52 protein-coding genes are annotated in these 54,331 nt (G+C 67.5%); 27 read left to right on the top strand and 25 right to left on the bottom strand.

Going from position 1 to position 54,331, the window contains the following annotated elements; all coding sequences use genetic code 11:
* Positions 1-215: 215 nt before the first annotated feature.
* Complete coding sequence (locus ATO3_RS25520; RefSeq protein ID WP_088652699.1) at positions 216-716, bottom strand: Lrp/AsnC family transcriptional regulator; 501 nt, start codon at positions 714-716, stop codon at positions 216-218.
* A gap of 459 nt (positions 717-1,175) precedes the next feature.
* Between ATO3_RS25520 and trxB the strand changes: the two genes are divergently transcribed.
* The 4 genes from trxB to ATO3_RS25500 all read left to right on the top strand — a co-directional run bounded on the left by trxB (position 1,176) and on the right by ATO3_RS25500 (position 7,583).
* Positions 1,176-2,141, top strand: a complete 966-nt coding sequence (trxB, locus tag ATO3_RS25515) for a thioredoxin-disulfide reductase (RefSeq protein WP_088652698.1) — start codon at positions 1,176-1,178, stop codon at positions 2,139-2,141.
* Positions 2,142-2,421: 280 nt separating this feature from the next.
* Positions 2,422-3,735 (top strand): hypothetical protein, encoded by a 1,314-nt coding sequence (locus ATO3_RS25510; protein ID WP_088652697.1) that lies wholly within the window; start codon positions 2,422-2,424, stop codon positions 3,733-3,735.
* Positions 3,736-3,971: 236 nt separating this feature from the next.
* Positions 3,972-5,669 (top strand): adenylate/guanylate cyclase domain-containing protein, encoded by a 1,698-nt coding sequence (locus ATO3_RS25505; protein ID WP_088652696.1) that lies wholly within the window; start codon positions 3,972-3,974, stop codon positions 5,667-5,669.
* A 195-nt stretch (positions 5,670-5,864) separates the two neighbouring features.
* Positions 5,865-7,583, top strand: coding sequence for a bifunctional sulfate adenylyltransferase/adenylylsulfate kinase (locus ATO3_RS25500; protein WP_088652695.1), 1,719 nt, complete (start codon positions 5,865-5,867; stop codon positions 7,581-7,583).
* A gap of 119 nt (positions 7,584-7,702) precedes the next feature.
* On the opposite strand, the gene ATO3_RS25495 is transcribed toward ATO3_RS25500, so the two are convergent.
* From ATO3_RS25495 to ATO3_RS25485, 3 genes are all read right to left on the bottom strand, one after another.
* Positions 7,703-8,593: a PhzF family phenazine biosynthesis protein gene (locus tag ATO3_RS25495; RefSeq protein WP_088652694.1), complete on the bottom strand. Its 891-nt coding sequence runs from the start codon at positions 8,591-8,593 to the stop codon at positions 7,703-7,705.
* 185 nt (positions 8,594-8,778) lie between these two features.
* Positions 8,779-9,003 carry a DUF1150 family protein gene (locus ATO3_RS25490; RefSeq protein WP_088652693.1) on the bottom strand — a complete coding sequence of 75 codons (225 nt, stop codon included), beginning with the start codon at positions 9,001-9,003 and terminating at the stop codon, positions 8,779-8,781.
* Positions 9,004-9,006: 3 nt separating this feature from the next.
* The gene (locus ATO3_RS25485) at positions 9,007-9,423 is read right to left on the bottom strand and encodes an Hsp20 family protein (protein ID WP_088652692.1); all 417 of its coding nucleotides are present in this window, start codon (positions 9,421-9,423) and stop codon (positions 9,007-9,009) included.
* Positions 9,424-9,585: 162 nt separating this feature from the next.
* On the opposite strand from ATO3_RS25485, the gene ATO3_RS25480 reads away from it, so the two are divergent.
* The 3 genes from ATO3_RS25480 to ATO3_RS25470 all read left to right on the top strand — a co-directional run bounded on the left by ATO3_RS25480 (position 9,586) and on the right by ATO3_RS25470 (position 11,640).
* Positions 9,586-9,810 (top strand): YdcH family protein, encoded by a 225-nt coding sequence (locus tag ATO3_RS25480; protein WP_088652691.1) that lies wholly within the window; start codon positions 9,586-9,588, stop codon positions 9,808-9,810.
* Positions 9,811-10,073: 263 nt separating this feature from the next.
* Positions 10,074-10,562, top strand: a complete 489-nt coding sequence (gene purE, locus ATO3_RS25475) for a 5-(carboxyamino)imidazole ribonucleotide mutase (protein WP_088652690.1) — start codon at positions 10,074-10,076, stop codon at positions 10,560-10,562.
* A 4-nt stretch (positions 10,563-10,566) separates the two neighbouring features.
* Positions 10,567-11,640, top strand: coding sequence for a 5-(carboxyamino)imidazole ribonucleotide synthase (locus ATO3_RS25470; protein WP_198963353.1), 1,074 nt, complete (start codon positions 10,567-10,569; stop codon positions 11,638-11,640).
* Positions 11,641-11,776: 136 nt separating this feature from the next.
* Here the strand turns inward: ATO3_RS25470 and ATO3_RS25465 are convergent, their stop codons facing one another.
* From ATO3_RS25465 to lgt, 4 genes are all read right to left on the bottom strand, one after another.
* Entirely contained in the window at positions 11,777-12,541 is a 765-nt protein-coding gene (locus tag ATO3_RS25465) for a Hint domain-containing protein (RefSeq protein ID WP_088652688.1), read from the bottom strand.
* Between the two features lie 420 nt (positions 12,542-12,961).
* On the bottom strand, positions 12,962-13,714 hold the full coding sequence (gene pgeF / locus ATO3_RS25460; RefSeq protein ID WP_088652687.1) for a peptidoglycan editing factor PgeF: 753 nt from the start codon (positions 13,712-13,714) through the stop codon (positions 12,962-12,964).
* A complete protein-coding gene (locus ATO3_RS25455; protein ID WP_088652686.1) occupies positions 13,714-14,772 on the bottom strand; it encodes a class I SAM-dependent methyltransferase in 1,059 nt (352 codons plus the stop codon). Before ATO3_RS25455 ends, pgeF begins: the two co-directional genes overlap by 1 nt.
* Entirely contained in the window at positions 14,769-15,662 is an 894-nt protein-coding gene (lgt, locus tag ATO3_RS25450) for a prolipoprotein diacylglyceryl transferase (RefSeq protein WP_088652702.1), read from the bottom strand. The genes ATO3_RS25455 and lgt overlap by 4 nt, the downstream gene beginning before the upstream one ends.
* A 96-nt stretch (positions 15,663-15,758) precedes the next feature.
* Here lgt and ATO3_RS25445 point away from each other — a divergent pair, with 96 nt between their 5' ends.
* From ATO3_RS25445 to ATO3_RS25430, 4 genes are all read left to right on the top strand, one after another.
* Positions 15,759-16,007: an accessory factor UbiK family protein gene (locus ATO3_RS25445; protein WP_088652685.1), complete on the top strand. Its 249-nt coding sequence runs from the start codon at positions 15,759-15,761 to the stop codon at positions 16,005-16,007.
* A gap of 324 nt (positions 16,008-16,331) precedes the next feature.
* Positions 16,332-16,832 carry a type III secretion system chaperone family protein gene (locus ATO3_RS25440; protein WP_088652684.1) on the top strand — a complete coding sequence of 167 codons (501 nt, stop codon included), beginning with the start codon at positions 16,332-16,334 and terminating at the stop codon, positions 16,830-16,832.
* Between the two features lie 102 nt (positions 16,833-16,934).
* Positions 16,935-17,747, top strand: coding sequence for a pyrroline-5-carboxylate reductase (proC, locus tag ATO3_RS25435; RefSeq protein ID WP_088652683.1), 813 nt, complete (start codon positions 16,935-16,937; stop codon positions 17,745-17,747).
* Positions 17,740-18,078, top strand: a complete 339-nt coding sequence (locus tag ATO3_RS25430) for a tRNA-binding protein (RefSeq protein WP_088652682.1) — start codon at positions 17,740-17,742, stop codon at positions 18,076-18,078. Before proC ends, ATO3_RS25430 begins: the two co-directional genes overlap by 8 nt.
* Before the next feature lie 298 nt (positions 18,079-18,376).
* On the opposite strand, the gene ATO3_RS25425 is transcribed toward ATO3_RS25430, so the two are convergent.
* The 3 genes from ATO3_RS25425 to ATO3_RS25415 form a co-directional block, all read right to left on the bottom strand.
* Entirely contained in the window at positions 18,377-18,976 is a 600-nt protein-coding gene (locus ATO3_RS25425) for a thymidine kinase (protein ID WP_088652681.1), read from the bottom strand.
* A 271-nt stretch (positions 18,977-19,247) separates the two neighbouring features.
* Positions 19,248-22,586 carry a carbamoyl-phosphate synthase large subunit gene (gene carB / locus ATO3_RS25420; protein WP_088652680.1) on the bottom strand — a complete coding sequence of 1,113 codons (3,339 nt, stop codon included), beginning with the start codon at positions 22,584-22,586 and terminating at the stop codon, positions 19,248-19,250.
* 203 nt (positions 22,587-22,789) lie between these two features.
* Positions 22,790-24,016 (bottom strand): SAM-dependent methyltransferase, encoded by a 1,227-nt coding sequence (locus ATO3_RS25415; RefSeq protein ID WP_088652679.1) that lies wholly within the window; start codon positions 24,014-24,016, stop codon positions 22,790-22,792.
* A 166-nt stretch (positions 24,017-24,182) separates the two neighbouring features.
* Between ATO3_RS25415 and aspS the strand changes: the two genes are divergently transcribed.
* The 3 genes from aspS to ATO3_RS25400 all read left to right on the top strand — a co-directional run bounded on the left by aspS (position 24,183) and on the right by ATO3_RS25400 (position 28,750).
* Positions 24,183-25,967, top strand: coding sequence for an aspartate--tRNA ligase (gene aspS, locus ATO3_RS25410; protein ID WP_088652678.1), 1,785 nt, complete (start codon positions 24,183-24,185; stop codon positions 25,965-25,967).
* A 142-nt stretch (positions 25,968-26,109) separates the two neighbouring features.
* Positions 26,110-27,531, top strand: a complete 1,422-nt coding sequence (locus ATO3_RS25405) for a DUF1800 domain-containing protein (RefSeq protein ID WP_233152316.1) — start codon at positions 26,110-26,112, stop codon at positions 27,529-27,531.
* Positions 27,532-27,541: 10 nt separating this feature from the next.
* Positions 27,542-28,750: a DUF1501 domain-containing protein gene (locus tag ATO3_RS25400; RefSeq protein WP_088652677.1), complete on the top strand. Its 1,209-nt coding sequence runs from the start codon at positions 27,542-27,544 to the stop codon at positions 28,748-28,750.
* Between the two features lie 46 nt (positions 28,751-28,796).
* Here the strand turns inward: ATO3_RS25400 and ATO3_RS28920 are convergent, their stop codons facing one another.
* Complete coding sequence (locus ATO3_RS28920) at positions 28,797-28,949, bottom strand: hypothetical protein (protein WP_158218076.1); 153 nt, start codon at positions 28,947-28,949, stop codon at positions 28,797-28,799.
* A 2-nt stretch (positions 28,950-28,951) separates the two neighbouring features.
* A complete protein-coding gene (locus ATO3_RS25395) occupies positions 28,952-29,671 on the bottom strand; it encodes a response regulator (RefSeq protein ID WP_088652676.1) in 720 nt (239 codons plus the stop codon).
* Positions 29,672-29,797: 126 nt separating this feature from the next.
* On the opposite strand from ATO3_RS25395, the gene mce reads away from it, so the two are divergent.
* Positions 29,798-30,202, top strand: a complete 405-nt coding sequence (gene mce, locus ATO3_RS25390; RefSeq protein WP_088652675.1) for a methylmalonyl-CoA epimerase — start codon at positions 29,798-29,800, stop codon at positions 30,200-30,202.
* Between the two features lie 4 nt (positions 30,203-30,206).
* Positions 30,207-30,485: a DUF1467 family protein gene (locus ATO3_RS25385; protein WP_088652674.1), complete on the top strand. Its 279-nt coding sequence runs from the start codon at positions 30,207-30,209 to the stop codon at positions 30,483-30,485.
* 127 nt (positions 30,486-30,612) lie between these two features.
* Here ATO3_RS25385 and ATO3_RS25380 read toward each other — a convergent pair whose 3' ends face one another.
* The 3 genes from ATO3_RS25380 to ATO3_RS25370 form a co-directional block, all read right to left on the bottom strand.
* The gene (locus tag ATO3_RS25380; RefSeq protein ID WP_088652673.1) at positions 30,613-31,323 is read right to left on the bottom strand and encodes an EI24 domain-containing protein; all 711 of its coding nucleotides are present in this window, start codon (positions 31,321-31,323) and stop codon (positions 30,613-30,615) included.
* A complete protein-coding gene (locus ATO3_RS25375; protein WP_088652672.1) occupies positions 31,320-31,898 on the bottom strand; it encodes a nitroreductase family protein in 579 nt (192 codons plus the stop codon). The genes ATO3_RS25380 and ATO3_RS25375 overlap by 4 nt, the downstream gene beginning before the upstream one ends.
* A gap of 230 nt (positions 31,899-32,128) precedes the next feature.
* A complete protein-coding gene (locus ATO3_RS25370) occupies positions 32,129-33,238 on the bottom strand; it encodes a class II histone deacetylase (protein WP_088652671.1) in 1,110 nt (369 codons plus the stop codon).
* A gap of 50 nt (positions 33,239-33,288) precedes the next feature.
* Between ATO3_RS25370 and ATO3_RS25365 the strand changes: the two genes are divergently transcribed.
* Positions 33,289-33,582 carry a DUF167 domain-containing protein gene (locus tag ATO3_RS25365; RefSeq protein ID WP_088652670.1) on the top strand — a complete coding sequence of 98 codons (294 nt, stop codon included), beginning with the start codon at positions 33,289-33,291 and terminating at the stop codon, positions 33,580-33,582.
* On the opposite strand, the gene ATO3_RS25360 is transcribed toward ATO3_RS25365, so the two are convergent.
* Positions 33,552-33,797, bottom strand: a complete 246-nt coding sequence (locus tag ATO3_RS25360; RefSeq protein WP_088652669.1) for a hypothetical protein — start codon at positions 33,795-33,797, stop codon at positions 33,552-33,554. The two genes, ATO3_RS25365 and ATO3_RS25360, sit on opposite strands and share 31 nt — an antisense overlap.
* 167 nt (positions 33,798-33,964) lie before the next feature.
* Here ATO3_RS25360 and ATO3_RS25355 point away from each other — a divergent pair, with 167 nt between their 5' ends.
* Entirely contained in the window at positions 33,965-34,678 is a 714-nt protein-coding gene (locus ATO3_RS25355) for a M48 family metallopeptidase (RefSeq protein ID WP_088652668.1), read from the top strand.
* A 170-nt stretch (positions 34,679-34,848) separates the two neighbouring features.
* The gene (locus tag ATO3_RS25350) at positions 34,849-35,118 is read left to right on the top strand and encodes a DUF6455 family protein (RefSeq protein ID WP_088652667.1); all 270 of its coding nucleotides are present in this window, start codon (positions 34,849-34,851) and stop codon (positions 35,116-35,118) included.
* A gap of 93 nt (positions 35,119-35,211) precedes the next feature.
* On the opposite strand, the gene rimO is transcribed toward ATO3_RS25350, so the two are convergent.
* The 5 genes from rimO to ATO3_RS25325 form a co-directional block, all read right to left on the bottom strand.
* The gene (gene rimO, locus ATO3_RS25345) at positions 35,212-36,600 is read right to left on the bottom strand and encodes a 30S ribosomal protein S12 methylthiotransferase RimO (RefSeq protein WP_088652666.1); all 1,389 of its coding nucleotides are present in this window, start codon (positions 36,598-36,600) and stop codon (positions 35,212-35,214) included.
* 278 nt (positions 36,601-36,878) lie between these two features.
* Positions 36,879-38,375, bottom strand: coding sequence for a phosphomannomutase/phosphoglucomutase (locus ATO3_RS25340; RefSeq protein WP_088652665.1), 1,497 nt, complete (start codon positions 38,373-38,375; stop codon positions 36,879-36,881).
* Between the two features lie 39 nt (positions 38,376-38,414).
* Complete coding sequence (gene kdsA, locus ATO3_RS25335; RefSeq protein ID WP_088652664.1) at positions 38,415-39,248, bottom strand: 3-deoxy-8-phosphooctulonate synthase; 834 nt, start codon at positions 39,246-39,248, stop codon at positions 38,415-38,417.
* Between the two features lie 214 nt (positions 39,249-39,462).
* Positions 39,463-41,223: a capsule biosynthesis protein gene (locus tag ATO3_RS25330; protein ID WP_088652663.1), complete on the bottom strand. Its 1,761-nt coding sequence runs from the start codon at positions 41,221-41,223 to the stop codon at positions 39,463-39,465.
* The gene (locus ATO3_RS25325; protein WP_088652662.1) at positions 41,201-41,860 is read right to left on the bottom strand and encodes an ABC transporter ATP-binding protein; all 660 of its coding nucleotides are present in this window, start codon (positions 41,858-41,860) and stop codon (positions 41,201-41,203) included. The genes ATO3_RS25330 and ATO3_RS25325 overlap by 23 nt, the downstream gene beginning before the upstream one ends.
* A 454-nt stretch (positions 41,861-42,314) precedes the next feature.
* On the opposite strand from ATO3_RS25325, the gene ATO3_RS25320 reads away from it, so the two are divergent.
* The 3 genes from ATO3_RS25320 (at position 42,315) to ATO3_RS25310 (ending at position 44,542) form a co-directional block, all read left to right on the top strand.
* Positions 42,315-42,953 carry a uracil-DNA glycosylase family protein gene (locus ATO3_RS25320; RefSeq protein WP_088652661.1) on the top strand — a complete coding sequence of 213 codons (639 nt, stop codon included), beginning with the start codon at positions 42,315-42,317 and terminating at the stop codon, positions 42,951-42,953.
* Positions 42,950-43,741, top strand: a complete 792-nt coding sequence (locus ATO3_RS25315; protein ID WP_088652660.1) for an SseB family protein — start codon at positions 42,950-42,952, stop codon at positions 43,739-43,741. Before ATO3_RS25320 ends, ATO3_RS25315 begins: the two co-directional genes overlap by 4 nt.
* A 288-nt stretch (positions 43,742-44,029) precedes the next feature.
* Entirely contained in the window at positions 44,030-44,542 is a 513-nt protein-coding gene (locus ATO3_RS25310) for a YHS domain-containing (seleno)protein (RefSeq protein WP_088652659.1), read from the top strand.
* A gap of 272 nt (positions 44,543-44,814) precedes the next feature.
* On the opposite strand, the gene ATO3_RS25305 is transcribed toward ATO3_RS25310, so the two are convergent.
* A complete protein-coding gene (locus ATO3_RS25305) occupies positions 44,815-45,414 on the bottom strand; it encodes a GcrA family cell cycle regulator (RefSeq protein ID WP_088652658.1) in 600 nt (199 codons plus the stop codon).
* Between the two features lie 147 nt (positions 45,415-45,561).
* Between ATO3_RS25305 and ATO3_RS25300 the strand changes: the two genes are divergently transcribed.
* The 3 genes from ATO3_RS25300 (at position 45,562) to argF (ending at position 48,900) form a co-directional block, all read left to right on the top strand.
* The gene (locus ATO3_RS25300; protein ID WP_088652657.1) at positions 45,562-46,362 is read left to right on the top strand and encodes an ABC transporter permease; all 801 of its coding nucleotides are present in this window, start codon (positions 45,562-45,564) and stop codon (positions 46,360-46,362) included.
* A gap of 338 nt (positions 46,363-46,700) precedes the next feature.
* Positions 46,701-47,882 carry an aspartate aminotransferase family protein gene (locus ATO3_RS25295; protein WP_088652656.1) on the top strand — a complete coding sequence of 394 codons (1,182 nt, stop codon included), beginning with the start codon at positions 46,701-46,703 and terminating at the stop codon, positions 47,880-47,882.
* 91 nt (positions 47,883-47,973) lie between these two features.
* Positions 47,974-48,900 (top strand): ornithine carbamoyltransferase, encoded by a 927-nt coding sequence (gene argF, locus ATO3_RS25290; protein ID WP_088652655.1) that lies wholly within the window; start codon positions 47,974-47,976, stop codon positions 48,898-48,900.
* Positions 48,901-48,948: 48 nt separating this feature from the next.
* Here the strand turns inward: argF and hrpB are convergent, their stop codons facing one another.
* Both hrpB and ATO3_RS25280 read right to left on the bottom strand, forming a co-directional pair.
* On the bottom strand, positions 48,949-51,408 hold the full coding sequence (gene hrpB, locus ATO3_RS25285; RefSeq protein ID WP_088652654.1) for an ATP-dependent helicase HrpB: 2,460 nt from the start codon (positions 51,406-51,408) through the stop codon (positions 48,949-48,951).
* 185 nt (positions 51,409-51,593) lie between these two features.
* A complete protein-coding gene (locus ATO3_RS25280) occupies positions 51,594-52,343 on the bottom strand; it encodes a DUF3108 domain-containing protein (protein WP_088652653.1) in 750 nt (249 codons plus the stop codon).
* A 130-nt stretch (positions 52,344-52,473) separates the two neighbouring features.
* Here ATO3_RS25280 and meaB point away from each other — a divergent pair, with 130 nt between their 5' ends.
* Complete coding sequence (gene meaB, locus ATO3_RS25275; protein WP_088652652.1) at positions 52,474-53,463, top strand: methylmalonyl Co-A mutase-associated GTPase MeaB; 990 nt, start codon at positions 52,474-52,476, stop codon at positions 53,461-53,463.
* Positions 53,464-53,715: 252 nt separating this feature from the next.
* Complete coding sequence (gene rpmB / locus ATO3_RS25270; protein WP_088652700.1) at positions 53,716-54,012, top strand: 50S ribosomal protein L28; 297 nt, start codon at positions 53,716-53,718, stop codon at positions 54,010-54,012.
* The last annotated feature ends 319 nt before the right edge of the window (positions 54,013-54,331 follow it).

The raw sequence follows: 54,331 nt of genomic DNA, 5'->3' as shown, positions 1-54,331 counted from the left end.
ATCATAGCTTATGTCAGTGTCCGAAATTTGGGGGGTAGCTCAACCCTAACCCCACCGCCAATACTAGCGCGCTAATCATCGCTCAGCCCTCCCGTCGGGCTGGTGCGTTTGATACATAAGGCCGGGTATTTGGGCCAAGAAGAAGACAGGGGTATGGCGCCGCGCGGATGCGGTGCTGCGGATGTCGGGCGGCGCGATTGGTCGTGCCCGGGTGGTCAGGCGCTGCGGCTGAGGCGTTCCTCGAGGATGTCGAAGGGGACGCCGGGGTCGTCCTTGGCGCCGCGGATCACCAGCGAGGTCTTCACGCTGGCCACGGTCGGATGCTTGAGCAGGGCGTCGGTCAGGAAGGACTGGAAGGTCGACAGGTCCGGCGCCACGCATTTCAGCATGAAATCGACCTCGCCGTTCAGCATGTGGCATTCGCGGACCAGCGGCCAGGCGCGGCAGCGTTCCTCGAAGGCCGAGAGATCGGCTTCGGCCTGGCTGGACAGGCCGACCATGGCGAAGACCTGGACCTCGAACCCCAGTTCGCGGGCGTCGACCTCGGCGTGGTATCCACGGATGTAGCCGGCTTCCTCGAGCGTGCGCACGCGGCGCAGGCAGGGCGGTGCCGAGATACCGACACGGCGGGCAAGTTCGACATTTGTCATGCGACCGTCGGCTTGCAGCTCCGCCAGGATTTTGCGATCGATCGGGTCGAGGCGGGTCGTGGCCATCGTGCTCACCTCCGTTTTGCATTTCTTATAGCAGTGCGCAGTCTCTGCGCAATAATCTTTCGCTGCGGCGCAGTACAGCCTGAAAATGACAATCCTGCAAAGAGATGCTTAACATCGCGCAGGAGTGACCAACCGGACGCCGTCGTGCCCCTTGTTCTGCCCCTTGCCACAGCCGCGTGCCCTGCGCCAGAGCCTGCCGCGCGGTGGCGCGACAAAGCGGGCATGCAGGGGCGGCGGGCCCGCCGAATGGGGGGGGGCGCCGGGGGCACGGGGGGGCTGCCCAAGGGCTGGCCGGCGCTGTTGGCACCGGGCCGGGCGCTGAAAAACCGGCGGCCCGGCGGCGGCGTCCGGGTCAATCGCGGCCCTGTGCCCGGGTGGGGGTTTCGTTGCGCGGCGACAGCGCCTATATCCGGTCTCCGTTATAAGTCCCGCCGCCGCCAGATCCACGGGAGACATCTCATGAGCGACACGCGTCACACCAAGGTCCTGATCATCGGCTCCGGCCCGGCCGGCTACACGGCCGCCGTCTATGCCAGCCGCGCCATGCTGGAGCCGCTTCTGGTCCAGGGTCTGGAGCCCGGCGGCCAGCTGACCACCACCACCGAGGTCGAGAACTGGCCCGGCGACACCGAGGTGCAGGGCCCCGACCTGATGGTCCGGATGGAGGCCCATGCCAGGGAGATGGGGACCGAGATCATCGGCGACATCATCTCGGATCTCGACCTGTCGAAGCGGCCCTTTACCGCGAAAGGCGACAGCGGCACGACCTACACCGCCGACGCGGTGATCCTGGCCACCGGCGCGCGCGCCAAGTGGCTGGGGCTGGAGACGGAGGAGGCCTTCAAGGGCTTCGGCGTCTCGGCCTGCGCCACCTGCGACGGGTTCTTCTACCGCGGACAGGAGATCGTCGTGGTCGGCGGCGGCAACACCGCCGTGGAAGAGGCGCTGTTTCTCACGAATTTCGCCTCGAAGGTCACGCTGATCCACCGCCGGGACGAGCTGCGGTCCGAGAAGATCCTGCAGGAGCGGCTGTTCGCCAATCCCAAGATCGAGACCCTGTGGTTCCACGAGCTGGCCGAGGTGGTGGGCACCGACAATCCCAAGGGCGTCGAAGCCGTCCGCGCGCGTGACGTGCGCACCGGCGAGATCACCGAGATCCCGGCCAAGGGCGTCTTCATCGCCATCGGCCACGCGCCGGCCAGCGAGTTGGTCAAGGACCAGCTGGAAACCCACATGGGCGGCTACGTGAAGGTCGAGCCGGGCACCACGCGGACCTCGATCCCCGGGGTCTTTGCCGCCGGCGACCTGACCGATCACGTCTATCGCCAGGCCGTGACCAGCGCCGGCATGGGCTGCATGGCCGCGCTGGATGCCGAGCGATTCCTCGCGGCGCAGGATGCGAAAATTCCCGCAGCGGCAGAGTAATTGGACCCAAATGTTCGCTGGATGACTGTTTAAGCGGCTTTATGGCCAAATAGATTGCATCGCAAAGATGTCCCATTCAGGCTCCCCTCGCCGGGGGGCCTGTTTTGTGTTTCGGACACCTCTCCCCGGTGTGGTAAAGTGTAAGGGAGGAAGTCCATTGGGACGTTTTAATACTTTTAGACAGAGCGTAGCGGCCGAAGAAGAAGAACCGAACGACTCTTTTCTGTCTAACTTTTTCCGTTTTCTCGAAGACCTGCGCGACCGCCTGTTTCCAGTCGGCGTGAATGCGGACGGCTCGCTCGAATTGCGGCAGGACGGGGATTACACCGTTGAATACTACAACAATTTCGTTCTGGTCCGGCCCGAGGGCGGTCGCCCGACCATTTTCGACCTGACAACCTGGAGCGAGCGGTCGATCCAGGTGGAGGACCTCGGGCGGGTCAGTTTCGAGGGCGGCGAGCCGGACAACATCGGCATTTCGGGCGTGGGCTTTATCGGTGCGGACGAGAGTGGCACGCAACAGGCTGAAACCGAAACCGATATAGATGAATTCCTTGCCGAACAGCTGGCAACGACAGATGCCGGATCGCTGGCGCAGACGCTGACAATTGACGGGTCGAAGGCCAATACATTCGCGGTGATCTGGGAATACCTGGACGACGGCTATGTGGCGGACGGCTATTACGCGCCGGTGAACGAAAATTTCGTGCGGCTGGGCATTGCCTATGCGGATTACCTTGAGGATGGCGGCGCGCCGCTGACCGATCTGATCGGGAAGTTCACCCCGGACGGGCCGGATGGCGACCTGGTGCCCGAGCGACTGCAGTCGCTGCATGACAACCTGCTGGGCAACCTGGGCCGCGACGCGATCGAGGATCGCTTCGACGGTGCGCTGGAGGCCGAGCTGATCGCGGCGGTCGAAGCCGTCGATCCCGACCTGCTCGACCGGACCTATTATTCCGGCGCGGACAACAAGGGCGAGGATTACGACGCCGTGCGCGCCTATGATTACGACAAGGGCTATGCGCGGACCGATTTCATCGACCGGTTCTTCGGTGACCTGGACGACCGCGCCACCGACGACCAGGACGGCGACGAGATGATCTTCGGTGACGGGAATTCCGCGACGAATTACGCGGTTTCCCGCCACGAGGGCGCCGGCGTCGAACTGGCGCTCAAGGCCAAGATCCGGTTCGGCGGTGACGTGGACGAAGACGATGTCACCTACAACGCCGACGGCACGGCCACCTTCGACCTCGAAGCGACCCCGGCCTCGACCGACCGGATGGAATGGAACATCGACTGGGCCGCGACGATCACCGAGGCCGGCGATGACGATGACTTCACCTTCCGCTTTCTTGCCGACGTGGACGGCAGCGCGGCGGAGGATTTCGTCGATCTCACCGAAACCGGGTCGGAATACAGCGACGATCTCTTCTCCGATGGCGATCTGCAGAACTCGTGGAACTACGGCTTCTTCACCGACGACGTCTTCGACACGACGAATGCCGCCGGGCTTTATACCGTGCGGCTGGAGGCCTATGACGCGGATGAGCTGATCGCGGCGCAGGAGATCTATCTCGACGTTGCCTAAGGTGTGACACGACGGGCGCCGCCGGGGCCTTGTGGTCCGGCGGTGCCGCCCCGACCCCGGAGGGCGCAGTGCCCCCACCCGCCCCCCGGGGGTATTGCCTGCCTCCGGGTCGGATATTGTTGAGCCGGTGCCGTCAGCCCGGCTGTGGCATGAGGACGGGGGCCGGCGGATCCCATTGACCCTTGCAGGGCCGCTGGCCATGGTGCCGCCATGACGCAGTACCGGGTCAGGACCAGATGAGCGCGCTCTGGCGCGGAAGCCGCGTGGCGAAACTGCGCATCGCGAGCGGCCTTGTCCTTTTTACCCATGCCCTGCTGCATTTCCTGAACCTCGGGCTGGTCCTTGTCTCGGTCGAGGCGGCGGCGGCGATGCAGGCGGCGCGCCAGGTCGTGCAGCTTTCAGCCCCGGGCACCGTGCTGCTTTACGGGGCGCTGCTGACGCATGTGGCCCTGGCGCTGGCCCGGCTGGTCACGCTGCGCCGGTTCCGGATGCCGCTGGCAATCTGGGTGCAGTATCTTTTCGGGCTGGCGATCCCGGTCCTGTTGATCCCGCATTTCACCTTTGTCCGTGGCGCCCAGCAGGGCTTTGACGTGGATGTCGAGATCGGCTTCATCGCCGGGCTGATCTGGGGCACGCCGGATGGCTGGCGGCAGGGGCTGCTGTTGCTGCTGGTCTGGATCCACGGCTGCATCGGGCTGCACATGTGGCTGCGCCTGACGCGCTGGTGGCCCCGGTGGGAGCCGGTGATGGCCGGACTGGCGGTCTTCGTGCCGACCTGGGCGCTGGCCGGTTACGTGACCGAGGGGCGGCGGATCTCGGGGCTGCTGGCCGACCCGGCGATCGCCCCGGCGGTGCGGGAGGTCTACAACTGGCCCGACGCCGCTGCCTTCGTCAGCCTGATGCGCCTGCAGGACGGCACGAAGATGGCCTTCTTCGCGGCGCTGGGTGCTGCGGTGCTGGCTTGGATCATCCGCCGCCTGCTGGCGCGGCGTGGCACGGTGCGCATCAGCTATGTCGGCGGCCCCACCGTCACCACCCGGCGCGGGCCCACCTTGCTTGAGATCAGCCGCGCCCATGACGTGCCCCATGCGGCGCTGTGCGGCGGGCGCGGGCGCTGTTCCACCTGCCGGGTCATCGTCGAGGAGGGTGCGGACCAGTTGCCGCCACCGTCCGAGGCCGAGGCCCGAACCCTGGCCGCCGTCAACGCTCCGCCCGGCGCGCGGTTGGCCTGCCAGATGCGCCCGGCCGAGTCCCTGACCGTATTCCGCGTCTTCCGCAACGACGGGCGCCGGCACCGCGCCCATGCAAGCCAGGGCGAGGAGCGGCGCCTGGCGATCCTGTTCCTCGACATCCGCGGCTTCACGGCGCGCACGGCGGGGCAGTTTCCCTATGACGTGGTGTTCCTGCTGAACCGCTTCTTCGATGCGATCGTGCCGCAGATCACCGGATGTGGCGGCATCGTGGACAAGTACCTGGGCGACGGGCTGCTGGCGGTCTTCGACGGCCGGGACGAGGCCACCTCGGCCCGCATGGCGCTGCGGGCGGCCGAGGGCATCGGATCGGCGCTGGCCACGTTCAACGCCACGTTGCGGGCCGAGGGCGCGGCCCCCGTGCGCATCGGCATCGGCCTGCACCTGGGCGACCTGGTGATGGGAGAGATCGGCGCGGCCGGCAACGCGCCGCGCACGATCATCGGCGACACGGTCAACGCCGCGAGCCGGCTGGAGGGCGAGACCAAGACGCTGCAGGTCGAGTTGCTGATCTCCGGCCCGCTGCTGCGGGCGGCGGGGCATGACACCAGCGGGCTGCCCATGGTCTGGCTTGAACTGCGCGGCCGCGACGCACCGCTTGATGCGCTGCCGGTTTCCCGTGCCGAGCGACTCGACAGCGCGCTGGTGCAGCCGGGTACAGCCGGGGCGGAAATGCGTGAGTAACCAAAGGACACATTTCCCACAGAAAGCGGAAAATCACCGATGTCTTTCATATATCAGCGGATTATGCAGGATATTCGGACAAAGCATCCGAATTCATTCAACGGACGCTAGACTTTCTGCATCCGCACGGTCTATGCCGCGCCCGACCGGACGGTATTCCGGCCGCCCAGCGGAAGAACCATCGAGAGATTTGTAATGACAGTGCTTAGCAACCTGGCCCCGATCCCCGAACTCTACGTGTCCTACGACAGCGCGGAGAAGCTCAAGGTCGAGGCCGGCAATTTCAAGAGCCACGACCTGACCCCGCGCCAGATCTGCGATCTGGAGCTGCTGATGAACGGTGGGTTCTCGCCGCTGAAGGGCTTTCTCTCGGAAGAAGATTACAACGGTGTCGTCGAGAACATGCGCCTGGCCGACGGCTCGCTGTTCCCGATGCCGATCACGCTGGACGTGTCCGAGAAATTCGCCGACACGATCGAGATCGGCGAAGACATCGCGCTGCGCGATCAGGAAGGCGTGATCCTCGCCACCATGACCGTCACCGACAAGTGGGTGCCGAACAAGTCGAACGAGGCCGAGAAGGTCTTTGGCGCCGATGACGACGCGCATCCGGCGGTCTATTACCTGCACAACCAGGCCGGCAAGGTCTACCTGGGCGGTCCGGTCACCGGTATCCAGCAGCCGATCCACTACGATTTCCGCGCCCGCCGCGACACCCCGAACGAGCTGCGCGCCTATTTCCGCAAGCTCGGCTGGCGCCGCATCGTCGCGTTCCAGACCCGGAACCCGCTGCACCGCGCCCACCAGGAGCTGACCTTCCGCGCCGCGAAAGAGGCCCAGGCCAACCTGCTGATCCACCCGGTCGTCGGCATGACCAAGCCCGGCGACGTCGATCACTTCACCCGCGTGCGCTGCTACGAGGCGGTGCTGGACAAGTACCCGGGATCGACCACCACCATGTCGCTGCTGCCGCTGGCGATGCGCATGGCCGGCCCGCGCGAGGCCGTCTGGCACGGGATCATCCGCAAGAACTACGGCTGCACCCATTTCATCGTCGGCCGCGACCACGCCGGCCCGGGCAAGAACTCGGCAGGCGAGGATTTCTACGGCCCCTACGATGCACAGGACCTGTTCCGCGAGCACCAGGAAGAAATCGGCATCGAAATGGTCGACTTCAAGCACATGGTCTACGTGCAGGAACGCGCCCAGTACGAGCCCAACGACGAGATCGCCGACAAGGATGACGTGACCATCCTGAACATCTCGGGCACCGAACTGCGCCGCCGCCTGTCGGAAGGGCTCGAGATCCCCGAATGGTTCTCCTTCCCCGAGGTGGTCGCAGAGCTGCGCAAGACCAAGCCGCCGCGCTCGCAGCAGGGCTTCACCGTGTTCTTCACCGGCTTCTCCGGCTCGGGCAAGTCGACCATCGCCAACGCGCTGATGGTCAAGCTGATGGAGATGGGCGGCCGTCCGGTCACCCTGCTTGACGGCGACATCGTGCGGAAGAACCTCTCGTCCGAGCTTGGCTTCTCGAAAGAGCACCGCGACCTGAACATCCGCCGCATCGGCTACGTGGCATCCGAGATCACGAAGAACGGCGGCATCGCCATCTGCGCGCCCATCGCGCCCTATTCCGCGACACGGCGCGCCGTCCGCGAGGATATCGAGCAATATGGCGCCTTCGTCGAAGTGCATGTCGCCACCTCGATCGAGGAATGCGAACGCCGCGACCGCAAGGGGCTCTACAAGCTGGCGCGGGAAGGCAAGATCAAGGAATTCACCGGGATTTCCGACCCCTACGACGTGCCCGAGCACCCCGAACTGCGGCTGGACACCGAGAATGTCGATGTCGACAACTGCGCACACCAGGTGATCCTGAAGCTGGAAAGCATGGGGCTGATCGCCGCCATCTGATCCGGCTGCACCCGAACAGACGAAACGGCCCGCGATGCGCATCGCGGGCCGTTTTGCGTTGCAGAAAGACTTTCCCGGAAAGTCTTTCCAAAATTTTCAGGGGAAAATTTTCGCCCGGCTCAGATCTCGGCCGAGTCCGGCAGGATCACGTCGCCCTGCATCAGGACATAGCCGCGCCCTGCCACCTTCACGCCCGAGATGGAGTCCGGCGTGCCGATCCGCGTTACCCGGGCCTGTCCGGGCCGGCCCATCCAGTGACCCTGTTCGGCGGTATAGCCCGCGTGCTCCATCAGACCGTGGTGCCAGAGATAGGCGGCCGTGGCGCCGGTAGCCGACCCGGTAAAGGGATCCTCGGCCGGCAGCGGCGGCAGCATCAGCAGCCGCGAGAAGGTGTCGCCGGTGCCGGTCGCGCCCTCCAGCGTCACGAGGAAGGGTTCCAGCACCGCGTCCATCGCGACCCCGCAGGCCGCCTTGAAAGTCGGCATCGCCTCGGGGTCCAGCCTGGCCGCCCTGAGCGCCGCGTGATCGCGCAGAACCGTCACGCAGAAGGGCAGGCCGGTCGAAACCACCTGCGGCTCGCCCAGAATCGCATCCACCGGCAGGCCAATGGCGCCGGCCACCACGGCGCGGCCCGGCATCACGCCGAATTCCGGCGCGCGCTGCGTCATCTCGATCAGGTCGCCCTCGATGGTGATCGCCACAACGCCGGCGCCGGTTTCCAGCGTCAGGTGATCCCCGGTCGCGATGCCGCGCGCCCGCAGCGCGGCGACGGTGGCGATGGTGGGATGCCCGGCAAAGGGGATCTCTCCGCTGGCCAGGAAATAGCGCACCCGCACGTCTGCCACGTCCGACGGGCCGGTGAAGGTGCATTCCACCAACGAGGTTTCCTTGACGAAATCCGTGCAGGTCGCGTCGTCCAGCGCGGCACCGTCATGGACCACGGCACAGCCGTTTCCCCCGAAGGCGCGGTCGGTGAAGGCATCGACCCAGTCAAAGGCGTAGCGTCTCATGGGGTCTCCTCGCACGGCAATTTCACCGGACTTGATTTCACCGGACGTCCTGCAGCGATCACGTCACGGCCGCCTCACCGCGTGCGGTTGGACGGGACGCTCCCGCCTGGCCGCACCGGCAAGGCGGGGTCGTGTTGGTCAGTCCCGGGGCGGGCGCGCCCGCGCGAGTGCCCCGGGCCGCGGTCTCAGTGCAGCGAGACCGGCGCGTAATCGTTCTCGCGCGCGAGCACGAAGGCCATGCGCCGGTCGGCCACAAGCGCCAGCTGCTGGCCCTCGGCGTCATGCACGGCATAGATCTGGTCCAGCCCTTCCGCCTCGGCCTGGACCTCCTCGGGCAGATCGGACACGTCGACCGCCTTCACGTACACGATCGGATGATCGCCCGTCGGAAATTCGAACTTCTCGTTCATGCCTTACCCTTTCCTGATCCGGATCGTCTGCACCACCGGTTCGGGCACCGCCCGATCCAGGTCCACGTGCAGCAGACCGTTCTCCATCCGCGCCTCACCGACCTCGACCCCATCGGCCAGGACAAAGACCCGCTGAAACTGGCGCGCCGCGATCCCGCGATGCAGGAACACGCGCCCGTCTCCCTCGTCGTCGACCTGCCGTCCCCGGATCACCAGTTGCCGGTCCTCCACGGTTATCGACAGATCCTCTTCGCGGAACCCCGCCACGGCAAGGGTGATCCGATAGGAATGATCCGAGGTCTGTTCGATATTGAAGGGCGGATAGCCTCCGTTCTCGGACTTTGCCGTCCGTTCCAGAAGCCGTTCCAGCTGCTCGAACCCCAGAAGATGGGGGTAGGAGCCCAGAGTGAGTTTCGTCATCGACACGTCCTTTGGTCTAAAGCGACGGTTGGTGTTCGGCCCCGTTATGGCGACCGTTGCCTCAGAATATGGGGTCACGCGCCAGACGCAACAAGTGCTGGCGAAACGGCCCCGCGCTGCCTATAGTTCGATAACCCCAAATATCTGGAAAACCTGGCCGGGATGAACGTGCAGTCAGATCTTGCGATGAAGACGGACGAGGTGCTGCGGATCGAGCTGGAGGTCTTTCGCCGCCAGCACCGCGACCTGGACGAGGCGATCTCGGCGCTCGAGGAAAAGGGCACCGGGGACCAGCTGACCATACGGCGCCTGAAAAAGCAGAAACTTCTTCTGAAGGACAAGATTTCAGCGATCGAGGATCGTCTGACCCCCGATATCATCGCCTGACGCCCGACATCGGGCGGTGTGCCTGTGCCGATTCGGTGCGGCGCGGTCGCCGGTATCGGTCCATGGTGACCGGGCAGAGCCGTCACCCCGCATCCGCCAGCTCGGCTCCGATCTCAGAGCTCGCAATCGGGCCGAAGTTCCAGCATCGTTCCGCTCCGTTTCCGGGGCTGTGCCCGGGGCGCCGCACCGGCCCCGATCCCGCATTGCCCACCATGTCGATCCCGGTATAGTACGCGCTCTTTCGCCAGCGGGGATCAAGTGACATGAGCGATATCGAGGTGGGGATCATCATGGGCAGCCAGTCCGACTGGCCCACGATGAAAGAGGCCGCCGACATGCTCGACACGCTCGGCGTGCCTTACGAAAAACGCATCGTCTCGGCCCACCGCACACCGGACCGGCTGTGGGATTACGGCAAGACCGCCGCGTCGCGGGGCCTGAAGGTCATCATCGCGGGCGCGGGCGGGGCCGCCCATCTGCCGGGCATGATGGCCTCGAAGACGCGGGTGCCGGTGATCGGCGTGCCGGTGCAGACCCGCGCGCTGTCGGGTGTCGATTCGCTTTATTCCATCGTGCAGATGCCGCGCGGCTTTCCCGTGGCCACCATGGCGATCGGCGCTGCCGGGGCGGCCAATGCCGGGCTGATGGCCGCCGCGATCCTTGCCACCTCCGATCCGGCGCTGGCCAAACGGCTCGACACCTGGCGGGCCGAGCTCTCGGCCTCCATCCCCGACGAACCGCAGGATGACTGACTCCATGACTGACGCTCTCGTTCCCGGTTCCGTGATCGGCATCCTCGGCGGCGGTCAGCTGGGCCGCATGCTCGCCATCGCGGCGGCGCGGCTGGGCCTGCGCTGCCACGTGTTCGAGCCGTCGCAGGACCCGCCCGCCGGCCAGGTCTGCGAAACCGTGACCACCGCCAGCTATGACGATACCGACGCGCTGCGCGCCTTCGCCGACGCGGTCGACGTGATCACCTATGAATTCGAAAACATCCCGACCGAGGCGCTGGACCTGCTGGAAACCCTGCGTCCGATCCGCCCGGGCCGCGAGGCGCTGCGCGTCAGCCAGGACCGCCTGACCGAAAAGACCTGGCTCACCGATCTCGGGCTTCTGACCGCGCCCTTCGCCGACATCCCCGATCTGCCCGCCCTCGAGGCGGCGCTGGAGACGATCGGCACGCCGGCGATCCTGAAGACCCGCCGTTTCGGCTATGACGGCAAGGGCCAGGTGAAGATCGAGACGCCCGACCAGGCCGCCGATGCTCTCGCCGCGCTCAACGGCGCCCCCGCCATCCTCGAAGGCTTCGTGCCCTTCCGCTCCGAGGTCTCGGTGATCGCTGCGCGCGGGCTTGACGGGCGCGTCGCCGCCTTCGACCCGGGCCAGAACGTCCACCGCGAGGGCATACTGCGCTGCACTACGGTCCCGGCCGAACTCTCCACCGCCCAGCGGACCGACGCCGTCCTTCTGGCAGGCCGCATCCTGAACGCGCTGGACTATGTCGGCGTCATGGGGGTGGAACTCTTCGTGACCCGCTCCGGCCTCGTGGTGAACGAGATCGCCCCGCGCGTGCACAATTCCGGCCACTGGACCCAGGCGGGCTGTGCGGTGGACCAGTTCGAACAGCACATGCGCGCGGTTGCGGGCCTGCCGCTGGGCGACGGTCAGCGCCATGCCGACGTGGTGATGGAGAACCTGATCGGCCACGACATGGACCGCCTTCCGAACCTGCTCTCGACTGCCGACACCCAGATCCACCTTTATGGCAAGGCCGAAACCCGCCCGGGCCGCAAGATGGGCCACGTCAACCGCATCCAGCGCCCCGCCTGACGCGGGGGCCGTTCCCCGGTCTTCTTCTTGGCCCAAATACCTCCGGGGGAGTCCGCGCAGCGGACGGGGGCAGAGCCCCCGGCCTGGTCTGCCGTCCCCGGGCCACGGCATGGGCGGCCCGGGCCATGGCGCGGGGTTACAGGGCCTGCGAGAACCCGCAGGGCGCGCGCTTGTAGGCGGGGCGGCCGAAGTCCTCTAGTCCGCTCAGCCCCGGGAACATGCCCATGAAGATCGGGCGCAGGCTTTGTCCAACGCGCCGGGCCGCGTCGGCGCCGGGATGGTAGGTTTCGAAATCCAGCCCCGAGACCCGGATCACCGCGTGCCGCGAGAGGCAGAGGTGGAACAGCTCCACCGGCGCGGGCGGCGCGGTCTCGATGATGCTCACCCCGTCGACATAGGTCCGCACCGGCGTCAGCACGCTGTCGGGCCCGCCCTGCATCAGCCGCGCGGCCGGGCCGGTCAGCAGGCACGAGGCGGGACGCGCCAGGCCAAAGCTGTCGGCCATGATGCGGGTGAGGTGCAGGTTGCGCTCCAGGTGGCTGGAATGGCCCGGAACGTAGATCGTGCTGCCGATCCAGCGAACCTGCATCGGTCCGCCGTCGCGGGTCATCACGCGGTCGCCTGGCAGCAGGTCTTCGATCGCCATCGGGCCGGCGTCGGTGTCCAGGGTCGAACCGCGCGCAAAGGCCGAAAAGGCCTCTTCGAACAGCGGAAGGGCCGGGGCGATCTGGAAATTCTCAGTGATGTCGCCGTTCGGCGTCAGGCTGCGGATGCGATAGCGGCGCATCCGCGGACGGTTTCCGGGCACCGCCGGGGGCGTGGCCCGGGGCGTGGTGGCAGGTGTGGCAATAGCAGGTTCGGAACGCGACACGAAGGACGCGGCGGAGCGATTCATGGTCATGTAGTAGACGGCCCTGGCAAGCTAGGGTCGCATCTGCGCCGGCCCCCACCGACAACGACAGAAGGACACTGAATGGATGTGACAACTTCTGCCGCAAACATTCGATTTTTCCCGACCTTTGTCAAAAATAAGACCTATCCGCCTCTGGACCGGCGGCAATTCCTTTTCTTGTTAAGGGATTGTTTACGGATCGGGGTGGAATCCCGCCACATTTCGTCGATAAGCGCTCGAATCAGGCCTGAAAATATGCGCCATATTTGCGACACAATTGTGATGCTGCGGACGCGCTTGCTGGGGGTTGGGACACAGAGATCACCTGTCCAGCCATGCCGCAGTGCTATTCGCGCACCGTCGGACGGCCGGTCCCCGGTGGCCCGGTCGCTCGGCAAGATCCCGATCTGGTGCAGGAGATTGCCCGGCTTACAGGCGGATGGCGGACAGCAGGCGGCCGTAATCGGCCTCGCGCGCATGGGTGGCGCGGCGGTAGGAATAGAAGCGGTCGGCATCGGAATAAGTGCAGTGGCGCGTCCATTCCGCGTGGCCGACGCCCGCGCTGCGCAGCCGGTGCAGACCATAGCCCGGCAGATCGAACTGCAGCCGGTCCCCTTCGCCATTGGCGAAGAAGCGCGCGTTTTCCGGCGCCTCCGCCATGAAGGTGTCCAGGAATTCCGGGCCGACCTCGTAATTGCGCTGGCTGATCGTCGGGCCGATCACGGCGACGATGTCCCCGCGCGTGGCGCCGGCCTGTTCCATGGTCTCGATCGTGGCCTCCAGCACGCCGTCCAGCGCCCCGCGCCATCCCGCATGGGCCGCGCCCACGACACCGGCCTTGCGGTCGGCAAAGAGCACCGGCTGGCAATCCGCCGTCAGGACCGTCAGCGCCAGCCCCGGCACCGCGGTGACCAGCGCGTCGGCCTCCGGGAAATCGCTCATCGGTGCGTCGACCAGAAGGGCCCGGGCGGAATGCACCTGTTTGACGCCCACCAGCGCCTCGTGCGGGACATCCAGCGCCTCGGCCACGCGGGCGCGGTTGATCGCCACCGCCTCGGTCTGGTCCGACGAGGCCCGGCCGCAGTTCAGCCCTTCGAAGATACCCGAGGATGCGCCACCCCTGCGGGTAAAGAACCCGTGCGCGACGGGGGCAAGTTCGGTGGAGGTGAGTACTTCGAGCATTAAGGATAGAGCCCGGCGGGAGGATTGGCCCGTGCCGGATGAAGCCCCAGCACCTGGAACAGGTTTCCCATTTCATCCGGGTGCGTCAACCGCCGATGTGCCGCAACATGCGCGTCAAGGGTCGTCTCATCCATCCCGCGCGCCAGCGCCTGGGCCCGCGCGGTGATGCCCAGACGCTCGAGAAAGACCCCCTGCGTGGTCATCGCCGTGGCCCGCGACGGCGTGGCCCGCGCGATTGCCTCGAAATCGACATGGGCGGTCAGGTCGGCACTGCCGGGGGTCTCCAGCGGGTCGGTCTTCTGATGCGCGCGCAGCGCCTGCAGCGTGTCGCCCAGAGAACGCCAGCCGCCGTAATCCACGATCAGCGCGGCACCGCCGTGGGTTTCGATGCGCCGGCCGATCTCTGCTGCAATTCCGGGCAGCGCCGGGCAGATTTCCACCAGATCGCCCTCTGCCGTGTCCTCCAGCCGGTGCGCCAGCGCCGGTTGCGGCCCGGCGGGGCCAAGCCCGAAGGCCAGCGCCTCGCCCTCCAGCCCGACGCGACGCTCGCGCCAGCCGCTGCCGTCGCGGACAAACTGGCGGATCGGCAGGGCGTCGAAGAATTCGTTGGCCAGAAGATACAGTGGTCCCTCGGGCAGGTCCGCCACCTGGTCGCGCCAGGCCGAATCCTCGCCGGCGAGGCGCTCGGCCTGGGCCTTGCGCAGGGTGGGGGAGGCCTCGACCAGAACGACCTGCGCGGCGTCGCGGAAGCCCGGCACCGCGCGGGTCGCGCGCAGTACGTCTGCCATCAAAGTGCCCCGGCCGGGCCCAAGCTCGGCCAGCACGAAACGGTCGGGCTGCCCCTGGTCCAGCCAGCATTGCGCGAGGCACAGGCCCAGCATTTCCCCGAACATCTGCGAAATCTCGGGCGCGGTGGTGAAATCCCCCGCCGCCCCCAGCGGATCGCGGGTGGTGTAATAGCCCATGGTGGGATGCAGCAGGCAGTCGCCCATGTAATCGGCGATGCTCAGCGGCCCCTCGGTGCGGATCCGGGCCACGAGGTGATCGGTCAGGCTCATGCCGTCCGCGCCCGCCGGCGGGCGCGCAGCGCAAGGAACAGCCCCACCGCGATCATCGGCAGCGACAGCGCCTGGCCCTGGGTCAGGCCGTAGCCGCCCACCTGCCACGCCAGCCCCAGCGGATTGCCGTCCGAGACGAACTGCGGATCCGGCTGGCGGAAGAATTCGACGAAGAACCGCGCCGCGCCGTAGCCGGTGAAAAAGACACCGCAGACCAGCCCCGGCGCCTTCAGCGCATCGCGGCGCCAGACCAGCACGATCAGCAGCAGGCCCAGCAGCAGCCCTTCCAGCCCCGCCTCGTACAGCTGCGAGGGGTGGCGCGCGCAGAGGCCCTTGACCCCCGGACATTCCTGCGCGCGCGGGCCGGGAAACACCACCGCCCAGGGCAGGTCCGAGGCGCGGCCCCAAAGCTCTGCGTTCACGAAGTTCGACAACCGGCCCAGCAGAAGCCCCGGCGGAACGGTATAGGCGATCAGGTCGGCGGCGCTGAGCTGCGGGATGCCCTGGCGGCGGGTGTAAAGCCAGGCGGCGACGATCACCCCGATCAGCCCGCCGTGAAAGGCCATGCCGCCCTGCCAGACCTTCAGGATCTCGGCCGGATGGCTGAGGTAATACTCCGGCTGGTAAAACAGCACGAAGCCCAGCCGGCCGCCGAGGATCACGCCGAGGATGATCCAGGTCAGCATGTCCTCGATCTGGCGGTCATTCATCGGCGGGCTCTCGCCCGGCCAGAGCCGGGGCGCGCGCACTGCCGCCACGGCCATGCGCCAGGCGATCAGGATGCCCGCGATATAGGCCAGCGCATACCAGCGCAGGGCGAAGGTAAAGCTGCCGATCTCGATCGAGAACAGCGTGGGCGACAGATCGGGGAATTGCAGGACAGCTGGGATCATGGCGCTCCTTTGCCCGTGGCCCGTGGGCGCGTCAACCTTGCCCCTCGGGGCCCGCGCCTCCATATAGGACCTAAGCCCTTACGGAGATGACAGATGCAGACCCGCAACAAGCTCATGGACGACATATCGCAGCTGGTGACCAACGCCATGGGCGTTGCGCATGGCGCGCGGGAAGAGGCCGAGACGGCCGTGAAATCCATGATGGACCGCTGGCTCGCCGATCGCGATTTCGTGACGCGCGAGGAATTCGATGCCGTGCGCGCCATGGCCCAGAAGGCGCGCGAGGAAAACGCCGCGCTCGAGGCGCGCATCGCCGCGCTCGAGGCCAAGCACGACAATTGATGCCCGCGTTCCGGCCCGGCGCCTCTGCGGGCCGGGCCGGAACGGACACGCCCCTGGCCGACGCCAACGGGGCGCCGCAGACGCGGCCAGCCTGTGAAACGGGCGCCGCGCAGCCCCTTTTTGCAAAGCTTTCACGACATTTCGGGGTCCCCACAGGGTGATCCACAAGAAATTGGGCTTATCCCCAAATAAAAGGTTGCCAGCGGCCTTTGACGCCCGCACCATATTTAGTGCGGGCACGGGGGCGAGCCCCGGCTTGTAGAACAGGCACCTAGCGGTCGGGGCCCAAAAGCTTACGTACCCTAGTGACAACGAGGTGGCATCATGGCCCTTTCCGAGCACATCCTGGAAGACGAAATTCACCCCATCGACATCGTCGAACACCTGGCCGAACACAACGACTGGGACTTCGACCGGATCGGCGACGATCAGATCGCGATGGCCGTGGAAGGACAGTGGCGCACCTACTCGATCACCCTGGCCTGGTCGGGCTACGATGAAACCCTGCGGATGGTCTGCACCTTCGAGATGGAGCCACCCGAGGAACGCCACGCCGACCTTTACGAACTTCTGAACGCGATCAACGACCAGTGCTGGACCGGCTCCTTCACCTTCTGGGCCGCGCAGAAGCTGATGGTCTACCGCTACGGGCTGGTCCTGTCGGGCGGGCAGATGGCCACGCCGGAACAGATCGACACGCTGATCATGGCGGCGGTGCTGAATGCCGAACGGTATTATCCCGCGATGCAGCTGCTGGTCTGGGGCGACCGGACCCCGAAGGATGCGCTGCAGGTTGCCATTGCAGAGGCCTACGGCCGCGCCTAATGTCCCGGTCCCGAGGCCCGGGTGAGCCGGGCCTTGAACAGGGCCGGGCGGGCAAGGTCCCGCGCGGTCCGGTCATGACTATGGGACGACTGGGGGCATCCGATGAATTACGATGAACTGGCGGCCCGGGGGCTGGTGCTTCTGGGCTGTGGCAAGATGGGCTCGGCAATGCTCGAAGGCTGGCTGTCGGGCGCGGTTCCGGCGCAATCGGTCTGGGTCCGGGATCCGAACCCGTCCGACTGGCTTGCGGGCCAGGACATCCACCTGAACGAAGATCTGCCCGAGGATCCGGCCATCGTGCTCGTGGCCGTCAAGCCGCAGATCATGGCCGAGGCACTGCCCGAGCTGCAGGCCTTCGGCAATGGCCGGACGGTCTTTGTCTCGGTCGCCGCCGGCACCCCGATTTCGCATTTCGAAAAGACCCTGGGCGCTTCGACCCCGGTGATCCGCGCCATGCCCAACACGCCCGCGGCGATCCGGCGGGGCATCACGGCGCTGGTCGGCAACGCCAACGTGGCGGCCTCCGAACTCGACCTGGCCGAGGCGCTGCTGGCCTCCATCGGCCGCACCGTCCGGCTCGAGACCGAGGCCCAGATCGACGCGGTCACCGGTCTCAGCGGCTCCGGCCCGGCCTATGTCTTCCACATGATCGAGGCGATGGCCGCCGCCGGCGAGGCCGAGGGTCTGCCGCCGGAGATGGCGATGCAGCTGGCGATCTCGACCGTCGCCGGGGCAGGGGCCCTGGCCGACAGTTCGGACGACACCCCCGAGCAGCTTCGGATCAACGTGACCTCGCCCAACGGCACCACCCAGGCCGGGCTCGAGGTGCTGATGGCCGAGGACGGGCTGAAACCGCTGATCCGCCGCACGGTGGGCGCGGCGGTGGCGCGGTCGAAGGAGCTGGCCAATGGATGAGATCTCCTTCGACGATTTCCTGAAGGTCGACATCCGCGTCGGAACGATCACCCGGGCCGAGCCCTACCCGGAGGCGCGCAAGCCGGCGATCAAGCTCTGGATCGATTTCGGCGCGGAGATCGGGGAAAAGAAATCCTCGGCCCAGATCACTGTCCATTACGTGCCCGAAAAGCTGGTCGGCCAGCAGGTCATGGCGGTGGTGAACTTCCCGCCCCGCCAGATCGGCCGCTTCATGTCCGAGGTGCTGGTGCTGGGCTTTCCGGACGACGACGGCGCAATCGTCCTGGCCCGTCCCGACCTCGAGGTCCCCAGCGGCGGTCGCCTGCACTAGGGTGTCCCACGCGTGGGACACACCCCACGCCCAATGATTTCAATGCCTTGCAGAGGCGGATTAACCGAATCTCAAGATTCGCCCGCCTCTCGCACTCAGGTCCGATCCGGCGGGTCACCCCCCTGCTTCTTCTTGGTCCCAAATACTCCGGACCGCCCCCTCCACCGGCACTCCGGCCCGGAAAAGGGCGCCCAAGCCCCCGGCAGCCATCCGGCGCAGCGCGGGCCGCAAGAGCACCACGCCCTGTCTTCACCTTTGGAAAAATACCCGGCCCCGCCGCCCGCCAAGGCGCGCGCGTTCAGGCCCCCGGGTGCTCCGCCCGGTCGCCCACCGCCTCGCGCCAGTGGCGCCGGCACAGCGAGACGTAGCTTTCGTTCCCGCCGATCTGCACCTGCGCGCCCTCGGTGATGACCGTCCCGTCCCCGGCCTTGCGCACCACCATCGTCGCCTTGCGGCCGCAATGGCAGATCGTGCGCACCTCGCGCATCTCGTCGGCCAGCGCCAGCAGGGTGGCCGAGCCCGGGAACAGCTCGCCCCGGAAATCCACCCGCAGGCCATAGCACATCACCGGCAGGTTCAGGTCATCCACCACGCGCGCCAGCTGCCAGACCTGGTCGGGGGTCATGAACTGCGCCTCGTCCACGAAGACGCAGGCCAGCCGGCCCCCGGCCTGGGCGGCCGAGATCATCGCGTGAAGATCGTCTTCCGGCCGAAAGGTCTCGGCCTCGGCGGCGATGCCGATGCGCGAGGCGATCCGCCCTTCGCCGCCGCGGGCGTCGATATGGGCGGTCAGCAGAAAGGTCCGCATGCCCATTTCGCGGTAATTGTACGAGGCTTGCAGCAGCACCGCCGACTTGCCCGCGTTCATGGTGGAATAGTGAAAGAAGAGCTTGGCCATGGCCGGGGTCTAAGCGCATTCGCGCGCCCCGGGCAAGATGGCTCTCAGCGCATTTCAGATCAGCGGCACGAAGGGCACGTCGCAGGCGGCCAGAAGGGACAGTGCGGCAAGCAGGAGAAGGCGAAAGGGCATGGCAGGCTCCGTCAGGTGGGGGCAAGGGATCAGCCGAGCCTGCATCGGGCAGGGCCAGGAAAAGGTGAAGACAGAAGCGAGACGGCCTGTCAGGGCCGGCGAGCGGGACCGGCGCGGAGAGAGCCGCGCCGGCGGAAGGTCAGGCTTCGGCGCCCTGGAGGGATTTCACGCCAAGGTTGCCTTCGCTCTGGGCCCGGATCGCCAGGGCGGCGGCATGGGCGCCGGCGGCCGTGGTGAAATACGGGATCTTGTCATACAGCGCGATGGAGCGGATCGAGCGGCTGTCGTCCACCGCCTGCGCGCCTTCGGTTGTGTTGATCACCAGCTGCACGCCGCCGTCCTTCATCAGGTCGGTGATGTCCGGGCGCCCCTCGTAGACCTTGTTGACCGAAGAACAGGGCACGCCGTGCTCGCCCAGCCAGGTCGCGGTGCCGCGGGTGGCGACGATGGTAAAGCCCTGCCCGATCAGCACCTGCGCGGCCTCGATCATCTGCGGCCCCTTGTCCAGGTCGCGGATCGAGAGGAAGGCGCAGCCCTCGGCGGGCAGCTTCATGCCCGCGCCCATCTGCGCCTTCAGGAAGGCGCGGGGGAAATCGCGGTCCCATCCCATGACCTCGCCGGTCGAGCGCATCTCGGGCCCCAGGATCGTATCGACGCCGGGGAAGCGGGCAAAGGGCAGCACGGCCTCCTTGACGGAGAACCACGGCATGTCGGGATCGGCCAGCGTCATCGGATCGGCGATGGGCAGGACCGTGTCGTAATCGACCTCTGCATAGGGCGCGCGCAGCGGGAAGGTCGACAGCGGCTCGCCCGCCATGACGCGCGCCGCGATCGAGGCGATGGCCGAATCGGTGGCCTTGGCGACGAAGGGCACGGTGCGCGAGGCGCGGGGATTGACCTCGATCAGGTAGATTTCGCCATCCTTGACCGCGAATTGCACGTTCATCAGCCCGACCACGTTCAGCCCCTTGGCCAGGGCCTCGGTCTGGGCCTTCACCTCTTCGATGATCTCTTTCGGCAGCGAATAGGGCGGGAGCGAGCAGGCGCTGTCGCCGGAATGCACGCCGGCTTCCTCGATGTGCTGCATGATGCCCGAGACATGGACCTGCGTGCCGTCCGACAGCGCGTCGACGTCCAGTTCCACCGCGCCGGACAGATAGCTGTCGAGCAGCACGGGGCTGTCGCCCGAGACCACCACGGCCTCGGCGATGTAGCGTTCCAGGTGCGCCATGTCGCGCACGATCTCCATAGCGCGGCCGCCCAGCACGTAGGAGGGGCGGATGACCAGCGGGAAGCCCAGCTCTTCGGCCCGTTGCCGGGCCGCCTCGTCCGAGCTGGCGATGGCGTTCCTGGGCTGTTTCAGGCCAAGGTCCTGCACCAGTTTCTGGAACCGCTCGCGGTCCTCGGCCAGGTCGATCGCGTCGGGGGTGGTGCCCAGGATCGGGATGCCTTCGGCCTCAAGCGCATTGGCCAGCTTCAGCGGCGTCTGGCCGCCGAACTGCACGATGACGCCATGCAGGGTGCCGTTCTGCTGTTCGACGCGCAGGATCTCCATCACGTGTTCCAGCGTCAGCGGCTCGAAATACAACCGGTCCGAGGTGTCGTAATCGGTCGACACGGTCTCGGGGTTGCAGTTGATCATGATGGTTTCATAGCCCGCGTCGGTCAGCGCGAAACAGGCGTGGCAGCAGCAATAGTCGAATTCGATCCCCTGGCCGATCCGGTTGGGACCGCCGCCGAGGATGACGACCTTCTTCTTGTCCGAGGGGCGCGCCTCGCATTCGACCTCGCCCATCATGGGCATTTCGTAGGTGGAATACATGTAGGGCGTCTGGGCCTCGAATTCGGCCGCGCAGGTGTCGATGCGCTTGAAGACGGCCGTCACGCCCAGGTTCTGGCGCGCGCGGCGGACGTTGGCCTCGTCGCGGCCCGTCAGCTCGCCCAGGCGGGCATCGGTGAAGCCCATCATCTTGAGATGGCGCAGCCCCGCTTCGGTCACCGGCAGGCCGGAGGCGCGGACCTCGTCCTCGGTCTCGACGATTTCGCGGATGCGGGCCAGGAACCAGGGGTCGAATTTCGTCACCGCCTGGATTTCATCGTCCGACAGCCCGTGGCGCATGGCCTGGGCGATGGTGCGCATGCGGTCCGGCGTCTGGAGCGAGATCGCCTTGATCACGGCGGCCTTGTCCGGCGCGCCGGGGATGTCGACCTCGTTGAAGCCGGTGAGGCCCGATTCCATCGAGGCCAGCGCCTTTTGCAGCGATTCGTGGATCGTGCGGCCGATTGCCATGGCCTCGCCCACCGATTTCATCGCGGTGGTCAGGTAGGGTTCGGCGCCGGGGAATTTCTCGAATGCGAATTTCGGGATCTTGGTGACGACATAGTCGATGGTCGGCTCGAACGAGGCGGGCGTGACCTTGGTGATGTCGTTGTCGAGCTCGTCGAGCGTGTAGCCCACCGCCAGTTTCGCGGCGATCTTGGCGATGGGGAAGCCGGTGGCCTTTGAGGCCAGCGCGGAGGAGCGGGAGACGCGGGGGTTCATCTCGATCACGACCATGCGGCCGTCTTCGGGGTTGATCGCCCATTGCACGTTCGACCCGCCGGTTTCCACGCCGATCTCGCGCAGCACGGCGATCGAGCCGTTGCGCATGATCTGGTATTCTTTGTCGGTCAGCGTCAGCGCGGGCGCCACGGTGATCGAATCGCCGGTGTGGACGCCCATCGGGTCCACGTTTTCGATGGAACATACGATGATGGCGTTGTCGGCGGTGTCGCGCACCACCTCCATCTCATATTCCTTCCAGCCGAGCAGGCTTTCGTCGACCAGGATCTGGCCCACCGGAGAGGCATCCATGCCCGAGCGGCAGATGCGTTCGTAATCGTCGCGGTTGTAGGCCACGCCGCCGCCGGTGCCGCCCAGGGTGTAGGCGGGGCGGATGATCGCCGGAAGGCCCACGAATTCGATGGCGTCCACGGCCAGCTTCACGCCGGCCTCAAGGTCGAAATGGCCCTTGTCGGTCTTCGGCGCGGTAATGATCGTGGCGCGCGGGTTTTCCAGCCCGATCCGGTCCATCGCCTCGCGGAACAGCGCGCGGTCCTCGGCCATCTCGATGGCGTCGCGCTTGGCGCCGATCATCTCGACCCCGAACTTGTCCAGCACGCCCATCTCTTCGAGCGCAAGCGAGGTGTTCAGCCCGGTCTGCCCGCCCATCGTCGGCAGCAGCGCGTCGGGGCGCTCCTTCTCGATGATCTTGGCGACGACCTCGGGGGTGATCGGTTCGATATAGGTGGCGTCGGCCAGGCCCGGGTCGGTCATGATCGTCGCCGGGTTGGAGTTCACCAGGATCACCCGGTAGCCTTCCTCGCGCAGGGCCTTGCAGGCCTGGGCACCGGAATAGTCGAATTCGCAAGCCTGCCCGATGACGATGGGCCCTGCACCGATGATCATGATCGACTGGATGTCGGTACGCTTCGGCATGGAGGGCCCCTTTCTGACATGACTGCGATTCCCGAAGCGCTCGCGCCCGGTCAAATCGGCCTGCGTTATAGGCAAGGCGCGCACGGGCGCAAGGGCCGTGTGACGACATAATTGTCAATGCGGTCGCATTCCGCGGCCCGGCGCCGGTCCGGGAGAGGGCCGGAGCGCGGCATCGCCGCCCCGCCTGCCTTGTAAAGGCGGGGTTATTCGGCCGCGGCGACGGCCCGGGGCTGTGCCGGTGCCCGATAAAGGTAATCGCGGGTCAGGGGCAGCGCGTTCACCGATTTCGTCAGCTGCAGCTGGAAGACAGCGTGCGGCTGCTCTTCGAAGGCCATGATGCAGGCGATCAGGTAATAGTCCCACATGCGGATGAAACGCTCGTCGTACATCTCGCGCACGGTGTCGAGATTGGCGCGGAAGCGTGTCTGCCATTCGCGGATCGTCAGCGCGTAATGCAGCCGCAGCACCTCCAGGTCGGCGCTCCAGAGGCCGGCGTTCTCCACCGGCGCGGCCAGCTCGGACAGCGAGGGGATGTAGCCGCCGGGGAAGATGTAGCGGTCGAACCAGGGGCTGGGCGTCGTCGGCGGCGCGCAGCGGCCGATCGTGTGGACCAGCGCCACGCCGTCATGCTTCAGCACGGCCGAGATCTGGTCGAAATACTCCGCGTAATGCGGGACGCCCACGTGTTCCAGCATGCCGACGCTGACCACCCTGTCGAATTGCTCGGTGATCTCGCGGTAATCCTGCAGCCGGAAGCTCACGCGGTCCGACAGCCCCTCGGCCGCGGCCCGGGCACGGGCGGTGGCCAGCTGGTTCTCCGACAGGGTCACGCCGGTCACCTGCACCCCGTAATCGCGTGCAAGCGTCAGTGCCATGCCGCCCCAGCCGCAGCCGATATCCAGCACGCTCATGCCCGGCTCCAGCGCCAGCTTGGCGGCGATATGGGCCTTCTTGGCCGCCTGGGCCTGTTCCAGCGTCAGCCCGGGCCGGGCGAAATAGGCGCAGGAATACTGCATGTCGGCATCCAGGAAGAGCCGGTAGAGGTCGTCCGAAAGATCATAGTGATGCGCGACGTTGGACTTCGATTTGGTGGCCGTGTTGCGCTGCATCCAGTGGCGCACCGCGAACATACCCTTGTCCAGCCAGTTGACCCAGGCCGGCATCGCCTCGGGCCGGCGGTTGCGGATGACCAGGCGCAGGAAACTGTCCAGGTCGTCGGGCACGAAGGTGGCGTCCATGTAGGTTTCGCCAAGCCCCAGTTCGGGATTGAGGCAGATGGCGCGCAGGGCCTCGGTGCGGGTGAAGCGCGCGGCTGTCTCGATCCCGCCGCCGGGACCGTAGGTCCGGAGGGTCCCGTCGGGATAGGTTATTGCCAGTTTGCCGACCTGAATCAGCCGGCCAAGCATCGTGTCGAAAATCTTTTCCCACATGGTTCTCACCCAGATGGATCACTGATCCTCCCTCACTGTTAGGAAAGTTAAGCGAAATTAACGATTTTTCAAAACTCGAATGACCGATCCCAGCCCGTGCTTGACTTCCCCGCCTGCCCGATGTGTATCGGCGCGAACCTTTTCAGCACCTCGGGAGCCTTGTTTCATGCACGCCTATCGCAGCCACACCTGCGCCGAACTGACGAAAAACGAAGTCGGCCAGACCGTGCGCCTGTCCGGCTGGGTGCACCGCGTGCGCGATCATGGCGGGGTGCTTTTCATCGACCTGCGCGACCATTACGGCGTGACCCAGGTGCTGTGCGACCCTGACAGCCCGGTCTTTGCCGAGGTGGAGAAGGTCCGCTCGGAATGGTGCATCCGCATCGACGGGACGGTCAAGGCGCGCGACGAAAGCCTGATCAATCCCAAGCTGCCGACCGGCGAGATCGAGGTCTATATCCGCGACATCGAAGTGCTGGGCGCGGCCGAGGAACTGCCGCTGATCGTCTTCGGCGATCAGGAATACCCCGAGGAAACGCGCCTGCGCTACCGTTACCTCGACCTGCGCCGCGAGGCGATGCAGGAGAACATGAAGCTGCGTTCGGATGTTGTCGCCTCGATCCGCCGGCGCATGTGGGACCAGAAGTTCCGCGAATACCAGACGCCGGTGATCACCGCGTCGAGCCCCGAGGGCGCGCGCGACTTCCTGGTGCCGTCGCGTCTGCACCCGGGCAAGTTCTACGCGCTGCCGCAGGCGCCGCAGCAGTTCAAGCAGCTGATCATGGTGTCGGGCTACGACAAGTATTTCCAGATCGCGCCCTGCTTCCGCGACGAGGACCCGCGCGCCGACCGATCGCCCACCGATTTCTACCAGCTCGACATGGAGATGTCCTTTGTCGAGCAGCAGGACGTGTTCGACACGGTCTCGCCGGTGATCGCCGGGATCTTCGAGGAATTCGGCGGCGGGCGGAAGGTGGACGCGCCGGGCGACTGGCCGCAGATCCCCTATGCCGAGGCCGCGCTGAAATACGGCACCGACAAGCCCGACCTCAGGAACCCGATCGAGATGCAGGTCGTGTCCGAGCATTTCGCCGGGTCCGGTTTCGCGATCTTCGCCAAGCTGCTGGAGCAGGACGGCACCCAGATCCGCGCCATTCCCGCACCCACGGGCGGGTCGCGCAAGTTCTGCGACCGGATGAACGCCTTTGCCCAGAAAGAGGGCCTGCCGGGCATGGGCTATATCTTCTGGCGCGAAGGCTCGGACGGCGTGGAAGCGGCCGGCCCGCTGGCCAAGAACATCGGCCCCGAACGCACCGAGGCGATCCGCCAGCAGCTGGGCCTGGGCGTGGGCGACGCGGCCTTCTTCCTGGGCGGCAAACCGGCCTCGTTCGAACGGGTCGCGGGCAAGGCGCGCGACGTGATCGGCGAAGAGCTGGGGCTGACCGACAAGGACCGGTTCGCCTTTGCCTGGATCGTGGATTTCCCGATCTACGAGAAGGACGAGGAAACCGGCGAGATCGACTTCGAGCACAACCCGTTCTCGATGCCCCAGGGCGGCATGGCCGCGCTGGAAGGCGATCCGCTGGCGGTCAAGGGTTTTCAGTACGACCTGGCCTGCAACGGCTATGAGCTGGTGTCGGGCGCGATCCGGAACCACAAGCCGGACGTGATGCTGAAGGCCTTCGAGATCGCGGGCTATGGCGAGGACGAGGTGAAAAGCCGCTTTGGCGCGCTTTACAACGCGTTCCACTTCGGCGCGCCGCCGCACGGGGGCTGTGCCGCGGGGATCGACCGGATCGTGATGCTGCTGGCGGATGAACAGAACATCCGCGAGGTCATCATGTTCCCGATGAACCAGCGCGCCGAGGACCTGATGATGCAGGCGCCGTCGGATCCGTCGTCGGATCAGCTGATGGAACTGGGCCTGCGGATCATTCCTCAGGACAGCTGAGCGTTACAGGTGGGCCGGGTCGAGATTTTTCGTACGAAAAATCTGGGCCCGGCGATCCACGGTATCCCGGGCAGGCGGTCTCCCGCAGATGACGCATCGGTGATGGCGCATCCCGGATGACGGCGGCCCGGGCGGCCATTATATGTCTGGTCAGGCTCTCTTCGATCGAAGGATGCGCGCGCTGACCTATTCTCCTGACCTGGCCGACATTCGCTTTGGCTGCGGATTGTCCCCTGTCCTTGCGCCGCCCCGGGACGCGCAGGCGCTGCTGGACGGGGTGCTGGGGCCTGACACCATGGCCGGGCGCTTCCCGATCGAAAGCTTCGAGACGTTCAACACCCGCGTCCAGGGCCTGCGCGACGCTCGAGCCGCCCTGCGCAAGGCCGGCACGCAGGAGACGCGCAAGGCCCGGCGCGAAGTGATCCGCAAGATCAGCCGCGCGGCCAACAACGCCCGTGCCGACTGGGCCGCGCGGACCCTGCTGCGCTGGACCCATACCGAAACCGGCTTCCGCGAGCGGCTGGTGGCCTTCTGGGCCGACCATTTCACCACGGTGGGCAAGTCCGCGCTGCTGCGCTACGCCAATTCCGCCTTTGTCGAAAGCGCCATCCGGCCCCATGTGGGCGGCACCTTCCCCGAGATGCTGATCGCGGCCACCACCCATCCGGTGATGCTGGATTACCTCGATCAGACCGCGTCGGTCGGGCCCAACAGCCCGGCGGCCGCACGGCGGGAGCGGTTGTCGGGCATGAACGAGAACCTCGCGCGCGAGGTGATGGAGCTGCATACGCTGGGCGTCGACGGGCCCTATACCCAACAGGACGTGCGGGAGTTCGCCGAGCTGCTGACCGGCCTGACCTACCGCCCGGACCGGGGGCTGGCCTATCTGCAGGGCTGGGCCGAGCCGGGGGCCGAGACGGTGCTGGGCAAGACCTATGGCGCCGAGCCTCGGCTGGCGCATATCCACGAGGCGCTGACCGACCTGGCGCTGCACCCGTCGACGGCGGATCACATCGCGCGCAAGCTGGCGGTGCATTTCGTCAACGACGATCCCGATCCCGACCTCGTCGCCCATCTCTCCGCGCGGTATCGCGCCAGCGGCGGTGACCTGCCGCAGGTCTATGCCGCCCTTCTGGAACATCCCGCCGCCTGGGCGCCGCGGCTGTCGAAGGTGAAGCCGCCGCTGGATTTCATGGGCTCTGCGCTGCGGGCGCTGGGCGTGGCCGAAGCGGCGGTCTCGGGGCTGGATTTTCCCGCCTTCCGGCTGACCTTCTTCGTGCCGATGTCGCTGATGGGGCAGCCGTGGAAATCCCCCTCCGGGCCCGATGGCTGGCCCGAGGAAGAGGCCGCCTGGATCACGCCGCAAAGCCTGTCGGCCCGGCTGCGCTGGGCCATGGCGGTGCCGCAGACGCTGTGCGACGGGCTGCCCGATCCGCGCGATTTCGTCGGCCAGGCGCTGGGCGGCTTTGCCACCGAACCGGTGCGCTTTGCCGCCTCCGCCGCCGAAAGCCGGTCCGAGGCGATCGGCCTCGTGCTGTGTTCCCCGGCCTTTCAGCGCCGATAGGAGGTATCCGATGACCCGCAGCACCCTGTCCCGCCGCGCTTTCCTGGCCCGCTCTGCCCTGCTGGGCTGTTCGGCGGCGGCAAGCCCGCTGATGACCCCGGTGAGCCTGGCCGCCGCGCCCTGGGACACCCGCGTGGTCGTGATCATCCTGCGCGGCGGGATGGACGGGCTTGACGCGCTGCGCCCCTATGGCGATCCGGACTTCGCCGCGCTGCGCCCCGGGCTGGCGGCGGCCCGCGATCCGGCGCTGGACCTGGCGGGCGGCTTTGGCCTGCACCCGGCGCTTTCAGGGCTGATGCCTCTGTGGGCGCAGGGCGAGCTGGGCTTCGTGCAGGCGGTGTCGACCCCTTATCGCGACAAGCGCAGCCATTTCGACGGGCAGGACATGCTGGAAGCAGGGACCGAGACGCTGGGCTCCGGTCAGGAAGGCTGGCTCAACCGGATGCTGCAGCAGATGCCGGGGGTGGAGGCCGAGACCGCCTATGCCGTGGGTCGGGGCGAGATGAAGGTGCTGCTGGGCCCGGCCGATGTGGCCGACTGGACCCCCGACGCGGCGCTGCGGATGAGCCCACAGGCGCTGCAACTGGCCGAGCTGATGATGGAGGAAGACCCGGCCTTTCACGCGGCCCTGAGCGAGGCGGTGGCGCTGTCGGACGATGGCAGCGGGATCATGGCGGCAGAGCAGTCGATGACCCGCGACATGCGCGCCGCGCTGCGCGGGGCGCCGCATGTGAAGATCGCGGAATTCGTGGCCGAGCGTCTGCGGGGCGAGACCCGCGTCGCGGCCTTTTCGCTGATCGGCTGGGACACGCACCGGCAGCAGGAGCGGAGCCTGGGCGCCTCGCTGGAGCGGCTGACGCAGACGCTGCTGACCCTGCGCGAGGCCTCGGGGCCGCAGGTCTGGGGCAAGACGGCCGTGGTGGCGATGACGGAATTCGGGCGCACGGTGCGGATGAACGGCACCGGCGGCACCGATCACGGGACGGGCGGGGCCATGGTGCTGTCGGGCGGCGCGATCCGGGGCGGGCGCGTTCTGGGCGACTGGCCGGGGCTGGCAGAGGCCGACCTGTACGAGCGGAGGGACCTGATGCCGACCGGCGACGTGCGCGCCTCGGCCGCCTGGATCCTGCGGGCGGCGACCGGGCTGGACCGGCAGGTGATGGAGAGCCTGGTGTTTCCGGGGCTGGACATGGGGCGCGATCCGGGCCTCATGCTCTGAGCCCGCGGCCTGCCGTGCCGTGCCGTGCGGTGCCGATCCGGCCTGGTCAGCGGACGTGCCGGGCTTTCGCCTGCCGGCGGTCCTGCTCTGCCCGGCGACGAGCGGCGCGGATACGCCGCGCCGAGAGCCGTGTACCGCCATAGGCCAGCACCATCAGCGTGCCGAGAGCAATGGCGAGGGTGGCGTTCGCGACATCCATCCTCAGACCACCCGGCGGTCGTTGAGCCGCGTCTGCACCAGACCGGCGACCTGGGCCGCGAAGAAGGCCACGGGCCGCCCGTTGCGGCGGGCATCGGCCAGATCCTCGGCCGCGCGGGCCAGCGGTTCGTCCGCCGCCGAACGTGCCACGCCGCCGATGAACTGCGCCACGTAATCCAGCGCCTTCGCGTCCGCCATGTCCGAAAGCACGTCGGCGGCATGGGCCATGTCGTCCTGGTAGGCGATCGGGTCGGGCCGGATCAGTTCGTCCGTGGGCAGCGACAGGGTGGCCGGCCGGCGGTCGGCGGGCATCCGGCTGAGGATCGCCTCCTGGAAGATGGCGAGCGATTCGATGGGTTTCGGCAGGTAGCCGTCGGCGCCGGCATCCAGCGCGGCATGTTCGGCAAACCGGTCGCCCGAGGTGCCCAGGATCACCGGCACGCGCGGCGTCGCGCCGACCAGTTCGCGGATCAGATCCAGCCCCGAGCCGTCGGGCAGGCCGAGATCGACAATGATCACCGAGGGCCGGTAGACCCGCAGGTGGCGGCGCGCCGATTTCAGGCAATCGGCCCGGCGCACGCGGGCGCCACTGCGCAGGCACAGAAGGCGCAGCGCCTCGCAGGCGAAACGGCTGTCTTCAACCACCAGGACGGTGACGCCCAGAAGCGGGCGCGACGGCGTCGGTGACGGGTGTGGCGGGCTGTTGAGAAGGGATTCGGGCATGGGTTGTCCTCCGGTCTGCGATTGCCCGAAAGGCTACGGCGATGTTTGCTAAGACCGGGTTAATCCGTCCTCTTGCCCCTGCCTGTGCCTGTGCCATAACCGATGGGACAGAATGCGGAGGTTCTCATGATCGGACGTCTCAACCACGTGGCCATTGCCGTGCCGGATCTGGAGGCCGCGTCGGAGCAGTATCGCTCGGCGTTGGGGGCCAGTGTCGGTGCCCCGCAGGACGAGCCCGATCACGGGGTGACCGTGGTCTTCATCGAGCTGCCGAACACCAAGATCGAGCTGCTGTATCCGCTGGGCGAGGACAGCCCGATCAACGGGTTCCTGGAAAAGAACCCGTCCGGCGGCATCCATCATGTCTGCTACGAGGTGGACGACATCCTGGCGGCGCGGGATCACCTGAAGGCGACCGGCGCGCGGGTCCTTGGCTCGGGCGAGCCGAAGATCGGGGCGCATGGCAAGCCGGTGCTGTTCCTGCATCCAAAGGATTTCAACGGCTGCCTCGTCGAGCTGGAACAGGTCTGAGACGATGTCGATAACCGCAGGGCTCGTCCTATTCGTCGTGATCTGGTTTTTGACCTTCTTCGTGGTTCTGCCGCTGCGGCTGCAGACCCAGGGCGAGGCCGGGGAGGTTGTGCCGGGCACCCATTCCGGCGCGCCGGAGAACCATAACCTGAAGAAGAAGGCGGTCATCACCACGGTGGCCGCGGCCGTCATCTGGGCGATCATTGCCACGATCATCATCACCGGGATGATCGAGGTGAGGGATTTCGACTGGTTCCACCGGATGCCGCCGGCCTCGGAATAGGCGTCCCCGGCGCTCCGCCCGACCGGAGCGCCCACCCGCCCACCCATGCGCTCCGCCCGGACGGAGCACCGGGGACTTTGCGGGTGGGCCTTGGGGGCGGGGGCCTCGTGAAGCCCCCGGACGTGGTTCAGGCAGAGAGCAGGCGCGGGTCCTTCTGCGCCAGCGCGTGGTAGACATGGGTGAAGGTCGCCGCGCCGTAGATCGGGATGATCAGGTTCAGGATCGGGATCGACAGCGGCAGGGCCATCAGCGTGCCGGTGGCCCAGATCGTCGCCATGTGGCGGCCGCGCGCGGCCTTGGCATTGGCGCGGCCGATGCGGCGCATGGCGACAAGGGTGAAGTACTCGCGTCCCAAGAGGTAGCCGTTCATCAGGTAGAAGATCAGCGGCGCCAGGGGCGCGAAGACCAGGTAGAGCACCAGCGCCAGGATATTCGCCACGATCAGCACGCCCAGCATCCCCAGCCCGTCGATGAACCCGTCGATCAGCGGCACCGGCTCCACGTGGGGGAGTTCGGGGTAGTGGACCTCTTCGACGGCCTCAGCCACCTGGTCGAGGAACATGGAGGATATCGCCGCCGCGACCGGGATCATCAGGAAGACCGACATCCCCATCATCAGCACCAGGGACCCCCAGCCGAGCAGGCTGTCGACCCATGTCACCGTGCCGATCAGCGGCAGGGTCACGCTGTCGCCGACCAGCCAGCCGACGACGTAGAAGACGATGGCATAGATCGCCGCCAGCAGCAGGAAGGTCAGCCCGATGCCGAGGAACAGGACCTTGCGGAAGCGCGGGTCGCCGGACTGGGCGAGGGCGCGGGAGAAGGCGGTGAGGATCATGCCTCCACCCAGGTTGTGATCGCGTCGATGTCGGGACGCGGGCGGTCGGGGGGCGTGGCCTTCTCGGTGCCGATATGGATCAGCCCGGCGATGCGTTCGTTCTCGGCCAGTCCCAGGGCTTCGACCCCGAAGCCCGGATCGTGGCTGGGCCAGCCCGAGAGCCAGTTCGCGCCCCAGCCCGAGGCCAGCGCGGCGTTCAGCAGCGCCAGGCAGGCGGCGCCGGCGGCATAGGTCATCTCGATCGCGGGGATCTTCTCGGAGGGCTGCTGCACCTCGATCACGGCGACGGCCAGGGGACTGACCTCGTAGGCCAGGCGCGGCTTGGCGATGTCCTCGTCGGACTTGCCAAGCGCCTTGCCCCGTTCGGTGACAAGGTCGGCGAGGCGGCGCAGGGCGGGTGCCTCCAGCACGATCAGGCGCCAGGGTTCGAGCTTGCCGTGATCCGGGGTGCGCATGGCGGCAGTGAGGATCGGGCGCAGCGCTTCGCGGTCGGGGGCGGGCAGGCCCAGCGTCTTGAAGGGCCGCGACCGGCGGGTCAGCAGGAACTTCATCGCGGCTTGGTTGGGATCGGGCATGGAATGTGACGCCTCTTTACATCTGTCTCGCCCTATCTCTTCGCCCGGGGGGCGGATTTCAAGGGTTGTGACGGTGATCGGTGAAGGTGGGGAACAGGCAGTCCCGCCCCCGGACCGGTTTCCATGTCGTCATGGCACCGCGCGACACCGGCCACGGGATCCCGTGCCTGTCCAGGGCGGGGTGGGCGGGCGGGAGCCTTGGACAGGCACGTCCCGCACTCTCCATTCGCTCAGGGGGTGGAGAAGATCTCCTCCGCCAGCCGATCCACCTCTTCGAACAGGAACGCCTCGAACCGCCCCTTGGGCTGGCGCGCGGCGACGGCATCGGCCAGCGGGTCCGGCGCCGCGATGGACGACCCAGAGAGCGCGGCGATGGTCGCATGGCCGGCGAAGGGCACGTAGACCTCAGAATAGCCGCCCTCGTGCGAGAGGACGAGCCGCCCGCCGCAGATCCTGTCGGCCAGCGCCTTCACCCGCAGTGTCATCTCGGCAAAGGTTTCGGCGGTGGCCTGCATCCGGGCCATCGGGTCCACAACGGCGGCGTCATAGCCGCAGGCGACGATGATCAGGTCGGGCGCGAATTTCTCGACCGCCGGCAGCACGATCCGGTCCATCGCGGCAAGGTAGGCGGTGTGGCCCGTGCCGGCCGGCAGCGGTATGTTGATGTTGTAGCCCAGACCCTTGCCCTCGCCCCGGTCGGTGACAAAGCCGGTGTCGGTCGGGTAATTCCCGTCCTGGTGCAGCGAGATCGCCAGCACGTCGTCACGCTCGTAGTAGATACCCTCGGTGCCGTTACCGTGGTGCACGTCCCAGTCGATCACCGCGACACGGCCGAGCCCGTGATTGGCCTTGGCCGCCTCGATCGCGATGGCGATATTGGCCAAGAGGCAGAACCCGTTGGGGAAATCCGGAAGGCAATGGTGCCCCGGCGGACGCGAGAGCGCATAGGAATTCGGCAGATCGCCGGTCACCACCGCCTCGACCGCCGCAATGGTCAGCCCGGCCGACAGCGCGGCGATCTCGTAGCCGCCGGTGGCAAAGGGGGTGCGGCGGCCCAGCTCGCCGCCGCCGGCATCCGACAGGCGCTTGAACTCATCCAGGTAGGAGGCGGGATGGACGCGCAGCAGGTCCTCGCGGCTGGCCGGCTCCGCGCCGCGGCAGTCCAGGTCCCCCATGAGGCCCGTGACCTCCATCAGGTTCTTCAGGCGCCGCTTGGTCTCGGGGTTCTCGGGCAGGCCGCCGAAGGTCGGCTGTACCAGCCCGCCCACCGGCAGCGTGAAGGCGTAATTCCCGCCGGCATGCCAGAAGCAGCGCTCGTCACTGAAAAATCCCGTCGTCATGTCTGTCCCCGCTCTTTCCAATCGGCGCCACGGTGTGGCAGGGACGCGGGATGGGCAAGGCGAAATACCGCGATCTTCCGAAGCTGGACGGCTGGGCTCGGCCCGGGGCCGAAATTGCGGTCAGGGCCACGCCGAAGGCGGCGCGGGACCGGCTGGAGGTGCAGGACGACCGGCTGCGTGCCTGGGTCACTGTGGCGCCGGAAAACGGCAAGGCCAACGCGGCGATCCGCGCCATGCTGGCCACCGCGATGGGCGTGGCGCCGACGGAGCTGGAGCTGATCCGGGGCGAGACGTCGCGCGACAAGGTCTTCCGCTACCGTGGCGCGCTGTGCGCGGGCAGCTGATAGACGCCTTCGGGCAGGTCCAGGGCGGCGGCGAGATCGCGCACCATCTCGGGCGAGAGGGTGATGCGCTGCACCGTCTCGGTGCGCGGGTCGAATTGTTCGATGGTGAAACATTCAGAGAAGGCGTTGATGATCACGTCTTCCTGCAGCGGCGCCGCGCCATCGTCGACAAGGGTCACGACGGTCGAGTCGAATTCATGCTCGATGCTAAACATGCGGCCACGATGGCCGAGGGGCGGGGGCATGGCAAGGGCGAAGGGCGGCGGGGAGGGGCCCGCGAGGCCGGTGCCTGTCGGCCGATCACGCAAACTCGATTTCCCGGCTCTCTGGCCGAGGGGCGGGGGAGGGCCTATAACCTTGTCGAGCTGTCGGAAAGGGTGCCATGCGATACGTTCTGATCCTGGTCGTCGGGTTGCTGGCCGGCTGCGCCGCGCCGCCGGGCCCGGTTGTCATGTCCCCCTCGTCGGGCCCTGGCGGCCCCGCCTCGGGGCCCACCTCGGGACCCCGCGCAATCCCGCCGAGCTTTGCCGAGGTCGTGGCCCGGGTCGAGCCGGTGGCCGAGCGCGTCTGCCTGACGGAAACGCGCAACGTGAACTGCAATTTCGAGATCGTGGTGAAGCGCGGCGCAAACGAGACGCCCAACGCCTATCAAAGCCTCACGCCCAGCGGGCAGCCGGTCCTGACCGTGACCTCGACCCTGATCAACGACATGGACAACCCCGACGAGCTGGCCTTCGTGCTCAGCCACGAGGCGGCGCATCACATCCAGGGCCACCTGGCCCGGCAGGAGGAGAACGCGGCGGCCGGGGCGGTGATCTTCGCCGGTCTGGCCTCGCTTACCGGCGGGTCGCAGGCGGATATCCAGACGGCGCTGGAACTGGGCGCCGCCGTGGGCGCGCGGAGCTATTCGAAGGATTTCGAGCTGGAGGCGGACGCGCTGGGAACAGTGATCGCCTATTACGCCGGCTACGATCCGATGCGGGGCGCGGAGTATTTCGCGCGGCTGCCCGATCCGGGGAATCGCTTCCTGGGGACCCATCCGCCCAATGCCGCACGGGTCGAGACGGTGCGCCGCACGCTGGCCGCGATCCGCTAGGGCCGCCCGCCGCTGCCCACACGCCTGCCGTACCGGCGGGCAGCGCCCGCGCCGCGCCATGCACTGCGGCTGCCTTGATCTGCATCAAGGCTGCAGGCCGGGGGCATTGCTACTGCTGTCCCCCGACAGACCGGCGGCCCGACCTGCCGGCGCGCGACGGGAGAGTGACCATGCAGACACGCGGATCGATCATGCGCCACTGGCAATTGGTGAAACGGATGGCCCGGACCACCGACACCGATCTTGTCGCGGCCTTCGACGAGGGCCGCCTGTCGTCCGAGGCCTGGGCCGGCATGGTCAACGCCTGCCGCGGCTGCGCCTGGGCCGAAACCTGCGACGGCTGGCTTGCGGATCACGACCATGTCGACGCCGCCCCGCGCCCCTGCTGCAACCGCGCGCGCTTTGCCGCGCTGCGGGCGGGCGAAGAGGTCGAGGCGTAACGGCCACCTGCTGCCCGGGAAACGAAAAAGGGGCCGAGACATCCTGTCTCCGCCCCTTCTGCCCCATCCGAAGCACCGGGCTCAGACCGCGTCTCAGACCCGGCGTCCCCAGAGATCGTATTCCCCGGCCTCGTCCACCTCGACGGTAAGAATATCGCCGGGGGCCAGCGTTTCGAACGCCTCGTCGATATAAAGATGCCCGTCGATCTCGGGCGCGTCGCCCATGGTGCGGCAGGTGGCGGCGTCCTCGTCCACCTCGTCCACGATCACCTGCAGGCGCTGACCGACCCTGGCCTCCAGCTTGGCCTCGGAGATTGCCTGCGCCTTCTCCATGAAGCGGTTCCAGCGGTCCTGCTTGACCTCCTCGGCCACGTGATCGGCCAGGTCATTGGCCCGCGCGCCCTCGACATTCTCGTACTTGAAACAGCCGACGCGATCGAGCTGCGCCTCGTCGAGCCAGTCCAGCAGGGTCTGGAACTCGGCCTCGGTCTCGCCGGGATAGCCGACGATGAAGGTCGAGCGCAGGGTCAGATCCGGGCAGGTGGCACGCCAGGCGGCGATCTCGTCCAGCGTCCTGGCGGCGGCGGCGGGCCGCGCCATGCGCTTGAGCGTATCGGGATGCGCGTGCTGGAACGGGATGTCGAGATAGGGCAGAAGCCCGTTCTCGGGATCCGCCATCAGCGGGATCAGGTCGCGCACGAAGGGGTAGGGATAGACGTAATGCAGCCGCACCCAGGCGCCCAACCGCCCCAGCTCGCGGCTGAGGTCGAGGATATGGTCGCGGACCTCGCCGTCCTTCCACTTCGACATGGCATGCTTGCGGTCGAGCCCATAGGCGCTGGTATCCTGGCTGATCACCAGCAGCTCCTTCACCCCGGCCTCTACCAGCCGCTCCGCCTCGCGCAGGACGCTGCCCGCAGGACGTGACACCAGCCGTCCGCGCATGTCGGGGATGATGCAGAACTTGCACTTGTGGTTACAGCCCTCGGAGATCTTGAGATAGCTGTAGTGCCGCGGGGTGAGATGCACGCCGGAGGCAGGCACAAGGTCCACAAAGGGATCGGGCGCCGGCGGCACCGCGTGATGCACGGCGTCCAGCACCTGTTGGTACTGATGCGGCCCGGTGACGGCCAGAACCTTCGGATGCACCCCGGTAATATACTCCGGCTCGGCCCCGAGGCAGCCGGTGACGATCACCCGCGCGTTCTCCTTCAGCGCCTCGCCGATGGCGTCCAGGCTTTCCGCCTTGGCACTGTCGAGGAACCCGCAGGTGTTCACGATCACCGCGTCGGCCCCTGCGTAATCCGGCGACACGCCATACCCCTCGGCCCTGAGCCGGGTCAGGATCCGTTCACTGTCCACCAGCGCCTTGGGGCAGCCAAGCGAGACCATGCCGACCATGGGCTGGCCGGGGCGGCGGTCTTCGGGAAGCCGGATGGCGGGCGCGATATCGGGGCGCAGCTGGGGCGGGTTTTCACTCATGCCGCTCACATAAGGCGCGCGCGGTAAGGGCGCAATCCGCGATGGTGCGCTCTTTCGGAGAGGGTGGAGTGGCTTGAAGCGTTGGATAGAGGTATTTCCGCAAAGGTGAAGACAGGGGGACCGCGCAACGGTCGCTGGCGCGGCCCTGTTTCCCGATGTCGGATCCGCAGGTTGGCAAACAAGCCGATCATAAGAGCCGGCGCACCAACGTCCTGGTCTTCACCTTTGTCCAAATACCTCCGGGGGTCTGGGGGCAGAGCCCCCAGCGCCTTCAGCATTCAGATCGACTGATCGTAGTCGCCCACCGAGTCTTCTGTCCGGATGAACCCGTCGATCTCCTTGAAGATCGCGCGCAATTCCTCGTCGCTGTCCGAGCTTTCGCAGACCACCACCAGGTTCGGCGTGTTCGACGAGGCGCGCACCAGCCCCCAGGAGCCGTTGTCGAGGATCACGCGCGCGCCGTTCACCGTCACCACCGTGGCGATGTCGCGACCGGCGAAGGTGCCGCCACCGTCGGCGTGTTTCACGATCCGCTCCACGATCCGGTCGAGCACGTCGTATTTCTCGGTGTCCGGGCAATAGGGCGACATCGTGGGGGTCGAGAAGGTCTGCGGCAGGGCCTTGCGCAGGTCCGACATCTTCATGTCCGGGTTGCGGTCCATCAGCTTGCAGATTTCCACCGCGACGCGCATGCCGTCGTCGTAGCCGCGGCCAACCTCGCCAGCCATGAAGTAATGGCCCGATTTCTCGAAGCCGGCCAGCGCGCCCAGCTCGTGCACGCGGCGTTTCATGTGGCTGTGCCCGGTCTTCCAGTAATCCGCCTTGGCGCCGGCCGCGATCAGCTCGGGGTCCGAGGCGAAGAGGCCGGTGGATTTCACGTCCGCCACGAAGGTCGAGCCCGGGTAGAGCTTCACCAGGTCGCGGGCCATGATCACGCCCACCTTGTCGGCAAAGATCTCTTCGCCCTCGTCGTCCACCACGCCGCAGCGGTCGCCGTCGCCGTCGAAGCCCAGGGCGAAATCGGCGCCCGAGGCGCGCACGCTGTCGGCCATGTCATGGAGCATTTCCATGGCTTCGGGGTTCGGGTTGTAGTTGGGGAAGGTGTAGTCGAGCTCGTTGTGCGAGGGCACGACCTCGACCCCGATGCGCTCGAAGAGCGCGGGCGCATAGGCCGATGCGGTGCCGTTGCCGGTGGCGCAGACGACCTTCAGCTTGCGCGACATTCTGAAATCGCCCACCAGGTCGTCCATGTAGGCGTCCCAGACGCCGTCGACGAATTCATAGGCCCCGCCCGGCGCGGGCTCGCCCTTGTCGTTCAGCACGATGTCCTTCAGCTCGCCCATCTCGTCGGGGCCGTGGGTCAGCGGCATGGCAAAGCCCATCTTCACCCCGGTCCAGCCGTTGGGGTTGTGCGAGGCCGTCACCATGGCCACGCCCGGCACGCCCAGGTGGAACGAGGAGAAATAGGCCATCGGCGTGATGCAGGGGCCGATGTCCTTCACCTGGATCCCGGCCTGCATCAGGCCGATGATCAGCGCGTTCTTGATGGTCAGCGAATAGTCGCGATAGTCGTTGCCCACCGCGATGACCGGCTCCAGGCCGTGCTTGCGCATCTGGGTGCCGATGCCGAGGCCAAGCGCCGTCATGCCGGGCAGGTTGATCTCGTCGGGGTATTTCCAGCGCGCGTCGTATTCGCGGAAGCCCGTGGGCTTGATCATCGGATCGCGCAGGAAGTCCCAGGTGTTGGGGGTGACCTCGGGGAGGGGCTTGGTCATGTCGGAAACTCTTTGACTCTTCTAGTTCTAGATCGGGCGTCAGATTTCGATCGGGTTGGCTTTGGCAAGCGCATCAAACTGCATCAATGTGTCAATCAATGCGTGCATTTGTGACAAGGGAACCATGTTTGGGCCATCAGACGGCGCGGCATCGGGATTTTCGTGGGTCTCGATGAAAACGGCGGCAACGCCAAGCGCCACGGCCGCGCGGGCCATCACCGGCGCGAATTCGCGCTGCCCGCCCGAGGATCCGCCCATGCCGCCGGGCTGCTGCACGGAATGGGTCGCGTCCATCACCACCGGGTAGCCGGTTTTCGCCATCTGCGGCAGCGCGCGCATGTCGGCCACCAGCGTGTTGTAGCCGAATGAGGTGCCGCGTTCGGTCAGCAGGATCTTGTCGTTGCCGGTGCTCTCGATCTTCGAGACCACGTTGGGCATGTCCCAGGGGGCGAGGAACTGGCCCTTCTTGACGTTCACCACCGCGCCGGTCTCGCCGGCAGCGATCAGCAGGTCGGTCTGGCGGCAGAGGAAGGCGGGAATCTGTATGATGTCGGCGACCTCGGCCACGGGCGCGCATTGTTCTGGCGAATGGATGTCGGTCAGGACCGGCACGCCGATGGCGTCCCGAACGCCCTGCAGCACCTTCAGCCCCTCGTCCATGCCAAGGCCGCGCTTGCCGGACAGCGAGGTGCGGTTGGCCTTGTCGTAGGAGGCCTTGAAGACATATTGCGCGCCGGCGGCGGCGCAGGCCTCCTTCATCGTGCCGGCGATCATCTGCGCATGGTCGGCGCTTTCCAGCTGGCAGGGGCCGGCGATGAGGGTGAGGGGCAGATCGTTGCCCAGGATCAGGTCGGAGACGGGGACGTGTTTCATGGGCGAACCGGGCGTTATTCATGCTTCCGCCGGGCGGAGCCGGGCGACGCGTCTTGTTCGCACAGTCGGGGGCGGGGGTCAAAACCCCTGTGCGATGACGGGGGTTTATCGCCCAAAGGCGGTGACGGGCCGGGATCGCGCCGGGATCGGGCCGGCGAAACGCGGCGGCCCGTGACCCCGGTTGGGCCCCAGGGCCCCGCGCGCCCCGTTCGGCTCAGGACGTGACCTGTTCGCGCAGGATCGAGGCGGTCAGCGAGACCATCAGGTAGATCCCCGAGAAGATCAGGAAGGCCAGGATCGTGTCCTCGAACGAGCGCGGATAGCTGGGCGATTGCGAGGCCACGGGCGCAACCGAGGTGGTCAGGTAGCGCACCTGGCGGTTCGCCTCCATCCGGGTCTGTTCGACCTGTTGCAGCGCCGATTGCAGCATCATGTCCCGCGTGGCCAGATCGGCCTGCGCCATCTGGATCCGCGCCGTCAGCTGCGCCAGCGAGTTTTCCCCGCGCGAGGCGTCGGTCATCTTGGTGTTCAGCTCGTTGAGCAGCGCCTCGAGCCGCCGGATGTCGCCCCGCACCCCGTCGACCCGGGCCTGGTTGGGGCGGGCGTTGTCCTGCAGCGCGGCCAGCTCCAGCTGACGCTCCTGCAGCTGCACCTCGATATTGTTGATCTGCGACCGGAGCGAGCCGATCACCCCCTCGGGGTCCAGCAGCGCGCCTTCCTGCTGGAGGTTCACCAGGTCCTCCTGCGCCTGCCGGCGGTCGGCCTGCGCCTTCTCGAAGCTGGTCAGCGCGTCGCGCATCTGGTCTTCGCGCTTCTTCTCGGTCAGGTGGTTCACCCGTTCCTCGGCGTAGGAGATCAGCGCGCGCGAGAATTCGGCTGAGACCTCGGGATCGGCGGCCGAGATCTCCATCCGGATGACGCCTTCGGTCGGGTCGTAGCCGATCTTCACGTTCTTCTTGTAGGTCTTGTAGGCCTGTTCGTTGGTCGCGTCCGCGGGCAGCCGCTGGATCGGGTCGATCCAGTCCTGGCTGAAATGCGCCTTGAAGCCTTCGTCGCGGTCCAGCCGCAGCATGGCGTCCTTGGATTCCAGGTAGGATTGCACCGCGATGGAATCCTGGTTCGTCGCGAATTGCGTCCCCGCCAGCAGCCCGCCGATGCCCGAGCCGCCGGAATTGTCGGCCTGCAGGATCAGGAATTCGGACTTGGTGGAATACATCGGCGTGGCGGCCACGTAGAAATACCAGCCGGCGATGAAGGTCGGCAGGAAGACGAAGAAGCTCAGCCGTGCCAGCAGCAGGATCATCCGCCGGCGGCGGCGCTTCATGATGTCGCGCTGGATGTCGGCGATTTCGCGGTTGCGCCGATCGACGGGGTTCACCTCGGTCGAGGGCAGCGTCTCGCGCCGGGTCTGGGGGACGGTCTGCGGCAGGTTGGCAACAGTGCCCTCGCCAGAGCCGCCGGTGCCACCCGCCTTGGGGACCACGAGTTCCAGCATGTTGGCATGGCGGAACGGATCGATCCCGGCCTTGCGCAGTTGCAGCACGGCGTCGAAATCCGAGGTCGCGGCGATGTTGTGCTTCTGTGCCACGCGCCGCGCCATGCGCAGCTGGCGGCCGGTCAGCCCCTCGCGGCGGATCGCGTCGATGTCGCTCTCGCTCTCGACCTCGCTGGCCGAGGAGACTTGGCCGGTGCGCGGGGCGCCATGGGGATCCGGGGCGGCTTCGCCGAGCTCCTGCTCGGCGGCGCGCATGACCTCGGCGGGGGAGGGGCGGCTGGCGCCGGTGCCGGTGACCTGCCGGGGATAGGCATTGGCGGCGCTGCCAGTGGCGGGCCGGGGCGCCTGCGCGGCGGTATGCGCCGACATGTCTTCGGCGGCCGCGCCCCCCGCGTTCATGGACACTCCGGTGGCGGGCATGGCCGCGGCCGGGGCGCTGCGCCGGATGCGAAACTTCCTAGCTTTTGGTTTCGTAGTCATAAAGCTGTTTCGCCTCTTCCAGAGTGTCGAACAGGTGAAGCTGCCCGGCCGACAGAACGGCGGCCTGGCGGGCGAACTTCTCCAATGTCTTGGGATCGTGGCTGACGATGATGATGGTCGTCGAGTTCAGCCGCTCCTCGATGATCGAGCCGGCCTTGCGGTTGAATTCCACGTCCGTCGTGGCGGGCATGCCCTCGTCGATCAGGTAGATGTCGAAATCCAGCGCCAGCATCAGCGCAAAGCTCAGCCGCGCGCGCATCCCCGAGGAATAGGTGCCCACCGGCTGGTCGAAATATTCGCCAAGGTTGCAGAGCCAGCGGCAATAGGCTTCGACATAGTCGGGGTCCAGCCCGTAAAGCCGGGCGATGTAGCGGCAGTTCTCCATCGCCGAGACGCGGCTGACCAGCCCGCCCATGAAGCCCAGCGGGAAGGAGATGTTGCAGGCGCGCCGGATCTCGCCCTCGTCGGGTTTTTCCAGACCGGCCATCATGTTGATCAGCGTCGTCTTGCCCGTGCCGTTGGGCGCGAGGATGCCCAGCGACTTGCCCAGCTCGACCTGGAACGAGACCTTCTCGAGGATCACCTTGCGTTGGGATCCGGTCCAGAAGGATTTGCTGACGTTGACGAATTCCAGCATGTCGGTGCGGGCGGGCCTCCGGCCCCGGTCTTGCCTGTTCCCGGTCTTGAACGGACCGGCGCCTGCCGTGGCTGCGGCGGGCGGGGTCGGGCTGTCGTTCGGCCGGAGGTTTGGTTTCTGTTTCGGGTCTGCTGCGGTCTGGCGGTTTTTCTGTCTGCGGTCTGCGGTCTGCTGTCCGGATGCACCGGTGTTGCGTGGTCCGGATGTTGGGTGGGCCGGTGGACCGGGCAGTCCGGCGGGGCCGGGGCACCTGCCTGCGCGCCCTGACACCGGGCCCGTTTCGCTTTTAATGCGAAACAGATATATATCGCGTTTACGCCCGGAAATAGAGGGAATGTTGTGCAAATTGTGGCATTTGAAGGGCGGTCGGGGCGCGGGCATACGGGCTTTTCGCGGCCCGGGACATACGGACGCCGGGCTGGCGCGGTGCTGACGTTCGGCACGGATGCCGGGGATGGAGCGGCATTGTTTCCGACGCGCGGACAGGTGCCCCGTGTCTGAGGCGGCGCCGCAGGATCTGGTGGCGCGAATCGGGGCTTGCCGGATCTGCGCCGACCGTTTCGCGGCGACGGCCACCGCCCACGCGCCGCGCCCGGTCGCCTGGTTCCGGCCGGGCGCGCGGCTGCTGATCGCGGGACAGGCACCGGGCGCGCGGGTCCATGCCTCGGGCAGGCCCTTTACCGACCCCTCGGGCGACCGGCTGCGCGACTGGCTGGGGATCGACGCGGCCACCTTCTATGACCGCGACCGGGTGGCCGTGGTGCCCATGGCCTTCTGTTTCCCGGGCTACGACGCGCGCAAGGCCGATCTGCCGCCGCCGCCCATCTGTGCGGCCACCTGGCACGGGCAGGTGATGGAGGCGCTGGACAGCGTCGAGCTGAAGGTCCTGGTCGGCGCCCATGCGATCCGCTGGCATCTGGGCGTGAAGGGGCCGTTGACCGAGGCGGTGCGCGGCTGGCGCGACCATTTTCCCGGCGCCCTCCCCTTGCCGCATCCGTCCTGGCGCAATACCGGCTGGCTGAAACGCAATCCCTGGTTCGCGGTCGAGGTCCTGCCCGCCCTGCGCGCCCGGGTGAGAGAGGTTCTGCAATGACCGAGACGACCGCCCTGGATACCGCCCATGCGGCGATGGAGGCCACGCCCGAGAACGACGCCGCGCGGTTGCGCTTCTTCGAGAGGCTGGCCGACAGCGAACTGTTCCTGATGCTGGAGGCCGAGGCGGAGGGAGAGTCGATCCGCCCCGAGACCTTCGCCGTGGACGAGGGGCAGTTCGTGCTGGCCTTCGACCGCGAGGAGCGGCTGGCCCGCTTTGCCGGCCGCCCGGCGCCCTACGCGGCGCTGTCGGGCCGCGCGATCGCGGGCATGCTGGCAGGGCAGGGGATCGGGCTGGCGGTGAACCCCGAGGTCGCGCCGTCGTCGATCCTGATCCCGGCCGAGGCGGTGGACTGGCTGTCCGAAACGCTGGGCCATGGGCCGGCCGAGACCGAGCACCGCATAACCGAGCTGCGCCCGCCGTCGGGCATCCCCGATGCGCTGCTGACGGCGCTGGATGCCAAGCTGGCGACGGCGCGGGGGCTGGCCCATGCCGCCTACCTGGCCGAGGCGCTCTATGGCGAGGCCGGGCAGGGCCACGTGCTGGGCGTCGTGGATGCGCGCCCGGGGGCGGAGCCGGCGCTGGCGCGGGCGGTGAACGAGGCGCTGACGTTTTCCGGGATCGAGGCCGGGGTGCTGGACGTGCTGTTCGTGGGGGCCTCGGAGCCGATGGCGGCGCGGCTGGCGCGGGTCGGCCTGCGCTTCGACCTGCCGCAGGTCGAGGAGCCTTCCGAGGTCTCCCGCCCCGCGCCCGGCTCGGACCCGTCGAAGCCGCCGATCCTGCGCTAGGGGCGCGGCAAGGGCCGGACTGACTCGGCCAGGCGGACATGCGGCGGGGACGAGAAAATTCGTCGAATTTTCTGGTCCCGGCCCCTGCGGATCATGCAACCCGCCGCCCGGCTCCTTGCTGCCACCCGGTGGGACACCCCGGTCTGTAACATTCGTTCACCGGACCATCACGCCGGCTGAGACCCCGTCACCTCCGCGCGAGGCTGGGTTCGCAGGGCGCGTCACATGTCTCAGATTACCCCGGGGCGCAGCACCCACGCCGCCCCGAGGTATGAAGAGGACCCGAGAATGACCCGTACCGCCCTTGCCTTCGCCCTGGCCGTCCTGGCCGCCCCCGCCTTCGCCGGCGACCAGTTCGTGGACGGGACCGGCTTTGCCGTCTCGGGCTACGATGTGGTCGCCTATTTCGACCTGCCGCAGGTGCCCGTGGGCCAGCCGCAGCCGGCCGCCGTGCCCGGCAAGGCCGACATCACCGCCGAGTACAACGGCGCCACCTTCGCCTTCGCCACCGAGGAGAACCGCGACGCCTTCCTGGCCGACCCGGCGAAATATGCCCCGCAATACGACGGGCATTGTGCCTATGGCGTGTCCAAGGGCGGCAAGGTGCCGGGCAATCCGAACCTGTGGCGGATCGTCGACGACAAGCTTTACCTGAACATCACCGACGCCGTGGTGGGGTTCTGGGAAGAGGACATCCCCGGCAATATCGACCTGGCCGAGGGCAACTGGGTCGGGATAGAACCCGAGCCGGCCTCGTCCAGCCCGATCCCGAAATTCACCTCGGCCGCGCCCGTGAAGTGATCCGGCGGCGATCCGGCCGACGCCAGGCCGTGGTGATGATCCACGGGGACCTGCCGGCGGAATGATGCTGGCAGGCAGAGCTGCCGAAACGCAAACCGCCCGGCGAATCCTGCCTGACGGGCGATGGGAAGCCTGTGGACCGCAGTCTTCCGATGGGCCGGCGCCGACTCACCCGGCACCGTTCCGATCAATGTGTCAGTCGCGTCCCTGCCGCTTTGGCCGCCGCGGCGGGACGACAGCCCCGGCGGCGCTTCAAGCCGAGGCGTCGCGGCTCAGCGGCGCCGGTCGCGCCGGGCGCTCATCGGCTGGAAGGCAACGCCGACATGGGCCTCGCAATAGGGCTTGCCCGATTGCGCGGGCAGGCCGCAGAACCAGAAATCCTCGGTCGCCGGATCGCCGACCGGCCATTTGCAGGTCCGCTCGGTCAGCTCCATCAGGGTCAGTTTCTTCGACTTCTTCTCGACCTCGGAGACCTTGGCCAGCGCCTCGGGGCTGATTTCGTTGGCCGAGGGCTGCGGCGGAAGCGGTTGACCGGCCGGGATGATCTGCTTGCGGGCCGGGCTGCGGGCCTCGACCTCCTCGCTGCCGGTGTCCTCGGGCTCTTCGGCGGGCTCCGCCTTGGGGGCGGGCTTGGCCCTGGCCTCGGGTTTCGGCGCGGGCTTCGGCTTGGCTTCGGGCTTGGGGGCTGCGGTGGCGGCGGCGGCCGGCGCGGGGCCCGTCCCGGCCGCGCGGTTGGACAGGCCCAGCCGGTGCACCTTACCGATGACGGCGTTGCGGGTAACGCCGCCCAGCTCCTTGGCGATCTGGCTGGCGGACTGCCCCTCGCTCCACATCTTCTTCAGCAATTCGACCCGTTCGTCCGTCCACGACATGCGCGACCTTTCTCAAAAAAAGCCGGCCGCCCGCGGCGGCCGCTCTCGACATCTGATGCAGATCCCTATCTTAGTCGCTGCGACCAGAGTTACAAGGCAGGGCGCGGTCGAAGGCCGCAGCCGGACGGAAAATCGGAGACATCTCAGATGAGCGATCAGGGGCTTGGAGTGCGCCGGTTCGGGCGTGTCAACTGGCTGGGTCTGCAGACCCTGGTGGAGCGCGAGATCCGGCGATTCGGCGCGGTATGGACGCAGACGCTGCTGGCGCCGCTGGTGACGGCCGGGCTGTTCCTGATGATCTTCACCTTCGCGATCGGCCCGCGGCGGGGCGACGTGATGGGCGTGCCCTTCGCCAGCTTCCTGGCACCGGGGTTGATGACGATGACGGTGATCCAGAACGCCTTTGCCAATTCGTCCTCCTCGATCATGGTGGCGAAGGTGCAGGGCAATATCGTCGATACGCTGATGCCGCCGCTGTCGGGAACCGAGCTGACGCTGGGTTACCTGTTCGGCGCGGTGGCCCGCGGCCTGGCGGTGGCGGTCGTGATCGCCCTGGGGATCGGGCTGCTGCTGGGCAGCTGGCCGGCGCATCCGCTGGCCGCGTTGTTCTTCGTGGTGCTGGGGTCGACCCTGATGGGAGGCCTGGGGATCATCGCGGCGATCTACGCGCAGAAGTTCGACCAGATGGCGGCGATCACCAACTTCATCGTCACGCCGCTGGCTTTCCTGTCGGGCACCTTCTACTCGGTCGAGGCGCTGCCCCCGGTGCTGGCCAAGATCACCCATCTGAACCCGATCTTCTACCTGATCGACGGGGCGCGGTTCGCAATGATCGGCGTCTCGGACAGCTCGCCCTGGCTGGGCGCGGTGATCTGCGGGCTGACCACGGCGGTCGTGGTGTGGATCGCGCGCTGGATGCTGATGACGGGCTATCGGCTGAAGGCATAGGGCCTGGGGGCGCTGCCCCCGTCGCCCGTCGGGCGACTCCCCCGGAGGTATTTGGGCCAAGAAGAACGAGGGGCGTGGCGCGCGAGGGGCGGGCCGCGCCCTTTGCTCTCGGTCGTCAAGATTGGGGCTTCTCAGCTGAGCGAAATGGCTGTACTGGACAGGGCATGATCCGCATGGCCACATATTGCATTCGTCGACGCCGACGCGCCTGACCGCCACCTCGCACGGGGTGTGACCTGCTGATCCTGCCCGAAAACCGGGTATACTCTCCTCAAATCGTTGACGCTTGGGCCCTGCTGAGGCATTGACAGGGCCTGACCCATGTGAAGGATGATCCGATGATCCCGTCCGTTCTGCCGACCTATTCCCGCGCGCCGCTCTCCTTCGAGAAGGGCGAAGGCTCCTGGCTGATCGAGGCGGACGGTCGACGCTTCCTGGACCTGGGCGCCGGGATCGCGGTGAACGCGCTGGGCCATGCCAACCCCGAGCTGGTCGCCGTGCTGACCGAACAGGCGAACCTGCTGTGGCACACCTCGAACCTCTACCAGATCCCGCGGCAGCAGGAGCTGGCCGACAGGCTGGTCGAGGCCACCTTCGCCGATACCGTCTTCTTCACCAATTCCGGCACCGAAAGCTGTGAACTCGCGGTGAAGATGGCGCGGAAATACTGGTATGATCTGGGCCAGCCCGAGAAGACCGACATCATCGCCTTCACCGGCTCGTTCCATGGCCGTTCCTCGGCCGGCATCGCCGCCGCCGGGTCCGAGAAGATGACCAGGGGCTTCGGTCCGCTGCTGCCGGGCTTCATCCACCTGCCCTGGGGCGACGAAGCCGCGCTGAAGGCCGCGATCACCGACACTGTCGGCGCCATCCTGGTCGAGCCTGTGCAGGGCGAGGGGGGCATCGTGCCCATGCCCGACGACCAGCTGAAGGCCCTGCGTGCGCTCTGCGACGAGAACGAGATCCTGCTGATCCTCGACGAGGTGCAATGCGGCATGGGCCGGACCGGCAAGCTTTTTGCCCATGAATGGGCCGGGATCACGCCGGATATCATGATGGTCGCCAAGGGCATCGGCGGGGGCTTTCCGCTGGGCGCGGTGCTGGCCACCGAAAAGGCGGCCTCGGGCATGACCGCGGGGACCCATGGGTCCACCTACGGCGGCAACCCGCTGGCCTGCGCCGTGGGCTGCAAGGTGATGGACATCGTCACCGAGCCCGCCTTCCTGGCCGAGGTCAACCGCAAGGCGGGCCTGCTGCGCCAGAAGCTCGAGGGGCTCGTCGCCGCGCATCCGGAGGTCTTCGACAGCGTCCGCGGCTCCGGCCTGATGCTGGGGATCAAGTGCAAGGTCCCGAATGTCGACGTGGTCAAGGCGGGCTACGACCAGGAGCTTCTGACCGTTCCGGCGGCCGACAATGTCATCCGCCTTCTGCCGCCGCTGACCATCTCGGACGACGAGATCGACGCCGCGGTCACCCGCCTTGACGCCGCCGCCACGGCGCTGGCCCCGCAGGACGCCTGAGTCTTCATCTTTGTAAAAATACCTCCGGGGGAGTCAGCCAGCGGCTGACGGGGGCAGAGCCCCCATCCCCGACCGAGATCCGAGATACGCCATGAACCATTTCCTAGACATCCACAAAACCGACCCGGCCGAGCTTCGGGGCATGATCGACAAGGCCGCCGCGATGAAATCCGCCCGCGCCGGTGAGCTTCATGCCGCCCCGGACGCGGACCAGCCGCTGAAGAACCACATGGTCGCGCTGATCTTCGAAAAGCCCTCGACCCGGACCCGCGTCAGCTTTGATGTCGGCGCCCGCCAGATGGGGGCCGAGACCATGGTGCTGTCGGGCGCCGACATGCAGCTGGGCCATGGCGAGACCATCGCCGATACCGCCCGCGTGCTGTCGCGCTATGTCGACCTGATCATGATCCGAACCTTCGACGAAACCGTGCTGACCGAAATGTCGGAATTCGCCGACGTGCCGGTGATCAACGGGCTGACCGACCGCACCCATCCCTGCCAGATCATGGCAGACGTGATGACCTTCGAGGAACATCGCGGTCCGATCGCCGGCAAGAAGGTGGTCTGGTGCGGCGACGGCAACAATGTCTGCGCCTCCTTCCTGCATGCCGCCGGACAGTTCGGCTTCGATCTTACCTTCGCCGGGCCGCAGGTGCTGGACCCCGAGCCGGAGTTCGTGGATTTCGCGCGGCAGAAGGGCTCGACCATCGAGATCACGCGCGATGCCGAGGCCGCCGTCGAAGGCGCCGACCTGATCGTCGCCGACACCTGGGTGTCCATGCATGACGCGCAATCCGCGCGCGAACGGCGGCACAACCTGCTGCGGCCCTACCAGGTCAACGCGGGGCTGATGGCGAAGGCGAAACCGGATGCGCTCTTCATGCATTGCCTGCCCGCCCATCGCGGCGAGGAAGTCACATCCGAGGTCATGGACGGCCCGCAATCGGTGATCTTCGACGAGGCCGAGAACCGGCTGCACGCGCAGAAGGCCATCATGCGCTGGTGCCTGGGCGTGTAACAAAGATTTCCCGGAAATCTTTGCCAAGACTTTCCGGGAAAGTCTTGCCTACTTCCGCGGTTTCGCCCTGAGCGTCGGGTCCGCCCGTGTCGGATCCTCGGGCCAGGGGTGTTTGGGGTATTGCGCCCGCATGTCCTTGCGCACATCCGCGTAGGATCCCGCCCAGAACCCCGGCAGGTCCCGCGTCACCTGCACCGGCCGCCCGGCCGGGGACAGCAGCGAAATCTTCAGCGCCGCGCCGCCCGCCTGCGGGTGGTGCGTGACGCCGAACAGTTCCTGCAGCCGCAGCGCGATCTCGGGCCCCTCGTCGGTATAGTCGATCGCCACCTTCCGCCCCAGCGGCGTCACGAAAGACCCCGGCGCGACCCGGTCCACCACCTGCTTGCCGTCCCAGCCAAGTGCGGCCTGCAGCGCCGGCAGCGGATCGAAGCGTTTCCAGTCCTCCGCGCTCCGCACGCCCGTCAGCATCGGCAGCAGCCAGTCCTCCAGCCCCGCCATCAGCCCCGCTTCGGAGAAATCCGGCAGATCGGCCCCCGAGGTCTGACCGCTCGCCCGGACCAGTTCCACCCGCCGCGCCAGCCGCCCGGCCGCGCCCTCCAGCCGCAGGCCCAGCTCGCGCACCCCGTCCAGCATGGCCCGCGCGACCACGTCGTCGGGCACGTCCTTCCAGATCTCGTCGCGCAGCGCCACCGCGCCCAGCATCTCGCGCCGTCGGGCCACCACGCGGCGGTCGCGCTTCGACCAGGCACAGCTGTCCTCGGCCACCAGCTGATCGGCGAAAAGCGCCCGGATCTGCCCCTGGGTGATGGCGCCGGCCAGCCGCACCTTCGCCTCGCGCGGGTTGCCGTCGGTGTCCAGCACCACCAGCCACGGCGATGCCGCCAGCGGATCGCCCTCGTCCAGCACGGCGCCCTTGCCGCCCGACAGCACGTAGCGCGGCGCCTCGCCCTTGCGCCGCTGCCCGACGCGGTCGGGATAGGCCAGCGCGGCCATCTCCGCCGGCTCCAGCCCGGCGTCCCGGCCGCCGGCGCGTTTGGCCAGCCGCCTGGCCTCGGCCCGGATCCGGTCCAGCGTGGGGCGGTTGAGCTGATGGGGCCGCTCGCGCCCGAACCGGGCCGGGTCGCGCAGCGCCTCCAGCCGCAGCGACAGGTCCACCGGCGCACCGCGCAGCGGGTCGCGCTCCTCCAGCAGGGCCGCCAGCGGCGCTGCCGACGGGCCCGCCTTGATCAGCATATGCGCCAGCCGCGGATGCAGCGGCAACCGCGCCAGCGCCCGGCCATGGGCCGTGATCCGCCCCTCGGCATCCAGCGCATCCAGCATCGCCAGCAGCGCCCGCGCCTCGGCATAGGCGCCCTCGGGCGGCGGGGTCAGAAAGGCCAGATCCTCCGGCCCCGTCCCCCAGACCGCGCAGTCCAGCGCCAGGCCGGCGAGATCCGCCGCCGCGATCTCGGGCGGGGGATAGGCCGACAGCGCGCCATGCTCGCCCTTTGTCCAGAGCCGGTAACAGACGCCTGTCGCCACGCGGCCCGCGCGGCCCGCGCGCTGCACCGCCTCGGCCCTCGTGACCCGTTCGGTCACCAGTCGCGCCATGCCCGAGCCCGGATCGAACCGCGACCGCCGGGCCTGACCGCCATCGACCACCACGCGCACATCCGGAATGGTCAGAGAGGTCTCGGCGATCGAGGTCGCCAGCACCACCTTGCGCCCGCGGTCCAGCGGCGCCAGCGCCGCGCGCTGTTCGGCAAAGGGCAGGGCGCCATAAAGCGGCCGGATCTCGCAATCGCCCGGCAGGCGGCCCTGCAGCGCGGCGGCGCATTGCCGGATCTCGCCCTCGCCGGGCAGGAAGGCCAGGATCGCGCCGCCCATGGCGCGGCTTTCGGCCTCGGCCCGCAGGATGAGGTCGGCCAGCGCCTGCGGCCGGCGCGTCCTTGGCGGCAGGGCGGTGTCCAGCCAGTGTTCGCTGACGGCATAGCCGCGCCCTTCCGACGTCACCACCGGCGCGCCGATCAGCTCGGCCACCGGGCCGGCGTCAAGCGTGGCGGACATGACCAGCAGGCGCAGATCCTCGCGCAGGGTCTCGGTCACCTCGAGGCAGAGCGCCAAGCCAAGGTCGGCCTGCAGGGAGCGTTCGTGGAATTCGTCGAAGATCACGGTGCCGACGCCGGGCAGCTCGGGATCGGATTGCAGCATCCGGGTCAGGATGCCTTCGGTCACCACTTCGATGCGGGTCTGGTTCGACACCTTTGTCGTGCCCCGGATCCGGTAGCCCACGGTGTCGCCCGCGCCTTCGCCAAGCGCCTCGGCCATGCGCTCGGCGGCGGCCCGGGCGGCGAGGCGACGGGGTTCCAGCATCAGGATACGCCCCTCGACACCGGCCTCCAGCAGCGCGAGCGGCACGCGCGTGGTCTTGCCCGCGCCCGGCGGCGCCTGCAGCACGGCGCGGCCGGAGGTGGCGATGGCCGAGACCAGCTGAGGCAGGACGGCGTCTATGGGCAGGGGCGGGTGCATGTCCGCCTTATCGGCAAATGGAAGGGCGAGGTCCAGCCGCCGGGCGGTGGCGCGACGGCCGGGCGGGCCAACCTCCCGCCCACCCACCCCGGTTCGCCCGCCCGGCCTGACCAGAGGTTTGGGCGCGGGCGCCCCCATGGGGTGCTGATCGACAGGGCGCTGCGGGTCCGGACCGGGTCGCGGCCTTACCGCCGTTCCAGCGTCGCCGGGCCGTAATCCGTGCGCAGCTTCATCACCTGCGCCTGCATCACGTCGCCCGACCTTGTGTAGGTCAGCTCGATCGGGAAGACCTTGCGGCGCTTGTCGTATTCGTCCTTGGGATAGCCTGCCACGCGCCGGAACTGCCCGGCGCAGGTGATCGTGTCGGCGGTCTCGGAGGTGCGCGTCAGTTCCACGACCGAACGCCGCTCGCCGTCGAAGACGAACTGCCGCAGCGGCGGGCAGACCTCTTCCGGGGACTGGTCGCGCAGCACCATGAAGATCGCCGTCAGCGGATCCACCGTATCGCCCTGGCCCGAGATCGGCAGCGCATCGTCCTGGCGTTCCTCGGCCATGTAGCCTTCGGGCTGCGGCAGGCCTGCGCGCCAGACCAGCGCGCCCACCTTGCGGTCCGATCCTTCCACCACCGTCTCGTCGTAGCGCGCCGGGCGGAACCGGCCCGAGCTGATCCGCCCCGAGGCATCGCCCCGGTAGCTGGTGTTGCTCAGCGCGCTGACGATGCCGCGCGTGCTGAGTTCCGCCCTGACCGAATAGGCGCTGCCCGAGGTCTGGCCGGCCATCGTGATCGTGGCCAGCGTCGCCCCGTAAAGCTTGGCCACGAAGGTCGCGTCGGTGCGGGTCTGGGCCGTCAGCGGCGCGGCCAGGGCGGCACAGAGCAGGCCGAGCGCCAGGGCACGGCCCGGGCGGGCGGGGATGGGGGCGGGTCTGCGGGTCATCTGCTGCTCCGATGGTCACGTGGTCACCCGTGCCATCGCCCATGCGGCCCATGGACGGCGCCGGTTCGGACCGGACTGGACAACCGCCCGCCGGCCAAGGCATGACACATCACACAGATATGGAGCCTTCATGGACCTTGCACAGCTGTCTGACCGAATTTTGACCGGCGATCGGCGGGCGCTTGCCCGGGCCATCACCCTGGTCGAAAGCAGCCGGGCCGATCACCGCGAGCAGGCGCGGGAGCTTCTCGAACGCCTGCGCGGGTCGGGGCGCGAGGCGATCCGGATCGGGCTGTCGGGCACCCCCGGCGTGGGCAAGTCGACCTTCACCGAGGCCTTCGGCATGATGCTGCTGGGCCAGGGGCTGCGGGTGGCCGTGCTGGCGGTGGATCCCAGCTCGGCCCGCTCGGGCGGGTCGATTCTGGGCGACAAGACGCGGATGGACAGGCTCAGCCGCGAGAAGGATGCCTTCATCCGGCCCTCGCCCAGTCAAAGCCAACTGGGCGGCGTCGCGCGGCGTTCGCGCGAGGCGGTGGCGCTGTGCGAGGCGGCCGGCTTCGACGTGGTGATCATCGAGACGGTCGGCGTCGGCCAGTCGGAAACCGTGGTGGCCGAGATGTCGGACCTCTTCGTGCTGCTGCTGGCGCCCGCCGGCGGGGACGAATTGCAAGGCGTCAAGCGCGGCATCATGGAGATCGCCGACCTGATCCTGATCAACAAGGCCGACGGCGACCTGAAAGCCACGGCGACGCGCACCTGCGCCGATTATGCCGGCGCGCTGCGGCTGCTGCGCAAGCGGCCGCAGGACCCGCAGGGCTTTCCAAAGGCGATGATGGTCTCGGCCCTGGCCGGGACGGGGCTGACCGAAGCCTGGGACGAGATGCAGGCGCTGATCGGCTGGCGGCGCGAGGCGGGCTGGTGGGAGCGTCGCCGGGCGGAACAGGCGCGCTACTGGTTCGACCAGGAGGTGCGCAACGCGCTTCTGTCGCAGTTGGAGACCGGGACGGCGCGCGCGGCGCTCGACCGGCTGGGGCAGGCGGTGGCCGAGGGCCGGGTGACCCCGGGCGCGGCGGCGCGCGAAATGCTCGAAACGCTCTCGGGCCAGCATACGGCGGTCTGATCCGGGCCGGACCCAAGAATTTCCCGGAAATTCTTGCCAAAATTCTCGGTGAGAATTTTGCACCCCGGTCCCGCCGGTCCGTCCCGTCCCGGTGCCGGTCCGGAAATCCGCCGCGATCCCGGGGCGCGGGCCTTGACGGGCGCGGTGATTCCCCATATGGACCTTGAACCGAATTTCGGGCGCGGCCATTGGCGGCGCTCTTTCTATTTGGCGCCGGGCGAAGATGCCGCGCCGCAAGACAGAGGATACACCATGTCGCGCCGTTGCGAACTGACCGGGAAAGGCCCGATGACTGGCAACAATGTCAGCCACGCGAACAACAAGACCAAGCGCCGGTTCCTGCCGAACCTGAACGATGTGACCCTGCAGTCGGAAACGCTGGGCCGTGGCATCAAGCTGCGGATCTCGGCGTCGGCCCTGCGCAGCGTCGATCACCGGGGCGGCCTGGACAAGTTCCTGGCCAAGGCGAAGGACGAGGATCTCTCGCCCTCCGCGCTGAAGGTCAAGAAAGAGATCGCCAAGGCACAAGCGGCCGCGCCCGCCGCCTGACCCCTGCGGCCCCGCGGGGCCGGCAGCGCAGGACCTTGACCGGACCAAGGCCGAATGGCCGATCCGAGGGACAGACACAGCCCTTCGCACCCGTGGGTGCGGAGGGTTTCGTCTTGTGCACCCCCCGTCCCATCTCAGACGCCGCGGGATGGCGATTCGCGCATCGAGCACAGTTTTTACCAGGCTGACCCCGGTTGGGACTTGCCCGGCATGGCCCTGCCTGCCACCACTTTCCCTGATCCCTGATCCCTGATCCCTGATCCCTGATCCCTGATCCCTGATCCCTGATCCCTGATCCCTGATCCCTGATCCCTGATCC

The organism is Marinibacterium profundimaris (assembly GCF_002210095.1).
Classification (GTDB): domain Bacteria; phylum Pseudomonadota; class Alphaproteobacteria; order Rhodobacterales; family Rhodobacteraceae; genus Marinibacterium; species Marinibacterium profundimaris.
This window is presented reverse-complemented; position numbering and strand designations above follow the sequence as displayed.

Bases quoted from the DNA above. Each gene is read 5' to 3' on its own strand.
- ATO3_RS25520 (WP_088652699.1), bottom strand. From the start codon at position 716: ATGGCCACGACCCGCCTCGACCCGATCGATCGCAAAATCCTGGCGGAG.
- trxB (WP_088652698.1), top strand. From the start codon at position 1,176: ATGAGCGACACGCGTCACACCAAGGTCCTGATCATCGGCTCCGGCCCG.
- ATO3_RS25505 (WP_088652696.1), top strand. From the start codon at position 3,972: ATGAGCGCGCTCTGGCGCGGAAGCCGCGTGGCGAAACTGCGCATCGCG.
- ATO3_RS25500 (WP_088652695.1), top strand. From the start codon at position 5,865: ATGACAGTGCTTAGCAACCTGGCCCCGATCCCCGAACTCTACGTGTCC.
- ATO3_RS25495 (WP_088652694.1), bottom strand. From the start codon at position 8,593: ATGAGACGCTACGCCTTTGACTGGGTCGATGCCTTCACCGACCGCGCC.
- ATO3_RS25490 (WP_088652693.1), bottom strand. From the start codon at position 9,003: ATGAACGAGAAGTTCGAATTTCCGACGGGCGATCATCCGATCGTGTAC.
- ATO3_RS25485 (WP_088652692.1), bottom strand. From the start codon at position 9,423: ATGACGAAACTCACTCTGGGCTCCTACCCCCATCTTCTGGGGTTCGAG.
- ATO3_RS25480 (WP_088652691.1), top strand. From the start codon at position 9,586: ATGAACGTGCAGTCAGATCTTGCGATGAAGACGGACGAGGTGCTGCGG.
- purE (WP_088652690.1), top strand. From the start codon at position 10,074: ATGAGCGATATCGAGGTGGGGATCATCATGGGCAGCCAGTCCGACTGG.
- ATO3_RS25470 (WP_198963353.1), top strand. From the start codon at position 10,567: ATGACTGACGCTCTCGTTCCCGGTTCCGTGATCGGCATCCTCGGCGGC.
- ATO3_RS25465 (WP_088652688.1), bottom strand. From the start codon at position 12,541: ATGACCATGAATCGCTCCGCCGCGTCCTTCGTGTCGCGTTCCGAACCT.
- pgeF (WP_088652687.1), bottom strand. From the start codon at position 13,714: ATGCTCGAAGTACTCACCTCCACCGAACTTGCCCCCGTCGCGCACGGG.
- ATO3_RS25455 (WP_088652686.1), bottom strand. From the start codon at position 14,772: ATGAGCCTGACCGATCACCTCGTGGCCCGGATCCGCACCGAGGGGCCG.
- ATO3_RS25445 (WP_088652685.1), top strand. From the start codon at position 15,759: ATGCAGACCCGCAACAAGCTCATGGACGACATATCGCAGCTGGTGACC.
- ATO3_RS25440 (WP_088652684.1), top strand. From the start codon at position 16,332: ATGGCCCTTTCCGAGCACATCCTGGAAGACGAAATTCACCCCATCGAC.
- proC (WP_088652683.1), top strand. From the start codon at position 16,935: ATGAATTACGATGAACTGGCGGCCCGGGGGCTGGTGCTTCTGGGCTGT.
- ATO3_RS25430 (WP_088652682.1), top strand. From the start codon at position 17,740: ATGGATGAGATCTCCTTCGACGATTTCCTGAAGGTCGACATCCGCGTC.
- ATO3_RS25425 (WP_088652681.1), bottom strand. From the start codon at position 18,976: ATGGCCAAGCTCTTCTTTCACTATTCCACCATGAACGCGGGCAAGTCG.
- carB (WP_088652680.1), bottom strand. From the start codon at position 22,586: ATGCCGAAGCGTACCGACATCCAGTCGATCATGATCATCGGTGCAGGG.
- ATO3_RS25415 (WP_088652679.1), bottom strand. From the start codon at position 24,016: ATGTGGGAAAAGATTTTCGACACGATGCTTGGCCGGCTGATTCAGGTC.
- aspS (WP_088652678.1), top strand. From the start codon at position 24,183: ATGCACGCCTATCGCAGCCACACCTGCGCCGAACTGACGAAAAACGAA.
- ATO3_RS25405 (WP_233152316.1), top strand. From the start codon at position 26,110: ATGTCTGGTCAGGCTCTCTTCGATCGAAGGATGCGCGCGCTGACCTAT.
- ATO3_RS25400 (WP_088652677.1), top strand. From the start codon at position 27,542: ATGACCCGCAGCACCCTGTCCCGCCGCGCTTTCCTGGCCCGCTCTGCC.
- ATO3_RS28920 (WP_158218076.1), bottom strand. From the start codon at position 28,949: ATGGATGTCGCGAACGCCACCCTCGCCATTGCTCTCGGCACGCTGATG.
- ATO3_RS25395 (WP_088652676.1), bottom strand. From the start codon at position 29,671: ATGCCCGAATCCCTTCTCAACAGCCCGCCACACCCGTCACCGACGCCG.
- mce (WP_088652675.1), top strand. From the start codon at position 29,798: ATGATCGGACGTCTCAACCACGTGGCCATTGCCGTGCCGGATCTGGAG.
- ATO3_RS25385 (WP_088652674.1), top strand. From the start codon at position 30,207: ATGTCGATAACCGCAGGGCTCGTCCTATTCGTCGTGATCTGGTTTTTG.
- ATO3_RS25380 (WP_088652673.1), bottom strand. From the start codon at position 31,323: ATGATCCTCACCGCCTTCTCCCGCGCCCTCGCCCAGTCCGGCGACCCG.
- ATO3_RS25375 (WP_088652672.1), bottom strand. From the start codon at position 31,898: ATGCCCGATCCCAACCAAGCCGCGATGAAGTTCCTGCTGACCCGCCGG.
- ATO3_RS25370 (WP_088652671.1), bottom strand. From the start codon at position 33,238: ATGACGACGGGATTTTTCAGTGACGAGCGCTGCTTCTGGCATGCCGGC.
- ATO3_RS25365 (WP_088652670.1), top strand. From the start codon at position 33,289: ATGGGCAAGGCGAAATACCGCGATCTTCCGAAGCTGGACGGCTGGGCT.
- ATO3_RS25360 (WP_088652669.1), bottom strand. From the start codon at position 33,797: ATGTTTAGCATCGAGCATGAATTCGACTCGACCGTCGTGACCCTTGTC.
- ATO3_RS25355 (WP_088652668.1), top strand. From the start codon at position 33,965: ATGCGATACGTTCTGATCCTGGTCGTCGGGTTGCTGGCCGGCTGCGCC.
- ATO3_RS25350 (WP_088652667.1), top strand. From the start codon at position 34,849: ATGCAGACACGCGGATCGATCATGCGCCACTGGCAATTGGTGAAACGG.
- rimO (WP_088652666.1), bottom strand. From the start codon at position 36,600: ATGAGTGAAAACCCGCCCCAGCTGCGCCCCGATATCGCGCCCGCCATC.
- ATO3_RS25340 (WP_088652665.1), bottom strand. From the start codon at position 38,375: ATGACCAAGCCCCTCCCCGAGGTCACCCCCAACACCTGGGACTTCCTG.
- kdsA (WP_088652664.1), bottom strand. From the start codon at position 39,248: ATGAAACACGTCCCCGTCTCCGACCTGATCCTGGGCAACGATCTGCCC.
- ATO3_RS25330 (WP_088652663.1), bottom strand. From the start codon at position 41,223: ATGACTACGAAACCAAAAGCTAGGAAGTTTCGCATCCGGCGCAGCGCC.
- ATO3_RS25325 (WP_088652662.1), bottom strand. From the start codon at position 41,860: ATGCTGGAATTCGTCAACGTCAGCAAATCCTTCTGGACCGGATCCCAA.
- ATO3_RS25320 (WP_088652661.1), top strand. From the start codon at position 42,315: ATGGAGCGGCATTGTTTCCGACGCGCGGACAGGTGCCCCGTGTCTGAG.
- ATO3_RS25315 (WP_088652660.1), top strand. From the start codon at position 42,950: ATGACCGAGACGACCGCCCTGGATACCGCCCATGCGGCGATGGAGGCC.
- ATO3_RS25310 (WP_088652659.1), top strand. From the start codon at position 44,030: ATGACCCGTACCGCCCTTGCCTTCGCCCTGGCCGTCCTGGCCGCCCCC.
- ATO3_RS25305 (WP_088652658.1), bottom strand. From the start codon at position 45,414: ATGTCGTGGACGGACGAACGGGTCGAATTGCTGAAGAAGATGTGGAGC.
- ATO3_RS25300 (WP_088652657.1), top strand. From the start codon at position 45,562: ATGAGCGATCAGGGGCTTGGAGTGCGCCGGTTCGGGCGTGTCAACTGG.
- ATO3_RS25295 (WP_088652656.1), top strand. From the start codon at position 46,701: ATGATCCCGTCCGTTCTGCCGACCTATTCCCGCGCGCCGCTCTCCTTC.
- argF (WP_088652655.1), top strand. From the start codon at position 47,974: ATGAACCATTTCCTAGACATCCACAAAACCGACCCGGCCGAGCTTCGG.
- hrpB (WP_088652654.1), bottom strand. From the start codon at position 51,408: ATGCACCCGCCCCTGCCCATAGACGCCGTCCTGCCTCAGCTGGTCTCG.
- ATO3_RS25280 (WP_088652653.1), bottom strand. From the start codon at position 52,343: ATGACCCGCAGACCCGCCCCCATCCCCGCCCGCCCGGGCCGTGCCCTG.
- meaB (WP_088652652.1), top strand. From the start codon at position 52,474: ATGGACCTTGCACAGCTGTCTGACCGAATTTTGACCGGCGATCGGCGG.
- rpmB (WP_088652700.1), top strand. From the start codon at position 53,716: ATGTCGCGCCGTTGCGAACTGACCGGGAAAGGCCCGATGACTGGCAAC.